Raw genomic sequence first — 56,535 nt, 5'->3', positions numbered from 1 at the left:
AGATGGTGGAAGTCGACTTCTGGACCGCGACGAGTCGATCGACATCGCGGGGAACCAGACCGCCGGCAGTGCGCTTCTTATCACGCCGAGCATTAGCCGCCCCCAAGCCCCACCACCGCGTAGCACGCTGGTGGAAGATTTCGGCATCCCGACCTCCATGGAGTGCTGGGCGGCGAACGCCATCACCGACGTCATCGATGTCGTCATGATGCAGTGTGACGATGGCGGTCCGCTCCAGAGCGTCGTAGCGAACCGACCCCTCGCGCTCGTAGACAGCTGGCGTGAGGTGCTTGGACGAGCCGACCTTGGCGATGTTCGTGACATTCAGAAGGTCCTCTGCACGCTTCTCGTCGACGATGACCCCGACACCGACAGCAGCGGCGGCGCAGATCGCAGCGCTCTCCGCACGCTCCGCCGACGCTCGATCCTTGAAGGGCTCCGTGGTGATGAACACCTTCGTCGCAGACTCCGCGAGCAGCGCTGCGGCCGCGTCGTTGTGATGCTCCCAGACGCGACCGGGGCTGTTGCCGATGCCGACGTAGACCTTCTTCAGCTCATCATTGCGATAGATGTATAGATACGTACCCGTCATGATTTGCCCCTCTCGAGTGGGCTCTGCGGATTCGGCTGCGTTCTTCAAGCCCAGTGGAAGCCTCAATACTGGGTCGCCCTGTTGATTTTGTGCGTTCACAGCAGATCAGCTGTGGCCGCATCCACATCGATAACCCCGACATGCCGGTGACCTTGATCAGACAATAGTCCGATCCGGAGCCGCCATTCAATGCCCCCTTTCGAGTCAACGGCGTTCGGTTTCTCCACCCGGGAAGCCCCGATTTTCGGCTCCGCGACGCGGAGCCATCCGTGACCTCACCCGCCAGCGTTGCCCCCAACGACATTCTGGGCACCGGAGGCGGACCGCGTCGTCACCTGGAACGCCGACGAGAACCGGCCGATGCTCGCGGTCAACGAGGCGCTCGGCTTCCGGCACGTCGCCACGAGCGGGAGCTGGCTGCGGGAGGTCGGGCCGGCGCGCTGAGCCCGGCGTCAGGGTCAGGCGGACTCGGGATCCGGCAGCGGCTGGCAGTGCGGGCACAGGTGCGAGCCGCGGTTCATGAAGGCCTCGCGCACGATCGGCGTGCCGCAGCGCGGGCAGGGCTTCCCCTGCTGGCCGTAGGCGTTGAGGGAGTGCGAGAAGTAGCCGGACGCGCCGTTGACGTTGACGTACTGCGCGTCGAAGCTCGTGCCGCCCTCGGCCAGCGCCCTCGCGAGCACGTGCCGCACCTCGGCGAGGAGACGCAGGGCGCGCCCGCGACCGAGCTGATCCGTGGGGTGCGCGTAGTGGATCCGCGCCGCCCACAGTGCCTCGTCCGCGTAGATGTTGCCGATGCCGCTCACGAGCGTCTGGTCGAGCAGCGCGCGCTTGATCCCCGTGCGCCGCCGGGCGAGGCGGTCCAGCAGCAGCTCGTCGTCGAAGGCCGGGTCGAGGGGATCCCGCGCGATGTGGGCGACCTGCGTCGGCACGAGAGCCGCCTCGGATCCCCGTCCCCCCGCGTGCCCGTCGGGCGTCGCGACGAGGCGGTCGACGGCCATCGAGCCGAAGATCCGCTGGTCGACGAACGCGACCACGAGCTCGCCGTGCACGGGGTGCTCGATGCCCATGCGGATCCGCAGCAGGCCGTCGGGGTCGGAGCCGGGCTCGCGGAGGAGCACCTGCCCGCTCATGCCCAGGTGCGTGACCAGGGCGCGAGGGCCCGTCGCGTCGCGCCGGGCGTCGGGCTCGAGCGGCAGCCACAGGAACTTGCCGCGGCGGACCGCGGAGGTGATCACGCGGCCGACGAGCAGGTCGACGAAGGCGCCCTCGAGCGGGTCGTGCCGCTTGAGCGAGCGCGCGTCGAGGATCTCGACTGCGGTGATGCGGGCGCCGGCGACCGCGGGCTCCAGGCCGGCGCGGACGACCTCGACCTCGGGGAGCTCGGGCACCGCGGGTCAGGCCGTGGTGCGCGCCTCGAGGCGGGTCCACGCCTCGAGCGCGGCCGTCATCTCGGCCTGCTTCTTGCTGGATCCCTCGCCCGTGGTGCGGACGGCCCCGCCCACCGTGACGACGGCGTGGAAGCGCTTGCTGTGGTCGGGTCCGCTGTCGCTCACGTCGTAGACGGGCGCGGGGAGGCCCTGGCGCGCGGCGCTCTCCTGGAGAGCGGTCTTCGGGTCCATGGCGGCGCCGAAGCGCGCCGGATCCTCGAGGAGCGGCGCGATGAGGCGCAGCACGAGACCGGTCGCGGCCTCTCCCCCGGCGTCGAGGTAGCAGGCGCCGATGATGGCCTCGACCGTGTCGGCGAGGATCGACGACTTGGCGCGGCCGCCCGTGAGCTCCTCGCCGCGGCCGAGCAGCAGGTGCTCGCCGAGCCCGATGCGGGTGGCGACCTCCGCGAGGGCGACGCTCGAGACGAGGCTGGCGCGCCGCTTGGCGAGCTCGCCCTCGTCGAGGTCGGGGTTCTCGAGGTAGAGCATGACCGTGACGGCCTGCCCGAGGATGGAGTCGCCGAGGAACTCGAGGCGCTCGTTGTGCGGGATGCCGCCGTGCTCGTACGCGTACGAGCGGTGGGTGAGCGCGAGCTCGAGGAGCTCGGGGCTCACGTCCACGGCGAGGAGGCGCCGGAGCGCGTCGCGGTCGCCGTGGACGCGGGATCCCGTGGTGTCGGTCATGTCCGACGTGCTGCGCGGGTCGCGACTAAACGTCGGCGACCTTGCGGCCCTTGTACTCCATGTACAGGGGCGTGCCGGCGGCGTCCTCGATCACGCGCGCACGGTGCGGCATGGAGTAGACGACCTTGCCGTTCTCGATGGTCTTGACGAGCGTGGGAGCCTCGGCCTTCCACTGCGAGCGACGCGCACGCGTGTTGGATCGGGACATCTTCCTCTTGGGTACAGCCATGGCTAACTCTCATCTCTCTGCGTTTCGGTGTCGGCGTCTTCACGCGCCGCACCGCTGTCTTCGGAAGCTCGGAAGCCGGACAGGGCTGCCCAGCGCTGATCGATCACGGGCTCCGGGTCGGAGTCCGCCAGGACCAGGCTGATGCCGGGACCCAGATCGAGATCGAGGTCCTCGCCCGGCACTTCGGGCTGGAACGGCAGTGAAAGGACCACCGCATCCCGGATGACCGGCTCCAGGTCCACGTGCTCGTCCTGGACCTGGTAGTCGAAAGCTTCATCAAGACTGTACGCGAACATCTCCGCGAAATCGACCTGGACACGCTCCTGCATGTCGGCGAGGGTTCGCGCCGACTGCCCGTCGGCCACCGTGTCGACCTCGCCGGTGGCCAGGATCCCGTCGTGCAGGGACTCCAGTCGCACGGTGACGCGCATCTCCCGGCCGGCGGGGACGGCGATGAGGCCCTCCCCCATGCGCTCGGGGGTGACGATGGTCAGGTCGAGCTCGCGCATCTCCCCGGGTCGGTGCACGATGTCGTGGACGTGGACCGTGAATGGGGTCTTCTGGAACCTGGACACCCGTAGATCCTACGGGGCGTCAGCCGGCGCGCCGGACGGCCAGCGCCTCCTGGACGGCCGCAGGGACGTACGGCGCGACGTCGCCGCCGAGCGCCTCGACCTGGCGCACGAGCGAGCTGGACACGTGCGCGTGCGCGGGGTCCGGCAGCAGCAGCACGGTCTCGACGTCGGCCAGATCGCGGTTGACGAGCGCCATCGGCGTCTCGTACGTCACGTCGAGCTGCGACCGCACGCCCTTCACGAGCACGGTCGCGCCCACCTGCCGGCAGTAGTCGACGAGGAGGCCCGCGCCCCACGAGTCGACGCGGACGGTCGCGGGCAGGCCGGCGTCGCGGATCACGCGCTCGATGAGGGCGACGCGCTCCTCGAGCGGGAGCATCGGCGTCTTGCCGGGGTTGTGCACCACCAGCACGACGAGCTCGTCGTAGAGGCGGGCGGCACGGCGGATCACGTCGAGGTGCCCGAGCGTGACGGGGTCGAACGATCCGGGGACGACGGCGATCCGCTGCATCCCGCCAGCCTAGGGCGGACGCTCCCCTAGTTCTTGTCGAGGAAGGCGCGCTCCTCGTCGTCGAGCCGACGGGCGAGCGCGCGGGCGAGCGCGCGGTGGCCCTGGAGGTCAGGCGACGCCTCGAGCACGTCGTGGGCGTGCTCGCGCGCGGACTCGATGAGGTCGCCGTCCTGCGCGACCCGCAGCAGCCGGAGCGACGAGCGGCCGCCCGACTGGTTCGTGCCGAGGACGTTGCCCTCGCGACGGAGCTCGAGGTCGACGCGCGCGAGCTCGAAGCCGTCGAGGGTGGCGGCGACGGCGTCGACCCGCTCGCGCGCGACGGTCTCGGGTTCGGCGTGCGTGACCATGAGGCAGAGGCCCGGAACGCCGCCGCGGCCGACGCGGCCGCGCAGCTGGTGGAGCTGCGAGACGCCGAAGCGGTCGGCGTCGAGGATCACCATGGTCGAGGCGTTCGGCACGTCGACGCCGACCTCGATGACGGTGGTGGCCACGATGAGGTCGATGTCGCCCGCGGAGAAGGCGCGCATCACGCGGTCCTTCTCCTCCCCCGTCATGCGGCCGTGCAGCACGGCGCGGCGGACGGATCCGAGGCGCGGGTGCGCGCCGAGCAGCGCGTCGACCTCGGTGACCGTCGCGAGCGACGGTCGGGTGGGCGCGTCCTCCGCTCCCTCGCCGGCGTCCTCGTCCTCCGCCTCCGGATCCTGCGGGTCGATGGCGGGGCAGACGACGAACGCCTGGCGCCCCTTGTCGACCTCCTCCGCCGTGCGCTCCCAGACCCGCTCGATCCACCCCGGGTGCTCGTGCAGCGGGACGACGAACGACGCGATGGGCTGGCGCCCGCTCGGCAGCTCGGCGATGGTCGAGACGTCGAGGTCGCCGAACACCGTCATCGCGACCGTGCGCGGGATGGGCGTGGCCGTGAGCACGAGCACGTGCGGCGGGGTGCCGCCCTTCCGCCGGAGGGCCTCGCGCTGGTCGACGCCGAAGCGGTGCTGCTCGTCGACCACGACGAGGCCGAGGTCGAGGAACTCGACGCGGTCGCCGAGGAGCGCGTGCGTGCCGACGACGATGCGCGCCTGGCCGCTGACGATGCGCAGCAGCGCGCGCTTGCGCTCGGCGGTCGACAGCTGGCCGGTGAGGAGGGTGGGCATGAGCTCCGCCGCGAGATCGGGCCCGAGCGACGCCGTGAGCGAGCGCAGGTGCTGGCTCGCGAGCACCTCGGTGGGCGCGAGCAGCGCGGACTGGCCGCCCGTGTCGGCGACCGCGAGCATCGCCCGGAGCGCGACGAGCGTCTTGCCGGAGCCGACCTCGCCCTGCACGAGGCGGTTCATGGGCCAGGTGCGCGCCATGTCGGTCGCGATCTCCTCTCCCACGAGCCGCTGGTCGCCCGTGAGCTCGAAGGGCAGCTGGGCGTCGAGCCGGTCGAGGTGGCCGCCCGGGGTCGGGATCCGCGGGGTCGCCGGCAGCGCGCGGGCCGCCTGCCGCCGCTGCAGCAGCGCGGTCTGCAGGACGAACGCCTCCTGGAAGCGGAGCGCGTCGCGGCCGCGCTTCCAGTCGACGTCCTTCTCGGGCCGGTGCACGCCCTCGAGCGCCTCGCGGTACGGGAGGAGGCCGCGCTCGGCGCGCACGTCGGCGGGGACGGGATCCTCCAGGTCGTCGACCGCGTCGAGCGCCAGCTCCACCGACTTCGCGACCTGCCAGCTCGCCATCGAGGCGGTGGCCGGGTAGATGGGGATGGGCATCTCGGCCCAGCGGCGCGCGGCCGCGTCGGGCTCGCCGCCGGAGAGCTCGGGGCCCTCGTGCGCGTCGAAGAGCTCGTAGTCGGGGTGGGCGAGCTGGAGCGCGCCGCGGTAGTCGCTGACCTTGCCCGCGAAGATGCCGCGGACGCCCGGCACCAGGTCCTTGGCGCGCCACGCCTGGTTGAAGAAGGTGAGGGTGAGGAAGCCCCGGCCGTCGGTGATCCGCACCTCGAGGATGCTGCCGCGCCGGGCTCGCATGGGCCGCTCGCGCACCTCGCGCACCTCGGCGACGATGGTGGCCTGCTGGTCGACGGGCAGCTCGGCGAGGGCCGTGAGCTCGCCGCGGCGGGCGTAGCGGCGCGGGAGGTGCTCGAGGAGGTCGGCGACCGTGCGCAGGCCGAACGCCTTCTGCAGCACGCCCGCGGTGCGGCCGCCCACGACGCCCGCGAGCGCGGCGTCGGATCCGGTCATCCCCCGAGTGTACGAGGGGCGTCCGACGCGGGCGGCGCGGCCGGCGGTCCGCCCGCCGTCCCGTCGTCGGCTCCGTCGTCGGACCGCGGGCGGCGGCGGACGAGCGAGCGAGGGGCGACGAGCGCGAGGATCCGGTCGACACGTCCCGCGCGGGCGCCCAGAGCGTCGCCCAACACGACGAGCGCGGTGGCCTGCGCGGCACCGGCGGCGGCGTCCACCGGGACGTCGGCACGGGCGAAGCGCTCCCGCTCGCGCGCGGTGACCAGGAGGGCGACCGGCTCGGCGAGCGACGGGTCGTCGCCCTGGAGGCGGCGGCCGAGCTCGCGCGGCGACTCGGTGTCCGGCACGCGGATCCCGAGGTCCACCGCGCGGTCCTCCGCCTCGCGCCAGGCCGTGCCCGCCGGGGCGTCGCCCGTCTCGAGCGCGCGCAGCCGGCCGGCGCGGCGGGCGCGGCGCAGGAGGGCGGGAGCGGCGAGGAGCGCCAGCACGAGGAGCACGAGGGCGGCCGTGCCGAGGGCCGCCCACGGGATCCGGACGCCCGTGGCGCCGCTCGCGCCGGGCGCGGCCGACGCGGTGGGCGCGGGCGTCGCGGTCGGCGTCGCCTCGGCGGGTGCGCTCGGGGTCGCGGACGGCGTGGGCGCGGTGGTCGGGGCGGCAGACGGCTGGGCGTACGGCGCGGCCTGTCCGCGACCCGGCGTGGGCTCGAACGCGATCCAGCCGATGCCGGAGAAGTACAGCTCGGGCCAGGAGTGCAGGTCGTGGGATCCGACGCGGTAGGTGATGAGGTCGCCGTCGCGCCCCACCTGGTCGCCCGGCAGGTAGCCGACGGCCACGCGCGACGGGATGCCCGCCTCGCGCGCCATGATCGCCATGGCCGACGCGAAGTGCACGCAGTAGCCCGAGCGCACGCGGAGGAACTCCCCCACCACGTCGACGCCGCTGCCGTCGTAGCCCTGCTGGACGGGCGCGTCCTCCGAGTAGCGGAACTGCCCGCCCGTGAAGAACTCCTGGAGCGCGAGCGCCTGGTCGTACGGCGAGTCGATGCCGGCGAGGACGTCGGCCGTCGTCGAGGCGACGATGTCCGGGGTGCCCGAGGGGATCTGCAGGTACGGCCGGAGGTCGTCGTCGGTCGCGGGCGCGACGGCCTCAAGCTGCGCGCGCTCGGGGCGCGGCAGCTCGCTCGTCACGGTGTAGCTCTGGTCGCGGCTGTCGGAGTCCGAGGAGCGGATCGCGAGGCCCTGATCGGACCAGCGCCACGAGCCCTCGAGCCCGGTGACGCTGCGAGGCGCGTAGGGCGCGGGCAGCCACGCGCTCGAGGAGCCCTCGACCTGCACGCGCGCCTCCACCTCCTCGGCCGGCACGTCGGATCGGGAGCCGAGGTCCGGCCCGATCGCGTCGACGGTGTTCCCGTCCGGCGGGCGCAGCGGCGACGGCGCCCACTCGTCGCCCTCGAAGCGCGAGAGCGTCGTCACCTTGAAGTAGAGGGGCGTCGCGGACGCGGTCGAGTAGCGGAGCGCCTCGACGTCGACGGGTCGGCGGAGGTCGTCGCCGAGGTCGAGGATCGGGTTGACGACGCGCGAGCCGCCCTGGCCGGAGCCGGACGCCGTCGGGAAGGTCGCCGACGTGAGGCCCGGGACGATCGCGGGCGCGACGAGGGAGAGGACGACCGCGCCGCCCGCGAGCGCACCCGCGGAGGCGAGCGTCGTGCGCGCGGATCCCGCCGGGCGCCCCGACGAGTATCGGCGCGGGGCGGGCGGCGGGGCGGGGCGCGATCCCCCGAGCAGCCCGGACGCGTGCCAGCCGCCCTCCCGGTCCGTCTCGCGCGCGTCGGCCGCGAGCACCGCGAACCACGCGAGCGCCGTGACGGCGAAGGAGGCGACGGAGAACTCGCCCACGAGCACCGCGCCGGGGACCGAGACGAGCACGAGGAGCGGGAGCCCGGTGACCGCCGGCAGGCGGAGCGCGTGCGCGAGCACGTCGAGCACGACCGCGAGGGCGCCGATCGAGGCCACGATCACGAAGACGATGGACGCGAGCGGGGGCACGGGCGCCGACCGGCGGTAGATCTCCCCGCCCGCCTGCTCGCCCACGGCGAGGAGCGTGCGCACGGTCTCCGGGGTGGGGATCACGCCGAGCACGGCGGTCCGCCCCGCGAAGACGAGCGTGACGAGGAGCACGAGGAGCACGAGTCCGCCGAGCGAGGCGAGCAGGCGCGGCACGCCGGCGGAGCGCAGCAGGGCGGCGGATCCGAGCACGGCGGCGACCACCACGACGCAGAGGAGGAACCACGCGCCCGGCTCGACGAGCAGGTGGAGGCTGGCGGCTCCCGCGAGGAGGGCGACGCCCAGCGCGGCGGTGAGCGGCCAGCGGGCGGCGGCGCGCCCCGTTCCCGGGCGACCGCCACGACGGCCGGGGCCGGATCCGTCGCCGTGACCGCGTCCCCCGGGTCCGCCCGCGCGCTCCCCCGGCAGCGGGCGCGGCTCGACGGTCCAGTGCTCGCGGCCGCCGAGGCCGACGGCGTCGAGGTCGGTCATCGCGCCATCTCCTCGGTGCGGGCGGCGCGCCAGGCGTCGGCGGGTCGGGTGCCCTCGTCGAGGACCACCGTGCGCCAGCCGGCCTCGCGCAGGATCCGCAGGGCCTCTCGATCGTCGCGGCCGTCGACACGGCCCGCGTGCGCCAGGAACGCGACCGCGGGGCGGCACGCGGCGCCGAAGCCCGCGAGCCGCCGCGCCTCGTGCTCGTCGAGGTGGCCGAGGACGGCGTGGATGGGGACCGCGCGACGGCTGCGGCGCAGGTCGGCCAGGGCCTCCTGCACGCCGTCGCGGTCGGGGTCGACCGCCGCCGGCCGCACCTCGGCGAGATGCAGGAGCAGGTCGCCCTCGGCCGCGGCGTCGCCGGGGCGGGCGGCGACGGGGGCCTGGCGGTCGGATCCCTCGGCCGTCTCGATGAGGTGCACCGCGTACCCACCGCGCTGCAGGTGGACGCCCACCGACGCCGCGAACGCGACCGCGCGCTCGAAGGCGCGGTCGCCGTCCCCGTCGTCGTCCGCGTGCTGCGGGAAGCCGGCCGCGCGGGTGTCGAGGAGCACGAGCGAGCGCGGGCTCGACCGCTGCTCCTCCTGCCGCACCATGAGCTCACCGTGCCGGGCGGTCGCGCGCCAGTGGACGCGGCGGAGCGGATCCCCCGCCCGGTACTCACGCGTGCCGAGGTCGTCCTCGCCGCCGTCGGCGCGGCGCTGCACGCGCTCGGATTCGCCCTCGGACGAGACCTGCCCGCCCGGCTCGGCCTCGAGGTCGGCGAGGCGCGGGGTCACGACGAGGCGCGAGGTGCCGCCCGCGACGTGCCGCAGCCCCATCAGGCGGAACGGGTCGTGCTCCTCGACGGCGAGCGGGCCCACCTCGTGAACGCCGCGGCGCTCGGGCGTGAGGTCGTAGCGGAGGACGGGCCGGGCGGTGGATCGGCGGGATCCGCGCGCGAGCCCGCGCATCGACGGCAGCTCGGCGGGAGGCGTGGCGCCGTCGGATCCGGGCACGAGGTCGAGCGCCCAGGAGCGGGGCGTCGGCATGGTGCCGGCGTTCGCGACGGACACGGTCACGGTCGTCGCCGTGCCCGACTCGACGACCGCGGACGTGAAGGTGCGCTCCACGTGCAGCCGCACCCGCGCGATCACGAGCCAGGCGGCGGCGAGCAGCGGGAGCGCGAGGAGAGCGACGCCGATGAAGACGAACTCGCGTCGCCCCGCGATGAACGCGCCCGCGAAGGCGGCCACCCCGGCGGCGAGCAGGGCGATCCCGCGGAGGGTCGGGTGCGGGACGGCCTCGATGCCGATCCGGCGCATCAGGCGCGCGAGCGGCGGCACGGGGTCAGCGCGTCCGTCCGGCGGCGCTCAGCGGCACGGCGGTCGAGGAGACGATGCGCTCGAGGATCTCGACCACGGCGGCCTGGCCGCTACCGCGCTGGCCCAGCGCCCGGCCGGTCGCGACGAGCCGGTGCGCGAGCACGGGCGCGGCGAGGGCGTCGACGTCGTCGGGCAGCACGAAGTCGCGCCCGTCGAGCGCCGCCCGCGTCTTGGCGGCCCGGATGAGCTGCAGCGTGGCGCGGGGGCTCGCGCCGAGGCGGATGTCCTCGTGGCCGCGCGTGGCCTGCACGATCGCGACGGCGTAGCGCGACACGGGGTCGGACACGTAGACGCCGCGGGCCGCGTGCATCATCGCGTCGAGGTCCTCCGCGTCGACCACGGGCCGCAGCTCGTCGAGCGGGCTCACGGTGTCGCGCGAGCGGAGCATGGCGAGCTCCGCGGAGGCGTCGGGGTAGCCCATCGAGATACGTGCCATGAAGCGGTCGCGCTGCGCCTCGGGGAGCGCGTACGTGCCCTCCATCTCGACCGGGTTCTGCGTCGCGACCACGGTGAAGGGCTGCTGCAGCGGATGCGTGACGCCGTCGACCGTGACCTGCCCCTCCTCCATGCACTCCAGGAGCGCCGACTGCGTCTTGGGGCTCGCGCGGTTGATCTCGTCGCCGATGACGATGTTGGCGAACACGGCGCCCGGCTGGAACTCGAAGCGGTGGTCGGCCTGGCTGTAGACGGAGACGCCCGTGACGTCCGAGGGCAGCAGGTCGGGCGTGAACTGGATCCGGTTCACGGTGCAGTCGACGCTGCGCGCGAGCGCCTTGGCGAGCATGGTCTTGCCGACGCCGGGCACGTCCTCGATGAGGAGGTGGCCGCCGGAGAGGAACACGGTGAGCGCCATGCGGGTGGCGTCGTGCTTGCCGGACATGACGGAGTCGATGTTCGCGAGGATGAGGTCGGCGAGCCGGCGCACCTCCTCCAGCGGCATGGCGGGCGCGCCGTGGGTGCGGTCGGCCTGACGCGCGGCGGCGCGGATGCGGGCGGGGGGCTGTGCCGACCCGGCGTGCAGGGGGACGGACTCGGACTCGGGACTCGTCACGGAGGTCCTCCAGCGTCGTGGGCGTCTTGGCAGCATACGTCAGGGATCCGGGAGCGTCCGGCCCGCCTCCGGGGGCGGACATGCCGGGTAGCGTGGTCGCCCGTGCACCCCGCTCCGAACGCCGCCGTCCCGCGACCCGCCGGGCGTCCGTCGTGACCCGCATCGTCGCCGGGTTCGCCGGCTCCCTGGTCCTCCGCGTGCCCCGGACGGGCACGCGCCCCACGAGCGACCGCGTGCGCGAGGCCCTGTTCTCCGGGCTCGAGGCCCGGGACGCGCTCGACGGCGCGCGCGTCCTCGACCTGTACGCCGGATCCGGGGCGCTCGGCCTCGAGGCCGCCAGCCGCGGCGCGTGCGAGGTCGTCCTCGTGGAGCGCGCGGTGCCCGCGGCCGCCGTCTGCCGGTCGAACGCGGGGATCGTCGAGCGCGCGGCCCCGCCCGCCTCCGTGCCGCGGATCCGCGTGGCAGCCCAGAGCGTGCGCGCGTTCCTCGCGGGCGACCGCGGCGCGTACGACGTCGCGTTCCTGGATCCGCCCTACGAGGTCGGCGACGCGGAGCTCGCGGAGGAGCTGGCCGCGCTCGTGCCGCGGCTCGTCGACGGCGCCGTGGTCATGGTCGAGCGCAGCGCGCGCTCCGCCGAACCGGCGTGGCCCGCGGGGATCGCGCTCGACCGCAGGAAGGTGTACGGCGACACGGTCGTGTGGTGGGCGGTCGCCGAGACGCCCGACGATGACGACGCGGACGAGCCCGCGCCCTAGCGCGCCCCGTCCCAGTCGGCGTACGGGTCCCAGCCGCCGAGCGCCGTGTCCGGGCCGGAGTAGGGCGCGCCGTCGACCGTCACGGCCGGGCCGTCCGGCCCTGCGGCCGCGACCACGCCGATCGCGCGGAACGGATCCGGCAGCGTCGCGCCCGCCGGGAACGCCGCGACCAGCGCGTGGTCCTCGCCCCCGGTGAGGACGAGGTCGAGCGCCACGGGTTGCAGCGACGGGTGCGCGGCGGCGACGCGACGCGCGTCGTCGGCGAGGGCGGCCGATCCGAGGTCGACGGCCACCCCGCTCGCGCGCGCCAGGCGGCCGAGGTCGAGCAGGAGCCCGTCGGAGACGTCGAGCATGGCGGTCGCGCCGGCGAGGGCCGCGTCGACGCCGGCCGTCAGGGGCGCGACGGGCGCGAGCTGCGCCTCGACCGCGGCGGGGTGCGCCGCCCGCAGCGCCCGGGCGAGCGCCGCGTCGGGGACGAGCGCGCCGTCGGGGCCCGGGATCCGCGCGTGGTCGAACAGGAGGCGGACCCCGGCCGCGGCCATGCCGAGCGCGCCGGCCACCGCGATCACGTCGCCGGGTCGCGCGCCCGAGCGCAGCACGGGGTCGCGCCCCTCGAGGTCGCCCGTGGCCGTGATCGTGATCACCAGCGCGTCCGAGACGGAGAGGTCGCCGCCCACGACGCCGCAGCCGGGCGCCTGGAGCAGGCAGCCCTCGCGGAGGCCGTCGGCGAGGGCCTCGAGGTCCGCGACCGGCGTGCTGGCGGGCGCCGCGATGGCGACGAGGAGAGCGGTCGGCCGGGCGCCCATGGCGGCGACGTCCGCGAGGTTCGAGGTGGCCGCGCGGCGTCCGAGGTCGTGCGGGGTCGACCAGGCCAGGCGGAAGTCCGGGCCCTCGATCATCATGTCGGTCGTGATCACGAACCGGCCGTCGGGCGCCCGCACGACCGCGCAGTCGTCGCCCGGGCCGACCTCGGCGTCGTCCGCGGCGGGCAGGTGCGGCAGGATCCGCGCCAGGGTCGCCAGCTCCCCCGCGCTCCCGAGGGTGGCCCCGTCGTCGGCACCGCCGACCCCGGCCGGCGCGCTGGCCCCGTCGGTCGGATCCGCGGCTGAGGGCGTCCCAGGAGTCGTCACGACTGCCACGGTAGCCTGATCGCGATGACTCCCCGCCGCCCCGCCCGCGCCCTGCTGCGCCCCGTCGCCGCCGCGGCCGCCGCATGCGGCATCGCCCTCGCCGTCGCCGGCTGCGCCCCCACGGTCTCCCTCGAGGCGGCCCCCGGCGCGACCGACCCGCTGTGCGCCGACGTGGTCGTCCACCTCCCCGCGACGCTCGGCACCGCGCCCCTGCGTGAGACCGACGCGCAGGGCACCGGCGCGTGGGGTGACCCGCAGAGCACCGTGATCCTCCGCTGCGGCGTCGCGACGCCCGGCCCCACGACCGACGCGTGCATCAGCTACGACGACGTCGACTGGGTCGAGGACGACTCGCGCGCCCCCGACATTCGCTACACGACCTACGGCCGCACGCCCGCCGTGGAGGTCGTCATCGACTCGACGCAGGCCAGCTACACCGCGCTCACCGACCTCAGCGGCGTCGTCACGGTCATCCCCCAGACGGCCAAGTGCGTCAGCGCGCAGGACCTGGGCGACGCGCCGCCTCCGGGGAGCTGACCGGCAGCGATCCCGTCGGCACGGATCCCGTGCCCACGGCCCGCTCCCGCCCGGGGACCGCCGTGCGACGCGCCCCGCGCTCGTGGATCATCCGTCGGCCGGTGCGCCACCAGCGCAGCCACGGCAGCTCGTGCGGCCAGTGCACGGTCAGCGACGCCATGCCGCGGCTCATCCGGAGCGGCAGGGTCGACGGCCGGGTGAGCGGACGCATGCTGATCCCCATGCCGAGATGCGGGTCGAGGACGATGCGGCGCTCGGGGCCGAGGTGCACGGACAGGTCGATGTCGTCGTGCAGGTGCGTGCCCTCGCGGTGCACCTCGTCGCGCACGGCGAGCCAGGCGTCGCGGCGGAGCGCGAAGTTGGATCCGAACAGCGGCGGGTGCCCGAGCGCGAGCGTCACGGAGGCGAAGTAGGCGCCGAGGTAGGCGACCGCCGCGATCCCGCGGAGCGCGCGGGGCCCGTCGACGAACCGCGCGGCGCCCGTGACGGCGGCGACGTCGGGACGTGCGGCGAGCACGTCCCCGAGCCGCTCGATCCAGTCGGCCGGCGGCACGCAGTCGGCGTCGAGCCGGGCGATGACCTCCGAGCGCGCGGCGTCGTAGCCGGCGGACGCGGCCGCGGGGATCCCCTGCACGGGCTCGTGCACGACGCGCGCGCCCGCCCCGCGCGCCACGTCCGCGCTGTCGTCGCGCGACGCGTTGTCGACGACCACGACCTCGTCGGGCGCGACGGTCTGCCCGGCGAGGGCCCGGAGGCACGCGCGCAGGTGCCCCGCGTCGTCGCGCACGGGGATGACGACGGAGACGGTGGGGCGCACGGGCGCCGGCGCGCGGGCGGCCGTCTGCCCGCCGCGGGCGCGGTCCCCGAGCCGCAGGAGCCGGCCGGATCGGGCGTCGGGATGGAGGCGGGGCCGGGCGACGGATCGTCCTACGAGCATGCGCCCGAGCCTAGGCTCATCGGCCCTCGACGACCGGCGTCAGGCGCGGGCGCCATCCGCCTCCCACGCGAGCGCCACGTCCAGCAGGCGCGAGATGAGGTCCGGGTACGCGAGGCCCGACGCCTCCCAGCAGGCGGGGAACATCGAGATGGGCGTGAAGCCCGGCATCGTGTTGACCTCGTTGAGCACGAAGCCGTCGGCCGTGAGGAAGAAGTCCACGCGCGCGAGCCCGCGGCCGTCGACGGCGCGGAAGGCGCGGATCGACAGCTCCCGCAGCTCGGCGAGCTCGGCGTCGGTGACGTCGGCGGGGCACACCAGGTCGATGCCGTCCGCCCCGAGGTACTTCGCGTCGAAGTCGTAGAAGTCGCGGCCGGACACCACGATCTCGCCCGCGACGGAGGCGCTGGGCTCGCGGCCCGGGCCCTCGTCGAGGATCGCGCACTCGACCTCGCGGCCGACGAGGCCCGACTCGACGAGCACGCGGTCGTCCTCCCGGAAGGCGACCTCGAGGGCGGCGTCGAGCCCGTCGGCCGCGGCGACGCGGCTCACGCCCACGCTGGATCCGGCGCGCGCGGGCTTCACGAACGCCGGAAGCCCGAGCGCGGCGGCCCGCTCCCGGACACCGGCGGCGTCGGCGGCCCACTCGTGGCGCGAGACCGTGATCCACGGCGCCACCGCGATGCCCACGGCGCTCAGGACGGTCTTCGCGTAGTGCTTGTCCATGCCGAGCGCGGAGGCGAGCACGCCGGATCCGACGTACGGCAGGCCTGCGAGCTCGAGCATGCCCTGCACGGTCCCGTCCTCTCCCTGCGTGCCGTGCAGGATCGGGAACACGAGGTCGACCCGGCCGAGCGAGCGCTCCGTGCCGTCGGCCTCGCGCACCGTGAGCTCGCGGCTGCCCGCGTCCTCGGGCCAGCGCACGCGCGTGCCGTTGTCGGCCACCCGGGGCAGGGCGTCAGCGTCGAGGGCGAGGGCGGATGCGTCGTCCTCCTGGAGCGTGAAGGCCCCGGCGGGCGTGATGCCCACGGGGATCACCTCGAACCGCTCCCGGTCGATGGCGCCCAGCACGCCGCTCGCGGTCGCGCAGCTGATGGAGTGCTCGCTGGAGGTGCCGCCGAAGAGCAGCACCACCCGGATCCGTGCGGTCATGGTCACTCCCCCTGGGGTGTGTCGTCGTCGGTGGTCAGATGGGGCGCGATGTCGCGCGGTGACAGCGTGCCCGCCAGCACCTGCGACACCTGCTCGACGATCGGCATGAGCACGCCGCGCTGACGGGCGAGCTCGAGCACGGGCGCGACGGAGGAGAGCCCCTCGGCCGTCTGCTGCATGCTCTTCACGACGTCGGTGAAGCTGTAGCCCTGGCCGAGCAGGCGGCCCGCGGTGTTGTTGCGGGACAGCGAGGACTCGCACGTCGCGATGAGGTCGCCCAGGCCCGCGAGCCCCGCGAGCGTCTCGGCGCGCGCGCCGTACGCCACGGAGAACGCCGTCATCTCGGCGAGGCCGCGCGTGATGATCGACGCCTTCGTGTTCTCGCCGTAGCCGACGCCGTCCACGATCCCCACCGCGACCGCGATGAGGTTCTTCAGCACCCCGCCGAACTCGGTCCCGATCACGTCGGTGTTCACGAACGAGCGGAAGTAGGAGCTCCGGGCGATCTTCGCCACGCGCTCCGCGGTCGCCTGGTCCGCGGACGACACGACGACCGCGGTCGGCTGCTCCCGGGCGATCTCGAGCGCGAGGTTCGGGCCCGACGCCACGGCGATCCGCTCCGGGCCGATCCCGAGGACCTCCGCGATCACCTCGCTCATCCGGAGGCCGGTGCCCTTCTCCACGCCCTTCATGAGGCTCACGACCACGGCGTCGGACGGGATGAGGTCACGCGCCGCCTCGAGGTTGGCGCGCAGGGTCTGGCTCGGCACGGACACGAACACGTCCGTGGCGCCCGCGAGCACGCGCGCGAGCGACGGGTCGGCGGTGAGCCGCTGCGGCAGGTTGATCCCCGGCAGGTAGTCGCTGTTGCGCTTGGCCTCGGTGATCTCCCGGGCGAGCTCGGGCCGCCGGGCCCACATGACGACGTCGGCGCCGCCGTCGGCCATCACCTTGGCGAACGTGGTGCCCCAGCTGCCGGCGCCGAGGACGACGATGCGGCGCCGCTCCCCGGCGTCCGGGTCGGGCGGCGATGCGGCGGGTGCGAGGGTCGGGCGCGCGGTCGCGTCACTCAAATCGGCCGGTCTCCTTCTGGTTCTTCGAGCGGGGATCCCACCGCTCGGTCGGGGCGGTCTCGCCGCGCAGCTCCTCCACGAGCCGGGTGATGGCGGCCATGACGACGGCGGTCGCCTCGGTGAGGGTCGCGGAGTCGAGGCTCCGGTCGCGGAAGCGGTCGAGGTCGACAGGCTCGCCGATGACGACGTGGATCGTCTTCCGCGGGAAGAGCCGCACGCGCTTCGAGTAGCGGCCCATGAGCTCCTGCGTGCCCCAGTGGGCGGCGGGGATGACGGGGATCCCGGCCTGCAGGGCGAGGCGCACGGCACCGGTCTTGCCGCGCATGGGCCAGAGGTCGGGGTCGCGCGTGAGGGTCCCCTCGGGGTACACGACGACGATGCGGCCGTCGCGCGCGAGGTCGGACGCGGCCTCGATCGCCTGGCCGCCGCGGACGCCGCCGTCGCGCTGCACGGGGATCTGGCCGGAGCGGCGGAGGAACCAGCCGACCACCGGCACGTCGAAGAGCGACGCCTTCGCGAGGAAGCGGGGCAGGCGCCCGAGCTTCCACGCCACGGCGCCCATCACGACCGGGTCGATCTCGCTGTAGTGGTTCGGCGCGAGCACGTACGAGCCGGTCTTCGGCAGCCGCTCGGGGTTCCGGATCTCGAACCGCACGGCCGCGTTGAGCACCGGCAGCACCAGGGCGGCCAGCACCCAGAAGATCGACGGTCGGGCCTTCTCGTTCGCCATGGATCCTCCGGTCGGGTCGCGGTCGTCGTCGGTCGCCCGCCGGGATCCACCCGGCGGAGGGCCGGGCGCGTCCGTCATGGACGCGCCCGGCCGGCGTGGGCGGCGCGGGCACCGCCGGCGAGGCTATCCCTCGTAGGAGAAGTCCGCGCCCAGCTGGCGCAGCTTCCCGATGAAGTCCTCGTAGCCGCGGGAGATGATCCCGACGTTGCTGACGGTGGACCGGCCCTCGGCCGTGAGCGCGGCGATGAGGTGGCTGAACCCGCCGCGGAGGTCGGGCACCGTGATGTCCGCGCCGTGCAGGTGCGTCGGCCCGGTGATGACCGCGGCCTGCTCGAAGTCGCGACGCGCCACGCGTCGCTCGTGGCCCTCGAGGCCCTCCTTGTGCACCACGATGTCGGCGCCCATCTCGTTGAGCGCGTCCGTGAACCCGAAGCGGTTCTCGTACACGGTCTCGTGGATGATCGAGACGCCGGGCGCCTGCGTGAGCGCCACGACGAGCGGCTGCTGCCAGTCCGTCATGAAGCCGGGGTGCACGTCGGTCTCGATGACCACGGGCTTGAGGTCGCCGCCCGGGTGGTAGAACCGGATGCCGTCCTCCTCGATGTCGAACGCGCCGCCGACCTTCCGGAACACGTTGAGGAAGGTCATCATCTCGGCCTGGCGCACGCCGCCGACGAAGATGTCGCCGCCGGTCGCGAGCGCGGCAGACGCCCAGCTCGCGGCCTCGTTGCGGTCGAAGAGCGCGCGGTGCGTGTAGCCCTCGAGGCGGTCGACGCCCTCGATGAGGATCACGCGATTCGGCTCCACGGAGATGATCGCGCCCATCTTCTGCAGGATCGCGATGAGGTCCATGATCTCGGGCTCGATGGCCGCGTTCTTCAGCTCCGTGATCCCCTTCGCGCGGACGCCCGTGAGCAGCACCTGCTCGGTGGCGCCGACGCTCGGGTAGGGCAGCTCGACGTTCGCGCCCTTCAGGCCGTCCGGCGCCGTGAGGCGGATGCCGCTCGGCAGCTTCTCGACGACGGCGCCGAACGCGCGCAGCGCGTCGAGGTGGAAGTCGATGGGGCGGTCGCCGATGCGGCAGCCGCCGAGGTCGGGGATGAACGCCTCGCCGAGGCGGTGCAGCAGCGGCCCGCAGAAGAGGATCGGGATCCGGGAGCTGCCGGCGTGCGCGTCGATGTCCGCCATGTGGGCGCTCTCGACGTCCTTCGGGTCGAGGATGAGGTCGCCCTCCTGCTCGCCCTTGCGGAGCGTGACGCCGTGCACCTCGAGGAGCCCGGAGACGACGCGGACGTCGCTGATGTCGGGCACCGAGCGCAGGAGGCTGGGGCTCTCGCCGAGGAGCGAGGCGACCATGGCCTTCGTGGCCAGGTTCTTGGCCCCGCGCACCTCGATGCGGCCGCGCAGCGGGATGCCGCCGTTGATCACGATGGAGTCGGACAGGAGGCCCACCCGCTCCCCCGCCTTCTTGGCGTCGCTGACTAGTGAGTTCATTCAGTTCTCCAGAGCTGCCGGCCGGGCCGGCAAGGTGCGCGGGCGCCATGCGGCCCGTCGTGATTCGAAGGTGGTGATGGCGTCCTCGTCCCGGAGGGTGAGGGCGATGTCGTCGAGCCCCTCGAGGAGCCGCCACCGAGTGTATTCGTCGATCTCGAACGGGACCGTCAGGCCGGGTGCCGTGGCGATCCGCTCGACGAGGTCGACGGTGAGGTCGAGTCCGGGCTCCGCGTCCATCGCGGCCCACAGCCTCTCGACGTCGTCCTCCGTCACGATCCCCGTGAGGAGGCCCTGCTTCCCGGAGTTGCCCCGGAAGATGTCGCCGAACCTCGGGCTGAGCACGGCCCGGAAGCCGTAGTCGCGCAGCGCCCACACGGCGTGCTCGCGGGACGAGCCCGTGCCGAAGTCCGGACCGGCGACGAGGACGGTGGCGCCCTCGTATGCCGGCTGGTTGACGAAGAACGCGGGGTCCTTGCGCCACTGGAAGAAGAGGGCGTCCTCGAAGCCGGTCTTGGTGACGCGCTTCAGGAACTGCGAGGGGACGATCTGGTCGGTGTCGACGTTCGACCGCTTGAGCGGCACCCCGGTGCCGGTGACGCGGGTGATGGGCTCCATGCTCAGGCCTCCTGTCCGACGGCGGCGGCCTGGCGGATGGACGCGGCGTCGACGACGCCGTCCTCCTGCAGGTCCCACGGGCTCGAGAGCGTGCCGCGGATAGCGGTGGCGGCGGCCACGAGCGGCGACACGAGGTGCGTCCGCCCGCCCTTGCCCTGGCGGCCCTCGAAGTTCCGGTTGCTCGTGGACGCGCAGCGCTCGCCCGGCGCGAGCTGGTCGGGGTTCATGCCGAGGCACATGGAGCAGCCGGCGAAGCGCCACTCGGCGCCGAAGTCGGTGAAGACCTTGTCGATGCCCTCGGCCTCTGCCTCGAGCCGCACGCGCGCGCTGCCCGGGACGACCATCACGCGGACGCCCTCGGCCTTGGTGCGGCCGCGCACGATCTCGGCGGCGGCGCGCAGGTCCTCCACGCGGCTGTTGGTGCAGGAGCCGATGAACACGGTGTCGACGGCGATCTTCTTCATGGGGGTGCCGGGGGCGAGGTCCATGTAGGCGAGGGCGCGCTCGGCGGCGGCGCGCTCGTTCGGGTCGGCGACGGCCGCGGGATCCGGGACGGGCTCGCTGAGCGAGACGCCCTGGCCGGGGTTGGTGCCCCACGTGACGAACGGCTCGAGCGTGTCGGCGTCGAGGAAGACCTCGGCGTCGAAGACGGCGTCGTCGTCGGTCGCGAGGGTGTCCCAGTAGGCCACGGCCTCGTCCCAGTCCGCGCCGGTCGGCGCGTGCGGGCGGCCCTCGAGGTAGTCGTAGGTGGTCTGGTCGGGGGCGACCATGCCGGCGCGAGCACCGGCCTCGATCGACATGTTGCAGATCGTCATCCGGCCCTCCATGGAGAGCGAGCGGATGGCGCTGCCGCGGTACTCGAGCACGTAGCCCTGCCCGCCGCCCGTGCCGATCTGCGCGATGACCGCGAGGATGATGTCCTTCGCCGTGACGCCGGGGCGCAGCGTGCCCTCGACCGTGACGGCCATGGTCTTGAACGGCTGGAGCGGCAGCGTCTGGGTCGCCATGACGTGCTCGACCTCGCTCGTGCCGATGCCGAACGCCATCGCGCCGAACGCGCCGTGCGTGGACGTGTGCGAGTCGCCGCAGACGACCGTGATGCCCGGCATCGTGAGGCCGAGCTGCGGGCCCACGACGTGCACGATGCCCTGCTCGATGTCGCCCAGCGAGTGCAGCCGGATCCCGAACTCCTCGGCGTTCTTGCGGAGGGTGTGGATCTGCGTGCGGCTCGTGAGGTCGGCGATCGGCTGGTCGATGCCGACGGTCGGCGTGTTGTGGTCCTCGGTCGCGATGGTGAGGTCCGGGCGGCGCACGGGGCGGCCGGCGAGACGGAGGCCGTCGAAGGCCTGCGGGCTGGTGACCTCGTGCACGAGGTGGAGGTCGATGTAGAGGAGGTCGGGCGTCCCGTCCTCCCCCTCGGCGACCAGGTGGTCGGCCCACACCTTCTCGGCCAGGGTCTTCGCAGGCTGCACGGCTCTCCTCATGGCAGTGGCGCGAGGGTCCCCACGCGCATCATGGGAGTCTAACGCCGGGTGCCCACGGCTATTCCTCAGGCGGTGGGCGCGCCCGCCGACCCGTCGTCGAGCGGCTCCTCGTCGGCGCGGGCCTCGATCACCACGACGGTGACGTTGTCCCGGCCGCCGGAGGCCAGCGCCTGCGCGACCAGCGCGTCCGCCGCACGGTCGACGCCGCCGCCGTCCGCGCGCGCGAGCTGGAGCACGCCGGAGATCGCCTGGTCGTCGAGCTCCTTGGTCAGCCCGTCGGAGCAGATGAGGAACACCTGGTGATCGACGACCGGCAGCAGCCACTCGTCCGCGGCGACCTCGTCGTGGGACCCGACGGCCCGCGTGATGAGGTTCCGCACCGGGCTCCGCTCGGCCTCCGCGCGCGTCATGCGGCCCTGGTCGACGAGCTCCTGCACGGCCGAGTGGTCGATCGTCACCTGCTCGAGGCGGCCGTCCGTCCAGGCGTAGACGCGCGAGTCGCCGACGTTGAAGACCATCCAGAGCGGGTCGCCGGCGTCCGAGCGCACGAGCGCGACGCCCGCGAGCGTGGTGCCGGCCACGGTGCCGGGCGGGTCATCGCCCGTGATGAGGTCGCCGATCGCGTCGTTGGAGGCGTCGACCGCCTCGACGATGAGGTCGCGCGTGACGGGGGCGTCGCCGGACAGGCCGCCGAAGGTCTCCACGAGGGTCGCGCTCGCGCGGTCGCCGAACGCGTGCCCGCCCATCCCGTCGGCGACGAGCCAGACGGGCGGGTCGGCGAGGAGGCCGTCCTCGTTCACGGCGCGCACGCTGCCGACGTCCGTCCGCGCGGCCCAGCTGACGTGGATGCGCCGCCCGCCGAGCGCGATGGTGCGCGCCTCGGTCATCGCGCGTCCCGGTCGTCGCCGCCGCGCTCCACGGAGGCGGCGTCGGCGTCGGGGCTCGTCACGGGGATCCCGTCGGCGCGCATCTTGATGAGGCTGGCGACGGTGGCGACCACCATCGAGGCGAGGATGACGACGAGGCTCACGATGGTCGGGATCTCGGGCGCCCACTCGATGCCCTCGCCGCCGTTGACGAACGGCAGCGTGTTCTCGTGCATCGCGTGCAGCACGAGCTTCACGCCGATGAAGAAGAGGATGAACGCGATCCCGTACTTGAGGTACACGAGCCGGTCGAGCAGGCCGCCCAGCAGGAAGTAGAGCTGGCGGAGGCCCATGAGGGCGAAGATGTTCGCGGTGAAGACGATGAACGGCGACTCGGTGATGCCGAATATCGCGGGGATCGAGTCGAGCGCGAAGATCAGGTCGGTGGTGCCGATCGACACGAACACGATGACCATGGGCGTGAGCACCTTGCGGCCGTCGATCACGGTGCGCACCTTCGCGCCGTCGAAGTCGGGGGCGATCTTGAGTCGCCGGCGGAGGAACTTGATGAAGAGCGAGTCCTCGCTCTCCTCGTCCTCGTCGCCTATGGCCTGCTTGATCGCCGTGTAGAGCAGGAACGCGCCGAAGATGTAGAAGATCCAGCTGTAGCTCTCGATGAGCTCGGCGCCCAGCAAGATGAAGATCCCGCGCAGCACCAGCGCGATGATGATGCCCACCATGAGCACCTCCTGCTGGTACTTCCGGGGCACGCTGAACCGGCTCATGATGATGACGAAGACGAACAGGTTGTCGATGCTGAGGCTGTACTCCGTCAGCCACCCCGCCAGGAACTGGCCCGCGTGCTCGCCGCCCGCGACGAACAGCATGATGACCGCGAACACCAGCGCGAGGCCCACGTAGAAGGCGACCCAGAGGGCCGACTCCTTCGTCGACGGGACGTGCGGGCGCCGGTAGACGATCAGCAGGTCGGCGACGAGGACGAGGACGAGCACCGTCAGCGAGATGATCTCGAACGGGAGGGGGAGGACCAGGGGCACGCGGAGGCTTTCTGCAGCACGGGAACGGCACGGACATGCCTCGACGAAACTACATGGCGGCCGACGGGTTGTTCACAATTCCCCCATCCGGGGCATCCGGCCGTCGGCCCGCGGTTACGGTGGTCGCTCATGACACGAGAGGGACGCCCCATGTCCGTACTGGCGAACGAGCTCGATGCACCCGACCACGGCGGGGAGGACACCGGACCCCGGCGTCGCGGCCCCCGCACCTCGGGTGATGCCCGGGCCAGCATCATCGAAGCGGCCCGCATGCTCTTCATCGAGTCCGGCGCCGACCGCGTGAGCGCCCGCCGCATCGCCGCGGCCGCCGGGGTCGACCCGAGCCTCGTCCGCTACTACTTCGGCTCGCTCGAGGCCCTGCTCGAGGAGGCGCTGCGCCCCTCGGAGGACCTCATCGCCCCGTACCTCCGGCTGCGGGAGCTGCCCATCGAGGAGCGGGGCGCCGCCCTCGTCGAGGCGGCCCTCCACACGTGGGAGCACCCGGTCGGATCCACCATCATGCGCTGGGTCACCGTCTCGTCGGACCACGACAGCGCCGCCTACCGCCGGTTCGCCGAGGCCGCGCCGCAGCACTGGATGAGCGCCCTCCCCGAGGGCATCCCGCAGGATGAGGCCGACATCCGCAACTCCCTGGTGGGCGCGGCGCTCGGCGGCATCGCCATCACCCGCTACATCTGGCGGAGCGAGCCCATCGCGAGCATGTCCCGCGAGACGGTCGTCGCGCTCCACGGGCCCGTGGTGCAGGGGTTCCTCACCGGCCCCCTGCCCGAGGTGCCGGTCGCGGCGCCCCTGCCCGCGGCCTGACGACGGCGGGACCCGACCCCGGAGCGGATGTCGGTCAGCCCCGGTCGGTGAGCTCCTCGCGGACCGCGAGCGGCTTCCGCATGAGCTTGTGCGGGGCCGCCTGGGCCACGGGCTTCAGGGTGAGCAGGTCCACGTTCACGTGCGGCGGCAGCTCCACGGCGTGCACGATGGCCTCGGCCACGTCCTCCGCCGTCAGCGGTCCGGGCACGCCGTCGTACACCGCGTCGGCCTTCGCGCGGTCGCCGCCGAAGCGCACGAGCGAGAACTCCTCCGTGCGCACCTGGCCCGGCGCGATCTCGATCACGCGGATGGGCTCCCCCGCGAGCTCCAGGCGGAGCACGCCGAGCATCGCGTGCACCGCGGCCTTGGCGGCGTTGTAGCCGCCGCCGCCCTCGTAGGGCACGTGCGCGGCGATCGAGCTCACGGTCACGACGTCGGCGCTGCCGCCCGCGGGCACGCCGGCGCGGAGGAGCGGCAGGAGAGCGCTCGTCACGCGCTGCACGGCGAGCACGTTGATCTCGTACATCCAGGCCCAGTCCTCCGCCGAACCGCCCTCGACGGAGTCGGTGCCGACGGCTCCCCCGGCGTTGTTCACGAGCGCGTGCACGTCGCCCGTCTCGCGGAGGTGGTCGCGGAGCGCGTCGACGTCGGCCTGCACGGTGAGGTCGGCGACCGCATACGTGGCCCCGGTCTCCTCGGCGAGCGCGCGCAGGCGGTCCTCGCGGCGGGCGACGCCGACGACGTCCCACCCCCGGCTCCGGAACAGGCGGACGGTGGCGGCGCCGATCCCCGAGCTCGCACCCGTGACGACGACCCTCTTGGCTGTGGACATGACCCCAGCGTAGGGAACGCGGATGGCCGCGGGTTACGCCGCGAGACGGGCCCGCGTTGACCGGTCGCCTCGCCGATTCCTACAGTCGGGGAGCGCCCGCACGGGCGGCACCGACGCACGAGGGAAGGCACGACGATGAGCGACCACGACGAGGACAGGGCAGCGGGCTGGCGCTTCGAGACGCAGCAGATCCACGCGGGAGCGGCCCCCGATCCCGTCACCCACGCGCGTGCCACGCCCATCTACCAGACGACGTCCTACGTGTTCGACGACTCCCAGCACGCGCAGGACCTCTTCGCGCTGGCGCAGCCGGGCAACATCTACACGCGGATCATGAACCCGACGCAGGCCGTCGTCGAGGAGCGCGTCGCCGCCCTGGAGGGCGGATCGGCCGCGCTGCTCGTCGCATCCGGGCAGTCGGCCTCGACGTTCGCGGTCCTCAACATCGCGCAGGCGGGCGACCACATCGTCTCGAGCTCGTCGATCTACGGCGGCACCTACAACCTCTTCAAGTACACGCTCGCGAAGCTCGGGATCGAGACGACCTTCGTGGAGGACCAGGACGACCCGGCTGCATGGGCCCGGGCCGTGCGCCCGAACACCAAGCTGTTCTTCGCGGAGACGATCGGGAACCCGCGCATCAACATCCTCGACATCCGCGCCGTCGCCGACCAGGCGCACCAGGCGGGCGTCCCGCTCATCGTCGACAACACGATCGCGACGCCGTACCTCATCCGCCCGTTCGAGCACGGCGCGGACGTCGTGGTGCACTCGGCGACGAAGTTCCTCGGCGGCCACGGCACGGTCATCGGCGGCCTCGTCGTGGACGGGGGCCGCTTCCCGTGGTCCGAGCACGGCGAGCGTTTCCCCGGCCTCACGACGCCCGACCCCTCGTACCACGGCGTCACGTACACCGAGGCGGTCGGCGACGGCGTCGCGTACATCACCAAGGCGCGCGTGCAGCTGCTGCGCGACCTCGGCGCGTCCATCGCCCCGGCGAGCGCCTGGCAGCTCATCCAGGGCATCGAGACGCTGAGCCTCCGGATCGAGCGGCACGTGCAGAACGCGCAGGCGGTCGCGGAGTGGCTCGACGCGCACGAGGACATCGCGGACGTCTACTACGCGGGCCTGCCGACGAGCCCCTCCTACGCCGCCGCGAACCGGTACGCGCCGCGCGGCGTGGGCGCCGTCCTCTCCTTCGAGCTGAAGGGCGGGGTGGACGCCGGGCGCGCGCTCGTCGACTCGCTGCAGCTGTTCAGCCACCTGGCGAACATCGGGGACGTGCGGAGCCTCGTCATCCACCCGGCGTCGACCACCCACGCGCAGCTGACGCCGGAGCAGCAGCTGACGGCGGGCGTCACGCCGGGACTCGTCCGCCTCTCGGTCGGGCTCGAGAGCATCGACGACATCATCGAGGACCTCGCAGCCGGGCTCCGCTCCGCGCGGGCCGTCAAGGACGGCGCCGCGGTCGCCTCGCTCTCGGGCGCCCGCCCGAGCCGGGCGTAACACTCGGGCGCGCGTCCGGCTCGGGTGCTTCACTGATCGCGATGGACTGGCAGACACCCGAGGACACCGTCCCGTCGAGCCTCGTGACGGACGCGCAGATCCGCTCCCTGATCGGCCGCCCGCCCGCGTCGGGCGCGTGGCGCGAGGGCGACCCCGTCGCCGACCGCCTGTTCGCGCAGGTGGGCGGCATCGATCTGGAGGCGGGCGGCCGGATCCCCTCCGTGCGGGTCGCGTACGAGACCTTCGGCGAGCGCGCCCCGGACGGACGCAACGCCGTGCTGGTGCTGCACGCGCTCACGGGCGACAGCCACCTCCGCGGGCCAGCGGGTCCCGGGCAGCCGACGGGCGGGTGGTGGTCGGGCATCGTGGGGCCGGGCCTCGCGATCGACACCGACCGCTGGTTCGTCGTGGCCCCCAACATGCTGGGCGGCTGCCAGGGCACGACCGGTCCCGCCTCCCTCGCGCGCGACGGCGCCGAGTGGGGCGCCCGGTTCCCCTACATCACCATCCGCGACCAGGTCCGGGTGCAGGCCGCCCTCGCGGACGCGCTCGACATCGACGTGTGGGCGGCGGTCGTCGGCGGGTCCATGGGCGGGATGCAGGCGCTCGAGTGGGGCGCGGGGTTCCCCGACCGGATGCGCCGGCTCGCCGTCCTCGCGGCTCCCGCCATCGCGAGCGCCGACCAGATCGCTCTCAACTCGGTGCAGGCCGAGGCGATCCGGATGGATCCCGCCTACCGCGACGGCGACTACCTCGACGCGGCCGACGGCGACGGCCCGCACCGCGGCCTCGCGCTCGCGCGCCGCATGGCGCTGCTCAACTACCGGAGCCCGGACGAGCTGAACCAGCGCTTCTCCCGCTCCTGGCAGAGCGGCATCAGCCCGATGGGCGACGAGGGCCGCTACGCCGTGGAGTCGTACCTCGACTTCCACGGCAACAAGTTCACCCGGCGCTTCGACGCGACCAGCTACATCCGCCTCATCGACGCGATGAGCTCGCACGACGTGGGCCGCGACCGCGGCGGCGTGGAGGCGGCGCTCGCGCGGGTGCGGGCCGCGACCCTCGTGGTCGGGATCGACAGCGACCGGCTGTTCCCCGTGCCGGACCAGCAGCGCATCGCGCAGGCCGTGCCCGGGTCGATCGACGGCGGCGAGGTCGTCGTGATCTCCTCCGACTACGGTCACGACGGGTTCCTCATCGAGAACGAGGCCGTGGGCCGCGAGCTCGCCCGCCTGCTCGACACCCCCGTCTAGGAGCGCCCCAGTCCGGGGGTGAGTTCCGCGTGCGGCATCGCCCGGGACATCATGCGTTCCTATGCTTCCCCTGGGAGCACGCTGCCGCCTCCGGGCACCGGCGTACGAGGGGAGCACCGATGAGCCGACGTCCGCTGCACGCGACGGGCCAGGGCCAACGGGTCCGCGTGGCGCTGGTCGACGACCACGTCCTCCTGCTCGACGGCCTGAGCGCCCGGCTCTCCCGTCCCCGCACGGGCGTCGAGGTGGTCGCGACCTCCCCCACCTGGAACGGGCTCGTGCGCGACGACCGCTTCCCGGAGGCGTTCGACGTCGTCGTCCTCGACCTCGCGCTCCGCGACGAGGTCCCGGTCGCTCAGAAGATCCGCACGCTCACGGGCGCCGGCCTCACGTCCGTGCTGCTGAGCACGCACGCCGACCCGTCGACGATCCACGGCGCCATGCGCGCGGGCGCGTCCGCCGTGGTGCCCAAGGCCGAGTCGTCGGAGGAGCTGATCGCCAGCATCCACGCGGCCGCCGACGGGACGCCCCGGCAGAGCGCGCTCGTGCAGCAGGCGATGCAGGACTTCCACGCCGAGGAGGACCCGCGGCTCGGACAGCAGGAGCAGCGCGCGCTCGTGCTCTACGCGGGCGGGCGGTCGATCCGCGACGTGGCGGAGGCGATGAGCACGACGGAGGAGACCGTCAAGTCGTACATCAAGCGGGGACGCCGCAAGTACCTGCACGCGGGCACGGACCTCGGGACCAAGCTCCTGCTGCGGCGTCACGCGATCCGCCACGGCTGGATCGCGCCGGAGTAGGACACCGTCCGGTCGGATCCGGCCCGCGGCGAGCGGGCGATCCTACGACATGTGGACAATCGCCCCGCCCGGTGACGCCCGCGTGCCAGGCGCGTCACGGACGCGCCTAGGATCGGAGGCACACCGAGCGCACGCCACCGGCGTCGGCGCACTCCGAGCGGGGACCCGATGGATCGCATGAAGCGCGAGCGCGAGCGCCTGCTGCAGCGGACCGCACGCGTCTACGGCCTCAGCTTCACCGCGGTCGCGGCCGCGTGCATCCTGCTGCCGGGCGAGATCCCGGTGCCCGCGGCGGCCGGCAGCGTCGCGCTCCTCGCCGTCCTCGCCGTCGCCCAGTGGCGGATCGGGACCGACGCGCGCGTGAGGTGGATGGTCGTGGTGATCGTCGCCGGCATCGCGGCCATGGTCGTCGCCCAGCTCGGCGGGCGCTCGGCGTCGTCGCTCACCGCGCTCACCCACGTCTCCGTGGGCGCCGTCGGGTCGCTCGCCCTCCTCGAGACCATCCGCCCGGGCCGGCTCCGCGTCGTGGCGGCCGCCTTCGTGCTCACCAGCGTCGTCGCGGTCGGGGCCTCCTGGGACACCGCGGGCTTCCCCTACGTCGTGCTCGTGCACGTGTTCGGCTGGATGCTCGCCGGCATCCTCGGCTACTGGCTGAGCGTGGCCGTGCACCGGGTCGGTCGCCGCATCACCGACATCGGGCGCGCCCACCGCGCCGAGCGCATGGCGAGCGAGCTGGAGGCCCAGCGACGCCAGGGCGCGCGGCTCCTGCACGACACCGTGCTCGCCACCCTCACCCTCCTCGCGCACTCCGGGGTCGGCGTGACCCCGCAGGCCATGCGCCAGCAGGCGGCCGACGACGCGCGCCTCCTGCGCCAGCTCCGCCTGGGCGCGAACCCCACCCCGCAGGCGTCGGGCGGCTACACCCTCGAGCCCGTGGAGCAGTCCGTGCTCGGCAACACGCTGGAGTCGGTCAAGCAGCGCTTCGGGCGGATGGGCCTCGAGGTCAGCTGGCACGGCACCGGCCAGGTCCTGCTGCCGAGCGACATCCTCGACGCCTTCCTCCTCTCGCTCGCGGAGTGCCTGGAGAACGTGCGGCGGCACGCGGGCGTCACCGAGGCGCACGTCACCATCACCGACGACGACACCACCGTCCGCGCCATGGTCACCGACGCCGGCGTCGGCTTCGACCTCGCGCACGTGGACCAGGCGAAGCTCGGCTTCAAGGAGTCGGTCGTCGCGCGCCTCACGGACGTGGGCGGCAACGCCCGGCTGTTCTCCTCCCCCGGATCCGGGACGACGGTCGTCCTCGAGGTGCCGAAGTGACCGGCCGCGTGGAGGCCGCCGCGCCGCCCCGCACGAGCCGCCGGATCCGCCTCCCCGCGGGCACGCCGGCGCAGCCCATGTCCATCGGCCTCGGGTACATGGGCGCCGGATCCGCCGTCGTCTGCGCCATCGCCATGGGATACGGCCTCGTCCGCTTCGCGCTCGACTACCGGATCATGCCGTCGCCCGGGCTCACGGCGACCGCGTGGATCCTGCTGGTCGCCCTCCTCGCCGCCGTCGTCGTCGCGATCCGCGCCCTCCGCGACCGGATGCCCGGCCCGCTCATGGCGGTCTTCGTCGGCGGACTGGGCATCGTCGTCGCGCTCGACCTCGTGGCGGTGTGGCCCCTCGGCGACGTGATGCAGCACGCCACGGCGGGCATCGCCGCCGGCGCCGCGCTCCTCACGTCGGTCACGTACCGGCCGGCCCGCGAGGTGCTGGCGGTGGACGTCGCCCTGGGCGTGGTGCTCCTCGCCGTGTTCCTGTTCTCGGATCCCGTGCGGCCCGCCGACCTCGCCCCCGAGATCTCCGCCATCGCCCGCGCGGTCGTGCCCGCGGCGTTCGGCGTGGCGGTCGTCCGCGGCTTCCGCCGCCTGACCGAGATGGAGCTGGACCGCGTGCTCGTGCAGAGCACCGTCTCCGCGCCGCGCTACGCCGTCGGCATGATGGCGTCCGAGGAGCTGGCGCGCCTGGACCTCGCGGCCGAGCAGCTCCTCGACGACGTCGCGAACGCGCGGGAGCCGCTCCCGCTGTCGCCCCTCGCCGCCTCGACGGCCGCGTCGCTCGCGACCGAGCTGCGGCTGCACCTCATCGAGGGACGGCGCGAGACGTGGCTGCACCATGCCATCACGGAGTCGGAGTTCCTCGGCCCCGACGTCACGCTCAGCGACCCGAGCGCCCTCGCGGGCCTCCTCGACCGCCGCCAGCGCGACGGGCTGCTGTCGGCGGTCTGGCTCCTGCTCACCTCCACCGAGCGGCGCAACGGCGTGCCCGAGGTCTCGGTGCAGCTCGCGCTCGGACCGCTCCGGGGACGGGCGCCCGGCGCGCAGCCGGTGCCGCTCCGCCGCGCCGTCGTGCCCATCGTCGTCACGACGACCGGGCTCCCGCGGACGCGACTGGATCCCTCGACGTGGGATGCTATCGACAAGGTCGGCACGCACACCGAGAGCACGCGCGGGCCGAGCCTCCTCATCACCATCGACTGCGTAGTGGACAACCCCGCCGACCGGTGAGGGCCCCGCACAAGGACCGGAGAGCACGTGTCAGCTGAGAACCGACCGATCACCCTCGCCATCGTGGACGACCACAGGATGCTGCTCGGGGCCCTGACCGAGTGGATCCGCAACGCCGCGTCCGACATCGAGATGGTCGCCGCCGTGTCCACGTGGCCGGATCTGCTGACGCATCCGCGGTTCCCCGTCGACGTCGTGCTCCTCGACCTCGACCTCAAGGACAACCTGCCTATCTCGCTGAAGATCGCCACGCTGAAGACCACCGGCGTCAAGACCGTGCTGATGAGCACCTACTCGGAGCCCAACGTCGTGCGCGAGGCGCTGGCCTCGGGCGCGCTCGGCTACCTCGTGAAGAGCGAGGACGCGAGCATGATCGTCGACGCGATCCGCCTCGCCGCCGACGGCCAGTCGTACATCTCCGCCGAGCTCGACCTGGCGATCAACAGCACCGACGTCGGCGGCGTGCCGAAGCTCAGCGCGCAGGAGCGCCGGGTCATGGCGCTCTACGGCGGCGGCGAGCCCGTCAAGTCGGTCGCCTACAGCCTCGGCATCTCCGAGGAGACGGCCAAGTCGTACCTCAAGCGGATCCGCGAGAAGTACCGCGTCGCGGGGTTCGACGTGGGCACCAAGGTGGCGCTGCGGAAGCGGGCGATCCAGGACGGCATCCTGCTCCAGGGCGAGTAGCCGGACGGGCCGCGGGCCGTGCCCGCGGCTCAGCCGCCGAGCGCGATCGGCTGCGTGGTGGGCCGTCCGCCGTCCGCCGCCCGGCGGGATGCGCGTCGGTGCCGGTCGAGGCCGAAGCTCGCCAGCGCGATGAGGAGGCCGGCCACGCTGAGCCCCACGCCCACGAGCGCCGGCGACGTGTAGCCGAGCCCCGCCGCGACCGTCACGCCGCCGAGCGCCGCGCCGACCGCGTTGCCGGTGTTGAGCGCCGAGTGGTTGAGCGCCGCGGCGATGGACTGCGAGTCGTGCGCGACATCCATCAGCCGGATCTGGATCCCGGGCGACAGCGCCGCCGCCGACCCGCCGATGAGGAACAGGAACGCGAAGAGCCCCACGGGGTTCGACGCGGTGAGCACCAACCCCACGAGCGACGCGATCAGGAGCCCGAAGAGCGAGAGCAGGGCCGCCTTCACGTCCCGGTCCGCCCACCATCCACCCGCGAGGTTGCCGACCGTCATGCCGAGTCCGACGACCACGAGCGCGAGCGGCACCGACCACTCGGGCAGCCCCGTCACCTCCGTGACCATGGGCGAGACGAACGTGTAGACGGCGAAGAAGCCCCCGAAGCCGATCGCGCCGATGAGGAGCGCGAGCCAGACCTGCAGGCGCGTGAACGCGCGTAGCTCGCGCCGCAGCGTGGCCTCGGGGTTCCCGTCCTGCGCCGGCACGGCCAGGAAGACGGCCACGAAGGTGGCGGCGAAGATCGCGGCGACCACGAGGTAGGCGACGCGCCAGCCCGCGTTCTGCCCGATCCACGTGACGATGGGCACGCCGATGACGTTGGCGATGGTGAGCCCGGCGAGCACGAAGGCGACGCCCCGGGCCCTCTTGCCCTCCCCCATGAGCTGCGCCGCGACGAGCGACGCGATCCCGAAGTAGGCGCCGTGCGGCAGGCCCGCGACGAAGCGGGCCACGACGACGAGGCCGAAGCTCGGGAGGATCGCGCTGAGGACCGTGCCGAGCGTGAAGGCGAGCAGCAGCCACAGCAGGAGCTTCCGCCGCGGCGCTCGGGCCGACGCGGCGGCGATGGTGGGCGCGCCCACCACGACGCCGAGGGCGTAGGCGCTGATCAGCGTGCCGGCCTGCGCATTGGCGGCCTCCGCGGAGCGCGCGGCCACCTCGGGCAGCAGGTCGGAGGCCAGCTGCGGCAGCAGCCCCATGGCGACGAACTCGGTGGTGCCGATGGCGAACCCGCCCATCGCGAGGGCGAGCAGGGCGATGCGGATGCGGGCCGGCGACAGGGTCGCCCGCCCGGAGGAGGGGGGATTCACCCGACGAGCCTACCGGCGGTCGGGATCCGGCTCCGGCATCGTGCCGGGCGTCAGGAGTCGGTGCCGCGTGCCTCGATCGCCTGCTCGAGGCGGTCGAGCTTGCCCGTCAGCTCGCCCTCGTAGCCGGGTCGGATGTCCGCCTTCAGCACGAGCGACACGCGCGTGCCGAAGGGCGCGACGGCCTCGGTCGCCCGGCGCACGACGTCGAAGACCTCGTCCCAGTCGCCCTCGATCGTGGTGAACATGGCGTCGGTGCGGTTCGGCAGGCCGGAGGCGCGGACCACGGCCACCGCGGCGGCCACGGCGTCGTGCACGGAGGCGTCGGGCGCGTCGCCCCCGCTGGGTGCGACGGAGAAGGCGACGAGCATGGGGACCCCCGGGGTTCGACGGCGGCGGTGCTCCGGGCGGCGCCCGGCCGGCGTCCGGCTGTGCGCCCAGGGTACCGACGCCGCGGCTGCCTGTGGACGGAGGCCGACGCGTCCGTCCCCGCCCCGCGAGACTCGCCAAGTACTTGAAAGTTCAAAGGCCGGGTGGGCCGGAGCGTCCACCCGCATCGCACCGGAGGAGCAGCGCCATGGACAAGAAGACGAAGATCACCATCGGGGTCGCGGGCGGCGTGGTCATCCTCGTCGGCGCCTTCGCGGCGTTCGGCGGACCCATCTACAAGCAGCTGGCGGGCACGCCCGACGCCGCCCCCACCCTCGCGTCGACCCCCGCGGCGGGCGGCGCGGTCGGCGATCTGTCCGGCGACTGGACCGTCGGCGGGTCCTCCTACGCCGGCTACCGCGTCGACGAGGTGCTCAACGGCACGCCCGTCACCGTCAACGGCCGGACGGACGCCGTCACGGGCGACATCACGGTCGCGGGATCGCAGGTCACGAAGGGCACGATGACGGTCGACGTGACCAAGATCCACACGGACCAGCCGCCGCGCGACGCCTACTTCCAGAACGAGGCCATGAAGACGGGCGACTTCCCGACCGCCACCTTCACGCTCACGCAGCCGATCGCGGCCGACGGCGTCGAGTCCGGCGTCCCGGCGACGTACGACGTGACCGGCGACCTCACGCTCCACGGCGTGACGAAGAGCGTGACCGCGCAGATGCAGGCGAGCTTCACGTCCGACGGCGGGCAGATCGTGGGCTCGATCCCCATCACGTTCCAGGACTTCGGCGTGCAGGCGCCGAGCCTCGGCTTCGTGACGGTCGAGGACCACGGCTCCGTCGAGTTCTCGCTCGACGTCGCCAAGGCCTAGGCGCCGGATCCCGCCAGCGTCTCCCGCACGGCCCTCGGCATCGCCTCGGCGACGTCGAGGGCCGTGATCGGTCCGCCGCCGGACGCGATGCCGCCCGCGCGGCCGTGCAGCCAGGCGGCGGCCGCGGCGACGTCGGCGAGGCCCGCGAGCGGATCCGCCGCGTCGGCGATCCGCGCGGACGCCCCCGCGACCAGCGCCCCGAGCACGCCGCCCAGGACGTCGCCCGAGCCCGCCGTCGAGAGCCACGGCGTCCCGGCGCGCACCGCGACGCGCGTCCCGCCGCCGACCACGTACGTGGTCGCGCCCTTGAGCAGGACGCACACGCCGAGCTCCCGCGCCGCCCGCTCGGCCCAGCCCGGGGCGTCCGCCACGATGTCCTCCGCCGAGGCCTCGATGCCGGCGCCGTCGAGCAGCCGCGACAGCTCGCGGAAGTGGGGCGTGACGACCACCGGACCCGTCGCGTGGCCGACCAGGTCGAGCGCGCCGGCGTCGACGACCGCGGGCAGGCCCTGCTCGAGAGCGGCGACGATCGCGTCGGTCGCGGCGTCGTCGCGGTGCGCCCGGTCCATGCCGGATCCGACGAGCCATGCCTGCACGCGGCCGTCCGCCGTGACGACCTCGGGGCGGCGGGCGAGCACGGAGGCGGACGCGCCCGCGGTCCCGAGGTAGCGGATCATGCCGACGCCCGTGCGCGCGGCCGCCTCGACGCCGAGGACCGCGGCACCCGGGTAGCGGTCGGAGCCCGTGCGGACGCCGAGCACGCCGCGCGTGTACTTGTCGTCGTCGTCCTGCGGGAGGCGGATCGCCCGGCGGGTCCGTTCGGCGTCCTGCCGGATCCAGCCGTCGGGTGCGTGGTCGTCGTGCGCGTCGCTCATGCCCTCACGATAGGCGCGCGGGAATGCCGCGGCCGCGCCGGGCCTTGGGACCATGAGGCCGCCGTCGCCCTCCGCCCGTCCCCGCGCGCCGCGCCTCCCTCGAGGGATCCGCGCCGCCGCCCGCCTGGAAGGATCCCCATGACCACGTCCCCGCTCTTCGAGCCGATCACCGTCCGCGGCGTCACCGCACGCAACCGCATCTGGGTCGCACCGATGTGCCAGTACAGCATCGACGCGCGCGACGGCATCCCGGGCGCGTGGCACCTCGCGCACCTGGGCTCGTTCGCGCGCGGCGGCGCCGGGCTCGTGATGGCCGAGGCCACGGGCGTCAGCCCCGAGGCGCGCATCACGCCCGAGGACACCGGCATCTGGGACGACGCGCAGCGCGACGCGTGGAAGCCGATCGTCGACTTCATCCACGAGATGGGCTCGGTCGCCGCGATCCAGCTCGCGCACGCCGGCCGCAAGGCGTCCACCTACTCGTTCTCGGGCCGCGGCACCATGCCCGCCGAGGAGGGCGGCTGGGAGACGGTCGCCCCGTCGGCCGAGCCCTTCCCTGGCTACGGCACGCCCGTGGCGCTCGACGCCGACGGGATCCGCAAGGTCGTCGACGACTTCGCCGCGGCCGCCCGCCGGGCGGTCGACGCGGGCTTCGACGTACTCGAGCTCCACGCCGCGCACGGCTACCTCCTGCACCAGTTCCTCTCGCCCCTCAGCAACCACCGCGACGACGAGTTCGGCGGCAGCCTGGAGAACCGGGCGCGCCTGCTCCTCCAGGTGATCGACGCCGTGCGCGCCGAGGTGCCCGACGTGCCGCTGCTGGTGCGCTTCTCCGCCACCGACTGGGCGGGCGACGCCGGATGGGACGAGCAGCAGACCGCGACCGTCGCCGGCTGGGCCGCCGAGCACGGCGCCGACTTCTTCGACATCTCCACGGGCGGGAACACCACGGGCGTCACGATCCCCGTCGCGCCCGGCTACCAGGTGCCCTTCGCCGAGTACGTGAAGGAGCACGCGAAGGTCGCGCTCAACGCCGTGGGCCTCATCACCGAGCCCGCGCAGGCGGAGGCGGTCGTCGCCGAGGGCCGCGCGGACGCCGTGATGCTCGGCCGCGAGATGCTCCGCGACCCGCACTTCGCGCTGCGGGCCGCGCACGAGCTGGGCGTCGAGATCGACTACTGGCCCAAGCAGTACGACCGCGCGCGCTGGGCCGCCTGACCCTCCCCGCCCGACGACGACGGCCCGGCATCCCCCTGGTGTGCCGGGCCGTCGTCGTGCGCGGGCGGGTCAGACCCGACGGGTCGCGTCCTGCACCTCGCCGACGAGCTCCTCGATGATGTCCTCGAGGAACAGCACGCCCGTCGTCTCGCCCGCCTCGGTGAAGGCGCGCGCGAGGTGGGCGCCGGAGCGGCGCATCATCGCGAGGGCGTCCTCGAGCTCGGTGCCCTCGAAGACCGACACCAGCTGGCGGATCCGCTTGGCCGGCACGGGCCGCACGAACTCGTCGGCCTCGTCGAGGTCGATGACGTCCTTCAGGTGCAGGTAGCCGGTCGGCTCCCCCGCCTCGTCCACGATCACGTATCGCGAGAAGCCGTGCCGGGCGACGGCGCGCTCGACCTCGGAAGGGCTCGCGGTCTCGGGCAGGCTGACCAGCGCGTCCAACGGGATCGCGATGTCCTGCACCTTCTTGCCCGTGAACTCGAACGCCGCGGTGAGCGCGCCCGTCCGGTCCTCCAGGAGACCCTCGCGCGTCGACTGGTCGACGATCCCCTGCACCTCGTCGAGCGTGAACGCGCTGGCGGCCTCGTCCTTCGGCTCGACCTTGGCCAGGCGGAGCACGGCGTTGGAGATCGCGTTGAGGGCCACGATGAGCGGCTTCACCACGCGGGCGATCCCCACGAGCGGCGGCGCGAGCAGCAGGGCCGCCCGGTCCGGCACCGAGAACGAGATGTTCTTCGGCACCATCTCCCCGAGCACCACGTGCAGGAACGAGACGATGAGCAGCGCGATGACGAACGCGATCGTCGAGATCGCCTCCTCCGGCAGCCCGGTGGCGCCCAGCGGGATCTCCAGCAGGTGGTGGATCGCGGGCTCGGACACGTTGAGGATCAGCAGCGAGCACACGGTGATGCCGAGCTGCGTCGTGGCGAGCATGAGCGTCGCGTGCTCCATCGCGAAGAGCGTGATGCGGGCGGCGCGGCTGCCCTCCTCCGCGCGCGGCTCGATCTGCGAGCGCTTCGCGGAGATGACCGCGAACTCGGCGCCGACGAAGAAGGCGTTGACGGCGAGCAGCACGATGAGCGCGATGATCCCCCCGGCGTACTCACCCACGGGACGGCTCCTTCCTCATGGCGGCGCGTTCCGCGTCCGCCTGTCGTCCGGCCTCGCGGTCGGCCTGCCGTCCGGCCTGGCGGTCCGCCTGGCGCTCGGCGCGCGTGGTGCCCACCGCGGTGGCGACGGGCTCGGGGACGGGCGTGAAGCGGATCCGGTCGATGCGCCGACCGTCGAGCCGCTCGACCCGCAGCGTGCCGGTCTCGAGCTCCAGCTCGTCGCCGACCACGGGCAGGCGGCCGAGCTCGCTCATGACGAAGCCCGCCGCGGTCTCGTACGGGCCCTCGTCCGGGATCCGGAGCCCCGTGCGCTCGAGGAGCTCGTCGGGCCGGAGCATGCCGGGGAAGGTGAGCGAGTCGCGCGAGCGGACGACGCCGGCGCGCGTGCGGTCGTGCTCGTCGGCGAGCTCGCCGACCAGCTCCTCGACCAGGTCCTCGAGCGTCGCGACCCCGGCGGTGCCGCCGTACTCGTCCACGACGACCGCCATCTGGAACCCGCGGCCGCGCAGCTCGCCGAGGAGGTCGTCGAGCTTCATGGTCTCGGGCACGCGGATCGCCTCGGACTGCAGGGCGGTCACGGGCACGAGCGCGCGCTTCTCGCGCGGCACGGCCACGGCCTGCTTCACGTGCACGAGGCCGATGACGTCGTCGACGCCGTCGTCCGTCACGGGGAAGCGCGAGTAGCCGGTGGTCATCGCCAGCTCGATGACGGTCTGCGCGCTGTCGGTGCGCTCGACCGACTTGACGCGGAGGCGCGGCGTCATGACGTCGGACGCCGTGAGGTCGGCGAAGCGCAGCGTGCGGCTGAGGAGCATCGCCGTGTCGTCCTCGAGGAGGCCCGCGAGCGCGGAGCGCCGGACGAGCGAGGACAGCTCCTCGGCGGAGCGCGCGCCCGACAGCTCCTCCTTGGGCTCGATGCCGACGAGCCGGAGGATCCCGTTCGCGCTGTTGTTGAGCAGCAGCACGGCGGGCTTGAACACCGTGGTGAACAGGGTCTGGAACGGGATGACGAGCTTGGCCGTCTCGCGCGGCAGGGCCAGCGCGAAGTTCTTCGGCACGAGCTCGCCGATGATCATCGACAGCAGGGTCGCGACGACGAGCGCCACGACGGTCGAGACCGGGGAGACGAGGCCCTCGGCGAGGCCGGCCGACGTGAGCGGACCGGCGAGGAGCAGGCTGAGCGCCGGCTCCATCGTGTACCCGGTGAGGAGCGTCGTCAGCGTGATGCCGAGCTGGGCGCTGGAGAGGTGGGTCGAGGTGATGCGGAGCGCCCGGATGGGCGGGCCGAGCCGCTTCTCGCCGCGCTCCTGGCGCTTCTCGAGATCGGAGCGGTCGAGGTTGACGAGCGCGAACTCGCTGGCCACGAAGAGGCCGGTGCCGAGGGTCAGGACGAGACCCGCGGCGAGGAGGAGCCATTCATGCACGGGGGCGGCTCCCGGGCGCCGGGCGCGCGGCCGGCTTCAGTCGGAGGGGCGCGCGCGGCGGGGGTCTATGAGCAGGAGGGGGGTCGTCCATCGTCCGTCGAGCATACCGGGGCTCACCAGCCGACCGGCAGGGGCTTGCCCTCCTCGTAGCCCGCCGCGGACTGGATCCCGACGGCGGCCCGCTCGGCGAACTCGGCCCGCGTGCGCGCCCCGGCGTACGTGAACGCGCTGCGCACCCCGGACGTGATCGTGTCGAGCAGGTCCTCGAGGCCCGGCCGGAGCGGGTCGATGCGGATCCGGCTGGTCGAGATCCCCTCCGCGAAGAGCGTCCGCCGCGCGAGCTCGAACGCCTCGCGCCGCCCGAACCGCTCCTGCACCGCGCGCGTGGACGCCATGCCCCAGCTCTCCTTGGCGAGCCCGCCGTCGTCGTCGACCAGCAGGCGGCCGGGCGACTCGACGGTGCCCGCGAACCACGATCCGATCATCACGCTCGCGGCGCCCGCGGCGAGGGCGAGCGCGACGTCCCGCGGGTACCGCACTCCCCCGTCGGCCCACACGAGCGCCCCGGCCGCGCGGGCGGCCTGAGCCGTGTCGAGCACGGCGGAGAACTGGGGCCGACCGACCGCGGTCATCATGCGCGTGGTGCACATGGCGCCGGGCCCGACGCCGACCTTGACGATGTCGGCCCCCGCCTCGACGAGGTCGCGCGCGCCCTCGGCGGTGACGACGTTGCCGGCGACGAGCGGCACGCGCGGGTCCAGTGCGCGCACGTCGCGGATCGCGCGGAGCATCGCCTCCTGGTGCCCGTGCGCCGTGTCGAGCACGAGCACGTCGACACCCGCGGCCAGCAGCGCGCGGGCGCGGCCGACGGGGTCGCCGTTGACGCCGACCGCGGCTCCCACCGCGAGGCGCCCGTGCCCGTCGAGCGCGGCCGCGTAGACGGTGGACCGCAGCGCGCTGCGCCGGCTGAGCGTGCCGACGAGGCGTCCGTGGGCGAGCACGGGCGCGAAGTCGATCCCGGCGGCGTGCATCAGCTCGAAGGCCGCGCGGCCCGTGGGCACGTCGTCGGCGTCGAGGGAGGCGAGCGCGCCGTGCGGAAGGTCGCCGAGCCGGGTGCCGTCCGGGACGCCGGCGAGCTGCGTGCCCTCGAGGCAGCCGACCATCTCGCCGTCCGCGTCGCGCAGCACGATGCCGTGGCCCGCGATGGGCGGCAGGAGCTCGCGCGCCTGGCCGGCGGTCGCGTCCGGCGGCAGCTCGAGCGGCGAGTCGTAGGCGACCGGCTGGTCCTTGACGCGGTGGATGGCGGCGTCCAGCTCCTGCGGGCGGAGGTCCTGCGGCAGGATCCCGATGCCCCCGCGCCGGGCGAGGACGGCGGCGAGCCGCGGGCCGGTGACCGAGCCCATGTTGCTCGCGACCACGGGGATGGTGCACGGCGTGCCGTCGCCGGGCGCGAGGTCGACGTCCATCCGGCTCGCGACGTCGGATCGGCCCGGGCTCAGGAACACGTCCGAGTAGGTCAGGTCATGGGCGGGAGCCTCTCCGGTGAACCTCATGCCCCGACGGTAGCCCCGCGGTCCGGCCGCGCACCAGGGCGTCGACGGGCGCCGATCCCGACGCGCCGCTCCCGGCGGCCCGACCGGGGGAAGGTTTAGGCTGGGTGATCGTGGACGCGCGGCACGCGAACGGGCCGCGCGAGGCAGACGACCAACAGCAAGAGAGCGGGCGATCAACTGTGTCGAGCCAGGTGACTGGTACGGGGACCGATGACGGTTCCACGGGCGACTTCGGAGCCAACGAGTGGCTCGTCGACGAGATGTACGAGAGGTTCGTGGTCGACAAGGACTCCGTCGACCGCAGCTGGTGGCCGATCCTGGAGAACTACCACACGACCGTGATCGAGGGCCGCGAGGCGGCGCCGGCCACCGGCGACCAGACCGCCGAGGCGCAGATCCCGGACGCGGGGAGCACCAGCGCCCCCGCGACGACCAACACGGGAGCCCCGGCATCGACGCCGGCCCCCGCCTCCGCCGGCCAGCCCGACGCGCAGGCGCAGCAGCCCACGACCGGATCCCAGCCCGAGGCGCGCACGACGAGCATCGCCCCGAAGCAGCAGCCGATCCCCGCCCAGGCGCCCGCGAAGGCGCCGGCCAAGAAAGGCGCCGAGCCCACGCCGCCCGGCGAGGACGAGGTCTCCCCCCTCCGCGGCATGGCGAAGTCGCTCGCGACCAACATGGACGCGTCGCTCACCATCCCGACCGCGACGAGCGTCCGCACCATCCCCGCGAAGCTGATGATCGACAACCGCATCGTCATCAACAACCACCTCAAGCGCGCGCGCGGCGGCAAGGTCTCCTTCACGCACCTCATCGGCTGGGCCCTCATCCAGGCGCTCAAGGAGTTCCCGAGCCAGAACGTGCACTACGACGAGGTCGACGGCAAACCCAGCGTCGTCTCCCCCGCGCACATCAACCTCGGCATCGCCATCGACATGCCGAAGCCCGACGGCACGCGCGCGCTCCTCGTCCCGAGCATCAAGGGCGCCGAGGCCATGACCTTCGGCGAGTTCCTCTCCGCGTACGAGGACCTGGTGAAGAAGGCGCGGAGCAACAAGCTCGCCGCGGGCGACTTCGCCGGCACCACCATCTCGCTCACCAACCCGGGCGGCATCGGCACGGTCCACTCCGTCCCGCGCCTGATGAAGGGCCAGGGCGCCATCATCGGCGCCGGCGCCCTCGAGTACCCGGCCGAGTTCCAGGGCTCCTCCCCCAAGACGCTCGTCGAGCTCGGCATCGGCAAGACCATCACGCTCACGAGCACGTACGACCACCGCGTGATCCAGGGCGCGGGCTCGGGCGAGTTCCTCAAGATCGTGCACGAGCGCCTCATCGGCCAGCACGGCTTCTACGAGGACATCTTCGCGGCGCTCCGCATCCCGTACGACCCGATCCAGTGGGCCACCGACATCAACGTCGACCTCTCCGAGCGGGTCTCCAAGACCAGCCGCGTGCAGGAGCTCATCAACGCGTACCGCGTGCGCGGGCACCTCATGGCGGACATCGACCCGCTCGAGTACCAGCAGCGCACGCACCCGGACCTCGAGATCACCAACCACGGGCTCACCTTCTGGGACCTCGACCGCGAGTTCGTCACCGACGGCTTCGGCGGCCGCCGCCAGGCGCTCCTCCGCGACGTCCTCGGGATCCTGCGCGACTCCTACTGCCGCACGATCGGCATCGAGTACATGCACATCCAGCAGCCCGACGAGCGCCGCTGGATCCAGGGCAAGGTCGAGCAGCCCTACGCGAAGCCCACGCATGACGAGCAGATGCGCATCCTCTCCAAGCTCAACGAGTCCGAGGCGTTCGAGACGTTCCTGCAGACCAAGTACGTCGGGCAGAAGCGCTTCAGCCTCGAGGGCGGCGAGTCGACGATCTCCCTGCTCGACACGCTGCTCCAGGGCGCGGCGGACCACGGCCTCGACGAGGTCGCGATCGGCATGGCCCACCGCGGCCGCCTCAACGTCCTCACCAACATCGCGGGCAAGAGCTACGGCCAGATCTTCCGCGAGTTCGAGGGCACCCAGGACCCGCGCACCGTGCAGGGATCCGGCGACGTGAAGTACCACCTCGGCACCGAGGGCACCTTCCGGGGCGTCCACGGCGAGGAGATGCCGGTGTACCTCGCGGCGAACCCGTCGCACCTCGAGGCCGTCAACGGCGTGCTCGAGGGCATCGTCCGCGCCAAGCAGGACCGCAAGCCCATCGGCTCGTTCTCCGTCCTGCCGATCCTCGTCCACGGCGACGCCTCGATGGCCGGCCAGGGCGTGGTCTTCGAGACCCTCCAGCTCTCGCAGCTGCGCGCGTACCGCACGGGCGGCACGGTCCACATCGTCATCAACAACCAGGTCGGCTTCACCACGCCGCCGTCGGAGTCCCGCTCGTCGGTGTACTCGACCGACGTGGCCAAGAGCATCCAGGCGCCGATCTTCCACGTGAACGGGGACGACCCCGAGGCCGTGGCCCGCGTCGCGCACCTCGCCTTCGAGTTCCGCCAGGAGTTCAAGAAGGACGTCGTCATCGACCTCGTCTGCTACCGCCGTCGCGGTCACAACGAGGGCGACGACCCGTCGATGACGCAGCCGCTCATGTACAACCTGATCGAGGCCAAGCGCTCGGTGCGCAAGCTCTACACGGAGGCGCTCGTCGGGCGCGGCGACATCACGCAGGACGAGTACGACGCGGCGCAGAAGGACTTCCAGGACCGCCTGGAGCGCGCCTTCGCGGAGACGCACGCGGCGCAGACCTCGTCCATCCCCATCCAGACGGACGACGCGGGCGCCGTGGCGGACCTCGAGCGCCCCGACTCCCAGCAGGACGACGGCCACGGCGAGCCCGAGACCACGGGCGTCTCCGAGTCCGTGATCCACGCGGTCGGCGACGCGCACGACAACCCGCCGCAGGGCTTCTCGGTGCACCCGAAGCTGCAGGCGCTGATGCGCAAGCGGCTCGAGATGAGCCGGAGCGGATCCATCGACTGGGCGTTCGGCGAGCTCCTCGCAATCGGCTCCCTGCTGCTGGAGAACACGCCCGTCCGCCTCGCCGGCCAGGACTCGCGCCGCGGCACGTTCGTCCAGCGCCACGCGGTGCTGCACGACCGCGACAACGGCCAGGAGTGGCTGCCCCTCGCGAACCTGAGCGACCGGCAGGCCCGGTTCTGGATCTACGACACGCTGCTCAGCGAGTACGCGGCCATGGGCTTCGAGTACGGCTACTCGGTCGAGCGGCCCGACGCGCTGGTCCTCTGGGAGGCCCAGTTCGGCGACTTCGCCAACGGCGCGCAGACCATCATCGACGAGTTCATCTCCTCGGCCGAGCAGAAGTGGGGCCAGCGCTCGAGCGTCGTGCTGCTGCTGCCGCACGGCTACGAGGGCCAGGGTCCCGACCACTCGTCCGCGCGCATCGAGCGGTTCCTCCAGCTGTGCGCCGAGCAGAACATGACGGTCGCGCGTCCGTCGACGCCCGCGTCGTACTTCCACCTGCTGCGCCGCCAGGCCTACTCCCGGCCCCGTCGCCCGCTCGTGGTGTTCACGCCAAAGGCCATGCTGCGGCTCCGCGGCGCGACGAGCGACGTCGAGGCCTTCACCTCGGGCCGCTTCGAGCCGGTGATCGACGACGTCCGCATCGAGGACCGCGGCGCCGTCCGGCGCGTGCTGCTCCACTCCGGCAAGGTGCACTACGACCTGCTCGGCGAGCTCGAGAAGCGCCAGGACACCTCGATCGCCCTCGTGCGGCTCGAGCAGTTCTACCCGTTCCCCGAGGAGCAGGTGCGCCGCGTCGTCGAGTCCTACCCGGACGCGGAGGTCGTCTGGGTGCAGGACGAGCCCGAGAACCAGGGCGCGTGGCCGTTCGTGCACGTGGAGCTCGGCCGGGTCATCCCCGACCGCGCGGTACGCGTCGTCTCGCGCCCGGCCGCCGCGTCGCCGGCCGCCGGGTCGAGCAAGCGCCACGCGACGGAGCAGACGGACCTGATCGCGCGGGCCACCGCGGAGTGATCCGTTCGGGCTCCCGCCCGGCATGACGAGAGGCCCGATCCCCCAGGGGATCGGGCCTCTCGTCATGCGTGCCGCGGGGCGCGAGCGCCGGCGGCGGTCAGCCGAGCTTGGAGTAGCGGATGCCGGACGCGTGGTAGCCGCGGCGGGCGTAGAAGCGCGTGACGTTGTCGCGCGCCGCCGCGGAGGTCGCGAGGAACCGCGTCGCGCCGTGCTCGCGGGCCCACGCCTCGTAGTGGCGGATGAGGTCGGATCCGATGCCGCCCGCCTGGCGCCCCTCGCGCACGACCAGGATGATCAGCTGCGCGATGGGCTCGTCGTCGGCGAGGCCCCACATGAGGTGCCCGCCCGCGAGCCCGGCGATCTCTCCGGCGTCGTCGCGCACGACCCACGTCTCGTGGCCGGCGGCCGCGGTCATGCGCGAGAGCCGCGTGGCGACGCGCTCCTCGTCCACCTCGTAGTCGAGCAGCCGGAGCAGCTCGACGATGACGGTGAGGTCGGAGGGAGAGGGCGTCCCGAGGGACTGGATCGCGTTGGTCACGTCCCGAGATTACCGGGCGAGAGGGACGGCCCCGGTCAGTGCGTGGCCTGGATGGCCCGCAGCTTCTCCATCACCTGCGTGCGCAGGTCCTCCGGTGCCGCCTCCGTGCAGGCACGGCGCACGGTGTCCCGCAGGACGACGCCGACGCGGTGCTCGCGCGCGCAGTCCGGGCAGTTCGCCATGTGCTCGCGGATGTCGGCGGCGTCCGCCTTGTCGAGCTCGTGGTGCAGGTACTCCTCGAGATCCTTCTTGGCCTTGTCGCAGCCGCAGTCGCTCATTTGGTCGCTCCAGTGAGGTGCGCGGTGGAGATGCCCCGCTCGCGCGCGTAGTCGGAAAGCAGGCTCCGCAGCATCCGGCGGCCGCGGTGCAGGCGGCTCATGACGGTGCCCACGGGGGTCTTCATGATGTCGGCGATCTCCTGGTAGGAGAAGCCCTCGACGTCCGCGAAGTAGACGGCCATCCGGAAGTCCTCCGGGATGGACTGCAGCGCGTCCTTGACGGTGCTGTCCGGGAGGTGGTCGATGGCCTCGGCCTCGGCGGAGCGCGTGGTGGTGGCCGTGGCGCTCGTCGCACCGCCCAGCTGCCAGTCCTCGAGCTCGTCGATGGTGCCGTTGTAGGGGTCCCGCTGCTTCTTGCGGTAGTTGTTGATGAAGGTGTTCGTGAGGATCCGGTACAGCCAGGCCTTGAGGTTCGTGCCCTGCTTGAACTGGTGGAACGCCGTGTACGCCTTCACGAACGTCTCCTGCACCAGGTCCTGCGCGTCGGCGGGATTGCGCGTCATGCGCAGGCCCGCGGCGTACAGCTGGTCGATGAACGGGAGCGCCTGCTCCTCGAAGAGCTCGCGGTTGTCACCGGGCTGGGCCTTGCGCGGCTCCTCGACCTCAGCCCGCTCCGCCTCCTCGTGGTCGGCGGCCTCCTCGGTGGAGTGCACGACGGCCTCCACGAGCTCCGCGGGCGCGGCGGATGCGGTGGGCGCGTCGCCCCCGGAGGTGTCGGCCGGCGCGTCGTGACTGGTGTTCCCTGAAGTGGCCATCAGGGCAGATTCTACGGCGCGCACGAGCTCGGCGGACGGGGCCGCCGGTGCTGTCCTCGTGATCACGGGTGATCCTTCCCGGCCCGGGATCCGGGCCTGCCGGACGTCTGCCCGGTACTCTGGTGAACCCATGGAGATCTTCAGGTATTCCGGTCCGACCTTCAGCCCGTACGACGACGACCGGACCCATGCGCCCGTGCCGACGGACGACGGGCCGTGGGCGGCGCCCGTGGCGGACGGGCCGCTCGACGCGACCGTGCCGCTGCCGGGATCCAAGAGCCTGACGAACCGCGAGCTGGTCCTGTCCGCCCTCGCCGACTCTCCTTCCACCCTGCGCGCGCCGCTCCGGTCGCGCGACACCCGCCTCATGGTCGAGGCGCTGCGGGCCCTCGGCACCGTGATCGAGGAGGTCGACGGCGACGGGGCGTTCGGGCCCGACCTGCGGATCACGCCGGCGGAGCTCGCGGGCGGGATCACCATCGAGTGCGGCCTCGCCGGCACCGTGATGCGCTTCCTGCCGCCCGTCGCCGCACTGGCCCTCGGGCCCGTCTCCTTCGACGGCGACCCGAGCGCCCGCCGCCGCCCCATGTCGGGAACCATCGAGGCGCTCCGCGCGCTCGGGGTCGACGTCAACGACGACGGGCGCCGCGCGCTGCCCTTCAGCCTCTACGGCACCGGCGAGGTGCCGGGCGGCGAGATCGCCATCGACGCGTCCGCCTCCAGCCAGTTCGTCTCCGGCCTCCTGCTCGCCGCGCCCCGGTTCGCGCAGGGGCTGCGGCTCCGGCACACGGGCGCCACGCTGCCGAGCATGCCGCACATCGAGATGACGATCCGCACGCTCGCGGAGCGCGGGGTCGTCGTCGAGAGCCCGGAGCCCGGCCTCTGGATCGTGCCCTCCTCCCCCATCGCCGGCCGCGAGGTGCGCATCGAGCCCGACCTCTCCAACGCCGCGCCGTTCCTCTGCGCGGCGATCGTCGCGGGCGGTCGCGTCCAGATCCCGGGCTGGCCCGCGGAGACCACGCAGGTCGGCGCGGACCTCGCGCACCTGCTGCCGCGGTTCGGCGCGACCGTCACGCGCGAGGGCGACGCGCTCGTCGTCGACGGCGGCCCGGGGCTCGCGGCCGGCGGCCGCATCCCCGGCGTCGACCTCGACCTCAGCACCGGCGGCGAGCTGGCGCCCGCGCTGGTCGCGCTCGCGGCCCTCGCCGACGGACCCAGCCGCATCACGGGCATCGGGCACCTGCGCGGGCACGAGACCGACCGGCTGGCCGCGCTGGCGGCGGAGATCACCGGGCTCGGTGGATCCGTCACGGAGTTGGCTGACGGTCTCGCGATCGAGCCCGCCCCGCTGCACGGCGGCCCGTGGCGCGCCTACGAGGACCACCGCATGGCGACCGCGGGCGCGATCGTCGGCCTGGCCGTGCCGGGCCTCGAGATCGACGACATCGGCACGACCGCGAAGACGCTGCCCGAGTTCCCCGAGCTGTGGCTCGGCCCGCTCCTCGGCCGCGCGCCGCGCGCCGCCGTCGACCCCCTCGCGCTGGGCGGGATCACCGGACCTGGCGCCGCGGGCGGGCTCGGCGGCCTCCTGTGAGCTGGCTCGCGGATCCCGAGCAGGACGACGGCGTCTGGGACGCCTACGACGAGTCCTCGGTGCGCGTCCGACCGAACCCCAAGGGCAACAAACCGCGCAGCAAGCAGCGGCCCGGGCACGCCGACTCCGTCGAGGGCCGGGTGCTCACGGTCGACCGCGGCCGCTTCGGCGTGCTCGTCGGCGAGGACACGCCCGACGAGCACACGCTCATCGCGACGCGCGCCCGGGAGCTCGGCAAGAAGGCGGTGGTCACGAACGACCGGGTCGACATCGTCGGCGACACCTCCGGCGACGAGGGCAGCCTCTCCCGCATCGTCCGCATCGCCCCGCGACGGACGCTCCTGCGCCGCAGCGCCGACGACTCCGACGCCGTCGAGCGCGTGATCGTGGCGAACGCCGACCAGATGCTCATCGTCGTCGCGGCCGCCGAGCCCGAGCCGCGCGCGCGCCTCGTCGACCGCTACCTGGTGGCCGCGTTCGACGCCGGGATCCAGCCGATCCTCTGCATCACCAAGTCGGACGTCGCCGACCCCGCGCCCTTCGCCGCCCACTTCCGCGTGCTCGACGTGCCGGTCGTGCTCAGCCGCTCGGACGACGTGCCGCTCGATGAGCTGCGTGCGCTGCTGGCCGACCGCACGACCGTCGCGGTCGGGCACTCGGGCGTCGGCAAGTCCACGCTCGTCAACGCGCTCGTCCCCGACGCCAAGCGGGCCACGGGCGTCGTCAACCAGGTCACCGGGCGCGGCCGCCACACGTCCAGCTCCACCGTCTCGATGCGCGTCGAGACGGGCGACGGCGGCCACGGCTGGATCATCGACACCCCGGGGGTCCGCTCGTTCGGGCTCGGGCACGTGGATCCGGCCAACATCCTCCGCTCGTTCGCCAGCTACGCGCACCTGCCCGAGGGCGAGCCGCCGGGGGGCATCCCGCTCACCGAGGCGCACGACTGGGAGATCGTCGACCGGGTCGAGGCGGGCGAGCTGGGCGACGCAGGACGCGAGCGCCTGCACTCGCTGCAGCACCTCGTCGCCAACCGCTCCGACGCGTCGAAGGGCGACCAGGCCGATCGCTAGGCTCGACCCCGTGGCCTCCGAACCCCTGCACTCCCTGTCGTCCGACCTGCGGCTCGCGAGGGAGCTGGCCGACATGGCCGACGCGATCTCGCTCGACCGCTTCCGCTCGGCCGACCTCGCCATCGAGACGAAGGCCGACTCCAGCTGGGTCACCGACGCCGACACGTCGGTCGAGCGCGCGATCCGCGCCGGCATCGCCGACAGCCGCCCGCACGACAGCGTGCTGGGCGAGGAGTACGGCACGTCCGGCTCGTCGTCCCGGCAGTGGATCGTGGACCCCATCGACGGCACATCCAACTTCGCGCGCGGCGTGCCCGTCTGGGGCACGCTCATCGCGCTCGCGGTCGACGGCGTCCCCGTGGTCGGCGTCGTGAGCGCTCCCGCGCTCGGTCGCCGCTGGTGGGGCGCGACCGGCCTCGGCGCGTACGTCGACGACACGCTCGGGCAGGCCACGACATCGCAGGAGCGGCGGATCCGGGTCTCCGACGTCGACCGGCTCGAGGACGCCTCGATGAGCGTCGCCGGCGTGCAGCGGTGGCGCGACGCCGACCGGCTCGATGAGCTCCTCGACCTCTCCGGCCGCGTGAAGCGCTCCCGCGACTTCGGCGACATGTGGGCCTACATGCTGCTCGCGGAGGGGCTCCTCGACATCGCGGGCGAGCACGACCTGAAGCCCTACGACATGGCCGCGCTGATCCCCGTGATCGAGGAGGCGGGCGGCCGCTTCACGTCGATCGACGGCGATGCGGGACCGTGGCACGGCTCCGCGCTCGCCACGAACGGACGCCTGCACGACGCCGTCCTGGCGGTCGTCGCGCGCTGAGCCCGGCGTCGCGCCATCCGATCAGGCGGTCGCGGCCTCCTGCCGGCGACGACGGCGCTGGCCGAGGTCGACCAGCCCGAGCGCGAGGGCGACCGCGACCAGCGCGATCGTCACGAGGAAGCCGTTGCGGAACCCGTCGTGGTACACGGCGAGGCTCGCGTCCGCCCCGCCCGCGGCCTCCGCGTAGAGCGTGCTGAAGAAGGTGGCGGATGCTGCCGCGACGCCCACGGCCGTGCCGACGCGCTGGCCGACCTGCGCCATGGATCCGGCGACGCCGCCCTCCGTCACGGGGATCTCGGCGAGCGTGAGCGTCTGGTTCGGCGAGATCACGAAGCCCGCGCCGACTCCGGCGACGAGCATCGCGGCGGCCATCGCCCACGGCGTCGCCTCCTGCGGCGTGAGCACGGCCGCGAGGAGCAGCAGCGTGATGCCGACCGCGACGATCGCGAGGCCGATCACGACCAGCTGCCGGCCGAGACGCGAGACGAGGCGTCCGCCGATCCACGCGGTGACGGCCGACGACAGCGCGAACGGGATGCTGACCATGCCCGCGAACACGGGCTCGAGGCCCAGACCCTGCTGGAGGTAGAGCGTCGTGAGCAGGAACACCGCGGGGATGGCCGCGAAGTACGCGGTGGCGATGAGGATCCCGTTGCGGTACGAGGAGAGCCGGAAGAGCGCGAAGTGCACCACGGGCGACTTCCCCGACCGCTCGTAGCGGCGCTCCCACGCGACGAAGAGCGCCGCGGCGACCACGGCCGCGGCGAGCCAGATCCACCGGAGCGGGTCGTCGTCGGGCCCGCCCGTCGTGAGGACGAACGGCAGCATGAGCGAGAACGTGGCGATCGCGAGGAGCACGACGCCGACGGGATCGAGGCCCGTCTTCGTCTGCGGCCGCGCCTGCTTCCGCGGCAGCAGCTTGAGCGCGAACGCGATGGCGACGATGCCGAGCGGGATGTTCATCCAGAACAGCAGGCGCCAGCCGTCCTCGGGGCCGCCGAGCTGGATCAGCAGGCCACCGAGGGTCGGCCCGAACGCGGTGGAGATGCCGACGACGGCACCGAACAGGCCGAAGGCACGCGCCCGCTCCTCGCCCTGGAAGAGCTGCTGGATGAGGCCGAGCACCTGCGGCATCTGGATGCCGGCGGCCACGCCCTGCAGGATCCGCGCGATCACGAGCGTCTTCACGTCGGGCGCGATGGCGCACAGGAGGCTCGCGATCGTGAAGGAGCTGAGGCCGACCACGAACATGAGCCGGCGGCTGCGGATGTCACCGAGACGGCCGGCGGGCACGAGGGCCAGGCCGAACGCGAGGGCGTATCCGGCGACGATGAGCTGCAGGTCGGTGGATCCGGCGCCGAGCGACTCCTCGATCGACGGCAGGCCGACGTTGACCTTCGAGAGGTCGAGGATCGTGAGCGCCGCGACGCCGACGCAGACCCAGAAGGCCTGCCAGCGGGTGCGCTCCTGGTCGTCGGTCGTGGTCGGGGTCGTGCCCGTGGTGGTGCGTCCGGTCATGAGGTATCGAATCCCATACACGGGCTATGTATTCCCGCTCCCGCGAGCGCGGGCATCGTGCCCTCGACCAGCTTCCTCCTCACCTGGGGAATCGGCCGGCGTGTCCCTCCGCTGAACAGCGAGCCAACAGCGTCCGCCGGAGGGGGCCGCCGAGGATCCCGCTCCTAGCCTGGGGACTTCGTGCCGGTCCGGCGCGACCGCCCGCGAGCACACCGTCGTGCTCCCTCCGAGAGGACACCATGAAGAACCGCGCCCGCCGTCTCACCATCTCCCTCTCCGCCGTGGTCGCGGCCGGGCTCGCGCTCTCCGGGTGCGGATCGTCCGCCGACACCGGCACCGCGGACCCCGCCGTCTCCCCCGCCTCGGGCGACACGCTCATCGTCTACACGAACTCCAACGGCGACGGCCGCGGCGACTGGGTCACGGCGGAGGCCGCGAAGGCCGGATTCGACATCCAGATCGTGGGCCTCGGCGGCGCCGACCTCGCGAACCGCATCGTCGCGGAGAAGAACAACCCCGTCGGGGACGTGGTGTTCGGCCTCAACAACATGTACTTCGAGAACCTCAAGGCGGAGGACGCCATCACCGCCTACATGCCCGCGTGGTCGGGCGAGGTCGACCAGGCCGCCGGCGATCCCGCCGACGGCGCGTACTGGCCGCTCGTGGAGCAGGCGATCGTCACCGTGCACGACGCGAAGCAGACCTCGGGCGGCGACGTGCCGCGCGACGTGACGGACCTGTACTCCTCAGAGTACGAGGGGAAGTACGAGGTCAACACGCGCCTGGGCGAGGCGACCCCGCAGCTCATCCTCGCGGGCCTCCTCGCGCCCTACGAGGACCCGGACGGCGACCTCGGCATCAGCGACGCCGGCTGGCAGGTCGTGAAGGACTACTTCGCGAACGGATCCCCCGCGGTCGAGGGCACCGACCTCTACGCCCGCCTCTCCCGCGGCGAGGTCGCGTTCGGCACCCTCGCCTCGAGCGGCATCGCGGCGCGCGACGCGCAGTACGGCACCACCACCGAGATCGTCCCCGCGAAGGCCGGCGTCCCGTTCGTGACCGAGCAGATCGCCGAGATCGCCGGCACGAAGAAGGAGGAGCGCGCCCGCGCGTTCATCGACTGGTTCGGCAGCGCCGACGTGCAGGGCGCGTTCGCGGAGGAGTTCTCGAGCTACCCCGTCAATACGACCGCGCGCGAGAAGGCGCTCCCGGCGGTGAAGGAGCTCATCGAGTCGCTCGACAAGCAGGACGTCGACTACGGCTTCGTGCGCGAGCACATCGCCGACTGGGTCGAGAAGACCGAGCTGGAGTACCTGCCCTGATGATCCGCTTCGACGACGTCGAGGTGCGCTTCGGCGACCAGGTGGCGATCCCCGGGCTCGACCTCGAGATCCACGAGGGCGAGTTCTTCACCCTCCTCGGGCCGTCGGGCTGCGGCAAGACGACCGCGCTGCGGACCCTCGCCGGCTTCGTGGATCCCAGCCGCGGCGACATCGTGATCGACGGGCAGGTCGCCACGCGGCTCCCCAGCGAGAAGCGCCGGGTCGGCATGGTCTTCCAGAACTACGCGCTCTTCCCGAGCATGTCGGTGCGGCAGAACATCGCCTTCGGCCTCACGGTGCGGAAGGCCGGCAAGGCGGAGACCGACCGCCTCGTCCGCGCCATGGCCGACCAGGTCGAGCTGAGCGCCGCGCAGCTCGACAAGAACGTGGCGGAGCTCTCCGGCGGGCAGCAGCAGCGCGTCGCGATCGCGCGGGCGCTCGTGCTCGAGCCGCGGATCCTGCTGCTCGACGAGCCCCTCTCCAACCTCGACGCCAAGCTCCGCGTGCAGCTGCGCGAGCAGCTGAAGGGCCTGCAGTCCCGGCTCGGGATCACGACCGTGTACGTGACGCACGACCAGGAGGAGGCGCTCACCATGAGCGATCGCATCGCGGTCTTCGACGCGGGGCGCATCGAGCAGGTCGGCACCCCGGAGGACGTCTACGACCGGTCGGCCACGGAGTTCGTCGCCACGTTCGTCGGCGCGATCAACCCGCTCGGCCCCGCGACGGTCGAGCGTCTCCGCGACGCCGGCGCGACGGACCTCGACGCCTCGGGCCGCGCGTACGTGCGGCTCGAGCGTGTGTCGGTGGCCGCCCGCGACGCGGCAGCCGCGGATCCGCGTCGCGTGCGCATCGACGGGGTCGTCGCCGAGCGCAGCTACCACGGCTCGTACAGCACCTATCGCGTCGACCTCGGAGACGATGCCGTCGAGGCCCTCGTCACCGAGACGGGTGCCCCGCCACTGGCACCCGGGACCGAGGTCGTCGTGGGCATCGACCCGTCCGCGATCCTGCAGTACCGGTCTTAGCCGTGCGCACCCCCGTCCGCGCGCTGCTGCGCTCCCCGCTCGGCGTCGTGGTCCTCCTCGCCGCGCTGTGGTTCGTCGTCACGTTCCTGGTGTTCCCGAACGCGAACCTGCTCGTCACGACCTTCTTCCCCGACGGCGCGTTCAGCGGCCGGGCGCTGGAGAAGCTCGTGAGCTCCGACCGGGCGATGCGCAGCGTCGGCAACAGCCTTCTGCTCGCGGTGACCCTCGCGATCACGGTCAACGTGGTGGGCATCTTCATCGTGCTGGTGACCGAGTACTTCGTGGTCCGCGGATCCCGCGTGCTCTGGCTCGGCTACGCCACGACGCTCATCTACGGCGGCATCGTGCTGGCAGCCGGATACGACTTCATCTACGGCCGCTACGGGTTCGTCACCGCGCTCGCGCAGCGCGCCTTCCCCGACCTCGACCCCGACTGGTTCTCCGGCTACTTCGCGGTCGTCATCGTGATGACCTTCGCCACCACCACGAACCACATGCTCTTCCTCCGCTCGTCCCTCGCGGCGATCGACCACCAGACCATCGAGGCGGCGCGCAGCATGGGCGCGGGCACCGGGCGCATCCTCTTCCGCATCGTGCTGCCGGCGCTGCGGCCCATGATCTTCGCGGTCACCGTCCTCACGTTCCTCACCGGCCTCGGGGCGCTCACCGCCCCCCTGGTGCTCGGCGGCACCGGCTTCCAGACGGTGGCGCCGATGATCGTCACGTTCTCCAAGAGCACGAGCTCCCGCGACCTCGCCGCCCTGCTGGCGATCGTCCTGGGCGTCGCCACCATCCTGCTGCTGGCGATCATGAACCGCGTCGAGAAGTCGGGCGTGTACTTCTCGGTGGCCAAGGTCGCGACGCCGCTGCAGAAGCAGCGCATCCGGAACCCGGTCGTGAACGGCGTGGTGCACGTGGTCGCGTACGCGCTGTTCGTGGTCTACGCGCTGCCGGTGATCCTCATCGTGCTGTTCTCGTTCCTCGACTCGAAGAGCGTGCAGACGGGCTCCATCACGTGGGACTCGTTCACGCTGCGGAACTACGCGACCGTGCTCGGCTCCCCCGACGTGCTGCGCCCCTTCATCGTGAGCCTCGTCTACAGCGCGCTGGCCGCGGTGATCGTCGTGGCAGGGCTCCTGTTCGTCGCGCGCATGATCCAGCGGAACCGCAACTGGGTGACCGCGACGCTGGAGTACCTGCTGCACATACCGTGGATCCTGCCCACCATCCTCATCGCGCTCGCGCTGCTGCAGACGTTCGACCGGCCGCAGCCGCTCATCGGCGGGCAGGTGCTCACAGGCACGACGTGGCTGCTGCTCGTGGCCTACGTCATCGTCAAGGTGCCGTTCACGCTGCGCCTGCTGAAGGCGGCGTTCGCGAGCGTGCCGCAGTCGTTGGAGGACGCGGCGCGGATCCTCGGCGCGAGGTCGCTCGCGACGTTCCGCCGGGTGCTGGTGCCGCTCGTGATCCCCACGGTCGCGGCCATCACGGCGCTCAACTTCAACAGCCTGCTCGACGACTACGACGCGGCGGTGTTCCTCTACCAACCGCTGTACGAGCCGCTCGGAATCGCGATCAAGGCCAGCACCGAGGGCGAGGCGAACCTCGACTCGATGAGCATCACGTTCGTCTACACGGTGCTGCTCATGATCATCATGGGGCTCACGATGTACCTCGTGTACGGGCGCTCGGGGGGACGGAAGCGCCGACGGGGGCGGACGGGCTCGCCCGCGGTGGAGACCACCGCGCCGGCGCTCGCCACGAGCGACCCGGGAGCGCCCGCGCCGGCTGCGCCCCGCGCACCCGTGGGCTGATCCGCCTCCACGCACACGAAAGGCCCCGTCCGGGCGGACGGGGCCTCGCGTGTCACCGGACGGATCCGATCCCTCGACGGGCGTGGAGCATGCGACGCGATGGTGGAGATGCGGGGAATCGAACCCCGGTCCACTGCTGTAATCCTGCGCCTTCTACGGGTGTATCCAGGAAAGGCGTCCTGCTCGGCCCCGGAACTTGCTCCTGGCATCTGATCCGACGGGCCCAGCCTCAGTTCGAGTCCCACGCGGCCCTGAGGCACGACCGCGCAGCGAGCTCCCTAATCTGACGCCGACTTACCGGGTAGAGAGCATCACCGGGTCGACGGTCCTGTTAGTGCGCTCGCTTAGGCAGCGAGAGCGAAGGACGACTGCTTGTTATTGGCAGTTGTATTTTGCAGAGAGCGTTTACGAGATAGCCCTGCATCCTCGACCCGCTTCTCGCAGTCATTCAGGCAATGTCGAAACCGATCATCCCCATGAACGGCCCAGCGCCCCGAGAGGCGCCCGAGCCGGGTCGCATGTTCCACGCTGTCGAGTTGTCAAACGCCGGCCGCGTCATGCGCGACCAGCCCTCCATGTTACCCGACCGGAGACGGGCGCACCACCGGGAGGAGCGGGGTCACTCGCCCAGGCGGCGGTGCGACGACATCGCCCGGTCTGCCTCGCGCTTGTCCTGGCGCTCGCGCAGCGTCTGGCGCTTGTCGTACTCCTTCTTGCCCTTCGCGATGGCGAGCTCGACCTTCGCCCGGCCGTCCACGAAGTAGAGCTGCAGCGGGACGACCGTGTAGCCGCCCTCCTTGACCTTGGAGTGGATCTTGAGGATCTGCTCCTTGTGCAGGAGGAGCTTGCGCTTGCGGCGCACCGGGTGGTTGTTCCAGGTGCCCTGGTTGTACTCGGGGATGTGCACCGCGTCGAGCCACGCCTCGCCGGCGTCGACGAACGCGTAGCCGTCGACGAGCGACGCCCGCCCCTGGCGGAGGGACTTGACCTCGGTGCCCGTGAGCACGAGGCCGGCCTCGTAGGTCGACTCGATGGTGTAGTCGTGGCGCGCCTTGCGGTTGGTCGCCACCACCTTCTCGCCACGTTCCCTGGGCACGGTGGACTCCTCGATGGTTCAGGTGGATCCGCCCGGATCCGGGCAGCCCATCAGCCTACCGGAGGATCAGATGCGCAGATAGCGGCTGATCGCGAAGTTGGCGGAGACCGCCGCGAGCACGACGCCCACCCCCAGCAGGATCGGCACGACGAGCAGAGCGTCGTCCATGTTCACCAGGGATATCGACGTGAGCCTCGTGCTCAGGAACCCCTGGACGAAGAACTTGACGAGCGCCACCGTCGCCGCGCTGGCGAGCACCGACCCGATGAGCGCCGCGAACACGCCCTCGAGGATGAACGGGGTCTGGATGAAGCGGTTCGACGCCCCGACCAGCCTCATGATGCCCAGCTCCCTTCTCCGCGAGAACGCGGACAGGCGGATCGTGGTGGCGATCAGCAGGGCGGCGGCCACGAGCATGAGCCCGGCGATGCCGACGGCCGTGAGGCTGGCGGCGTTCAAGATGGAGAAGATCTGGTCGAGGTACTGCCGTT

General features: G+C 72.9%; 52 protein-coding genes and 1 other RNA gene (2 of these 53 only partly in view). 19 read left to right on the top strand and 34 right to left on the bottom strand.

The genetic code is table 11. The features are described from left to right. Positions 1–640, bottom strand: the 5' portion of a protein-coding gene (locus JOE38_RS01805; RefSeq protein WP_204574603.1) for a hypothetical protein. The gene continues 185 nt to the left of window position 1, outside the view; the window shows 640 of its 825 coding nt (coding positions 1–640); its start codon is at positions 638–640; the stop codon falls past the left edge of the window. Between the two features lie 240 nt (positions 641–880). On the opposite strand from JOE38_RS01805, the gene JOE38_RS01800 reads away from it, so the two are divergent. Then, positions 881–1,036 (top strand): hypothetical protein, encoded by a 156-nt coding sequence (locus JOE38_RS01800; protein WP_239544726.1) that lies wholly within the window; start codon positions 881–883, stop codon positions 1,034–1,036. A 14-nt stretch (positions 1,037–1,050) separates the two neighbouring features. Here JOE38_RS01800 and mutM read toward each other — a convergent pair whose 3' ends face one another. From mutM to JOE38_RS01755, 9 genes are read right to left on the bottom strand one after another with little or no spacing between them, the layout of a single operon-like run. Beyond that, positions 1,051–1,980 carry a bifunctional DNA-formamidopyrimidine glycosylase/DNA-(apurinic or apyrimidinic site) lyase gene (gene mutM, locus JOE38_RS01795; RefSeq protein WP_204574602.1) on the bottom strand — a complete coding sequence of 310 codons (930 nt, stop codon included), beginning with the start codon at positions 1,978–1,980 and terminating at the stop codon, positions 1,051–1,053. A gap of 6 nt (positions 1,981–1,986) precedes the next feature. Continuing rightward, on the bottom strand, positions 1,987–2,703 hold the full coding sequence (gene rnc, locus JOE38_RS01790) for a ribonuclease III (protein ID WP_119434739.1): 717 nt from the start codon (positions 2,701–2,703) through the stop codon (positions 1,987–1,989). Between the two features lie 25 nt (positions 2,704–2,728). Beyond that, positions 2,729–2,932 carry a 50S ribosomal protein L32 gene (gene rpmF, locus JOE38_RS01785; protein WP_012298174.1) on the bottom strand — a complete coding sequence of 68 codons (204 nt, stop codon included), beginning with the start codon at positions 2,930–2,932 and terminating at the stop codon, positions 2,729–2,731. A 2-nt stretch (positions 2,933–2,934) separates the two neighbouring features. Continuing rightward, entirely contained in the window at positions 2,935–3,507 is a 573-nt protein-coding gene (locus JOE38_RS01780) for a YceD family protein (protein ID WP_086520475.1), read from the bottom strand. A 19-nt stretch (positions 3,508–3,526) separates the two neighbouring features. Beyond that, positions 3,527–4,018, bottom strand: coding sequence for a pantetheine-phosphate adenylyltransferase (gene coaD, locus JOE38_RS01775; protein ID WP_204574601.1), 492 nt, complete (start codon positions 4,016–4,018; stop codon positions 3,527–3,529). Positions 4,019–4,044: 26 nt separating this feature from the next. Beyond that, positions 4,045–6,228, bottom strand: coding sequence for an ATP-dependent DNA helicase RecG (locus JOE38_RS01770; RefSeq protein ID WP_204574600.1), 2,184 nt, complete (start codon positions 6,226–6,228; stop codon positions 4,045–4,047). After that, positions 6,225–8,762, bottom strand: coding sequence for a transglutaminase TgpA family protein (locus JOE38_RS01765; protein ID WP_204574599.1), 2,538 nt, complete (start codon positions 8,760–8,762; stop codon positions 6,225–6,227). The genes JOE38_RS01770 and JOE38_RS01765 overlap by 4 nt, the downstream gene beginning before the upstream one ends. Then, entirely contained in the window at positions 8,759–10,087 is a 1,329-nt protein-coding gene (locus tag JOE38_RS01760; protein WP_307838817.1) for a DUF58 domain-containing protein, read from the bottom strand. Before JOE38_RS01760 ends, JOE38_RS01765 begins: the two co-directional genes overlap by 4 nt. Positions 10,088–10,091: 4 nt before the next feature. Continuing rightward, a complete protein-coding gene (locus JOE38_RS01755; protein WP_204577105.1) occupies positions 10,092–11,066 on the bottom strand; it encodes an AAA family ATPase in 975 nt (324 codons plus the stop codon). A gap of 263 nt (positions 11,067–11,329) precedes the next feature. Here JOE38_RS01755 and rsmD point away from each other — a divergent pair, with 263 nt between their 5' ends. Further along, a complete protein-coding gene (gene rsmD / locus JOE38_RS01750; protein WP_204574598.1) occupies positions 11,330–11,932 on the top strand; it encodes a 16S rRNA (guanine(966)-N(2))-methyltransferase RsmD in 603 nt (200 codons plus the stop codon). Here rsmD and JOE38_RS01745 read toward each other — a convergent pair. Next, positions 11,929–13,062: a thiamine-phosphate kinase gene (locus JOE38_RS01745; RefSeq protein WP_204574597.1), complete on the bottom strand. Its 1,134-nt coding sequence runs from the start codon at positions 13,060–13,062 to the stop codon at positions 11,929–11,931. The two genes, rsmD and JOE38_RS01745, sit on opposite strands and share 4 nt — an antisense overlap. A gap of 24 nt (positions 13,063–13,086) precedes the next feature. Here JOE38_RS01745 and JOE38_RS01740 point away from each other — a divergent pair, with 24 nt between their 5' ends. Beyond that, positions 13,087–13,599, top strand: a complete 513-nt coding sequence (locus JOE38_RS01740; protein WP_204574596.1) for a DUF3515 family protein — start codon at positions 13,087–13,089, stop codon at positions 13,597–13,599. Here the strand turns inward: JOE38_RS01740 and JOE38_RS01735 are convergent. From JOE38_RS01735 to JOE38_RS01695, 9 genes are all read right to left on the bottom strand, one after another. Next, the gene (locus JOE38_RS01735; RefSeq protein ID WP_204574595.1) at positions 13,556–14,536 is read right to left on the bottom strand and encodes a glycosyltransferase family 2 protein; all 981 of its coding nucleotides are present in this window, start codon (positions 14,534–14,536) and stop codon (positions 13,556–13,558) included. The two genes, JOE38_RS01740 and JOE38_RS01735, sit on opposite strands and share 44 nt — an antisense overlap. Positions 14,537–14,575: 39 nt before the next feature. Continuing rightward, the gene (locus JOE38_RS01730; protein WP_204574594.1) at positions 14,576–15,685 is read right to left on the bottom strand and encodes a D-alanine--D-alanine ligase family protein; all 1,110 of its coding nucleotides are present in this window, start codon (positions 15,683–15,685) and stop codon (positions 14,576–14,578) included. A 2-nt stretch (positions 15,686–15,687) separates the two neighbouring features. Further along, positions 15,688–16,758: an NAD(P)H-dependent glycerol-3-phosphate dehydrogenase gene (locus JOE38_RS01725; protein ID WP_204574593.1), complete on the bottom strand. Its 1,071-nt coding sequence runs from the start codon at positions 16,756–16,758 to the stop codon at positions 15,688–15,690. Beyond that, the gene (locus tag JOE38_RS01720) at positions 16,751–17,488 is read right to left on the bottom strand and encodes a lysophospholipid acyltransferase family protein (RefSeq protein WP_204574592.1); all 738 of its coding nucleotides are present in this window, start codon (positions 17,486–17,488) and stop codon (positions 16,751–16,753) included. The genes JOE38_RS01725 and JOE38_RS01720 overlap by 8 nt, the downstream gene beginning before the upstream one ends. Positions 17,489–17,611: 123 nt before the next feature. Next, positions 17,612–18,982, bottom strand: coding sequence for a UDP-N-acetylglucosamine 1-carboxyvinyltransferase (gene murA, locus JOE38_RS01715; RefSeq protein WP_045527471.1), 1,371 nt, complete (start codon positions 18,980–18,982; stop codon positions 17,612–17,614). Then, complete coding sequence (gene leuD / locus JOE38_RS01710; protein ID WP_204574591.1) at positions 18,983–19,597, bottom strand: 3-isopropylmalate dehydratase small subunit; 615 nt, start codon at positions 19,595–19,597, stop codon at positions 18,983–18,985. It abuts the gene before it with no gap. 2 nt (positions 19,598–19,599) lie between these two features. Next, positions 19,600–21,081, bottom strand: a complete 1,482-nt coding sequence (gene leuC / locus JOE38_RS01705; RefSeq protein WP_204574590.1) for a 3-isopropylmalate dehydratase large subunit — start codon at positions 21,079–21,081, stop codon at positions 19,600–19,602. A gap of 65 nt (positions 21,082–21,146) precedes the next feature. Then, positions 21,147–21,968 carry a PP2C family protein-serine/threonine phosphatase gene (locus JOE38_RS01700; protein WP_204574589.1) on the bottom strand — a complete coding sequence of 274 codons (822 nt, stop codon included), beginning with the start codon at positions 21,966–21,968 and terminating at the stop codon, positions 21,147–21,149. Further along, a complete protein-coding gene (locus tag JOE38_RS01695) occupies positions 21,965–23,005 on the bottom strand; it encodes a TerC family protein (protein ID WP_204574588.1) in 1,041 nt (346 codons plus the stop codon). The genes JOE38_RS01700 and JOE38_RS01695 overlap by 4 nt, the downstream gene beginning before the upstream one ends. A 150-nt stretch (positions 23,006–23,155) precedes the next feature. Here JOE38_RS01695 and JOE38_RS01690 point away from each other — a divergent pair, with 150 nt between their 5' ends. Then, a complete protein-coding gene (locus tag JOE38_RS01690; protein ID WP_204574587.1) occupies positions 23,156–23,830 on the top strand; it encodes a TetR/AcrR family transcriptional regulator in 675 nt (224 codons plus the stop codon). Between the two features lie 34 nt (positions 23,831–23,864). On the opposite strand, the gene JOE38_RS01685 is transcribed toward JOE38_RS01690, so the two are convergent. Further along, a complete protein-coding gene (locus JOE38_RS01685; RefSeq protein ID WP_204574586.1) occupies positions 23,865–24,662 on the bottom strand; it encodes an SDR family NAD(P)-dependent oxidoreductase in 798 nt (265 codons plus the stop codon). A gap of 135 nt (positions 24,663–24,797) precedes the next feature. On the opposite strand from JOE38_RS01685, the gene JOE38_RS01680 reads away from it, so the two are divergent. The 6 genes from JOE38_RS01680 (at position 24,798) to JOE38_RS01655 (ending at position 31,460) form a co-directional block, all read left to right on the top strand. Then, entirely contained in the window at positions 24,798–26,168 is a 1,371-nt protein-coding gene (locus tag JOE38_RS01680) for a bifunctional o-acetylhomoserine/o-acetylserine sulfhydrylase (RefSeq protein ID WP_204574585.1), read from the top strand. 41 nt (positions 26,169–26,209) lie between these two features. After that, positions 26,210–27,421 (top strand): homoserine O-acetyltransferase MetX, encoded by a 1,212-nt coding sequence (gene metX, locus JOE38_RS01675; protein ID WP_204574584.1) that lies wholly within the window; start codon positions 26,210–26,212, stop codon positions 27,419–27,421. Between the two features lie 119 nt (positions 27,422–27,540). Then, positions 27,541–28,221: a response regulator transcription factor gene (locus tag JOE38_RS01670; RefSeq protein WP_204574583.1), complete on the top strand. Its 681-nt coding sequence runs from the start codon at positions 27,541–27,543 to the stop codon at positions 28,219–28,221. 168 nt (positions 28,222–28,389) lie between these two features. Continuing rightward, positions 28,390–29,544, top strand: a complete 1,155-nt coding sequence (locus JOE38_RS01665) for a sensor histidine kinase (protein ID WP_204574582.1) — start codon at positions 28,390–28,392, stop codon at positions 29,542–29,544. Further along, the gene (locus JOE38_RS01660; protein WP_204574581.1) at positions 29,541–30,776 is read left to right on the top strand and encodes a hypothetical protein; all 1,236 of its coding nucleotides are present in this window, start codon (positions 29,541–29,543) and stop codon (positions 30,774–30,776) included. The genes JOE38_RS01665 and JOE38_RS01660 overlap by 4 nt, the downstream gene beginning before the upstream one ends. Positions 30,777–30,803: 27 nt before the next feature. Beyond that, entirely contained in the window at positions 30,804–31,460 is a 657-nt protein-coding gene (locus JOE38_RS01655) for a response regulator transcription factor (protein WP_012038017.1), read from the top strand. A gap of 29 nt (positions 31,461–31,489) precedes the next feature. Here the strand turns inward: JOE38_RS01655 and JOE38_RS01650 are convergent, their stop codons facing one another. Then, positions 31,490–32,770, bottom strand: a complete 1,281-nt coding sequence (locus JOE38_RS01650; protein WP_204574580.1) for an MFS transporter — start codon at positions 32,768–32,770, stop codon at positions 31,490–31,492. 50 nt (positions 32,771–32,820) lie between these two features. Next, complete coding sequence (locus JOE38_RS01645; protein WP_204574579.1) at positions 32,821–33,138, bottom strand: thiamine-binding protein; 318 nt, start codon at positions 33,136–33,138, stop codon at positions 32,821–32,823. Between the two features lie 206 nt (positions 33,139–33,344). Between JOE38_RS01645 and JOE38_RS01640 the strand changes: the two genes are divergently transcribed. Beyond that, positions 33,345–34,025, top strand: a complete 681-nt coding sequence (locus tag JOE38_RS01640; protein WP_204574578.1) for a YceI family protein — start codon at positions 33,345–33,347, stop codon at positions 34,023–34,025. On the opposite strand, the gene JOE38_RS01635 is transcribed toward JOE38_RS01640, so the two are convergent. Further along, positions 34,022–34,900: an ADP-dependent NAD(P)H-hydrate dehydratase gene (locus JOE38_RS01635; protein WP_374191150.1), complete on the bottom strand. Its 879-nt coding sequence runs from the start codon at positions 34,898–34,900 to the stop codon at positions 34,022–34,024. The genes JOE38_RS01640 and JOE38_RS01635 overlap by 4 nt on opposite strands. Before the next feature lie 138 nt (positions 34,901–35,038). On the opposite strand from JOE38_RS01635, the gene JOE38_RS01630 reads away from it, so the two are divergent. Beyond that, entirely contained in the window at positions 35,039–36,118 is a 1,080-nt protein-coding gene (locus JOE38_RS01630; protein WP_204574576.1) for an NADH:flavin oxidoreductase/NADH oxidase, read from the top strand. Between the two features lie 69 nt (positions 36,119–36,187). Here the strand turns inward: JOE38_RS01630 and JOE38_RS01625 are convergent, their stop codons facing one another. The 3 genes from JOE38_RS01625 to JOE38_RS01615 form a co-directional block, all read right to left on the bottom strand. Continuing rightward, the gene (locus JOE38_RS01625) at positions 36,188–37,231 is read right to left on the bottom strand and encodes a hemolysin family protein (protein WP_204574575.1); all 1,044 of its coding nucleotides are present in this window, start codon (positions 37,229–37,231) and stop codon (positions 36,188–36,190) included. After that, positions 37,224–38,654, bottom strand: a complete 1,431-nt coding sequence (locus tag JOE38_RS01620; protein ID WP_204574574.1) for a hemolysin family protein — start codon at positions 38,652–38,654, stop codon at positions 37,224–37,226. Before JOE38_RS01620 ends, JOE38_RS01625 begins: the two co-directional genes overlap by 8 nt. Positions 38,655–38,767: 113 nt before the next feature. Then, a complete protein-coding gene (locus JOE38_RS01615) occupies positions 38,768–40,207 on the bottom strand; it encodes a GuaB1 family IMP dehydrogenase-related protein (protein ID WP_204574573.1) in 1,440 nt (479 codons plus the stop codon). A gap of 179 nt (positions 40,208–40,386) precedes the next feature. On the opposite strand from JOE38_RS01615, the gene JOE38_RS01610 reads away from it, so the two are divergent. After that, on the top strand, positions 40,387–44,205 hold the full coding sequence (locus JOE38_RS01610; protein ID WP_204574572.1) for a multifunctional oxoglutarate decarboxylase/oxoglutarate dehydrogenase thiamine pyrophosphate-binding subunit/dihydrolipoyllysine-residue succinyltransferase subunit: 3,819 nt from the start codon (positions 40,387–40,389) through the stop codon (positions 44,203–44,205). 97 nt (positions 44,206–44,302) lie between these two features. Here the strand turns inward: JOE38_RS01610 and JOE38_RS01605 are convergent, their stop codons facing one another. Genes JOE38_RS01605 through JOE38_RS01595 form a run of 3 tightly spaced genes read right to left on the bottom strand, consistent with a single transcriptional unit; the run spans position 44,303 to position 45,776 of the window. Next, the gene (locus JOE38_RS01605) at positions 44,303–44,743 is read right to left on the bottom strand and encodes a GNAT family N-acetyltransferase (protein WP_204574571.1); all 441 of its coding nucleotides are present in this window, start codon (positions 44,741–44,743) and stop codon (positions 44,303–44,305) included. A 35-nt stretch (positions 44,744–44,778) separates the two neighbouring features. Continuing rightward, positions 44,779–45,021 (bottom strand): mycothiol system anti-sigma-R factor, encoded by a 243-nt coding sequence (gene rsrA, locus JOE38_RS01600; protein WP_015490009.1) that lies wholly within the window; start codon positions 45,019–45,021, stop codon positions 44,779–44,781. Continuing rightward, positions 45,018–45,776: a sigma-70 family RNA polymerase sigma factor gene (locus JOE38_RS01595; protein ID WP_239544725.1), complete on the bottom strand. Its 759-nt coding sequence runs from the start codon at positions 45,774–45,776 to the stop codon at positions 45,018–45,020. Before JOE38_RS01595 ends, rsrA begins: the two co-directional genes overlap by 4 nt. A gap of 130 nt (positions 45,777–45,906) precedes the next feature. Between JOE38_RS01595 and aroA the strand changes: the two genes are divergently transcribed. From aroA to JOE38_RS01580, 3 genes are read left to right on the top strand one after another with little or no spacing between them, the layout of a single operon-like run. Then, positions 45,907–47,370, top strand: coding sequence for a 3-phosphoshikimate 1-carboxyvinyltransferase (gene aroA, locus JOE38_RS01590; protein WP_204574570.1), 1,464 nt, complete (start codon positions 45,907–45,909; stop codon positions 47,368–47,370). Next, positions 47,367–48,443, top strand: a complete 1,077-nt coding sequence (gene rsgA, locus JOE38_RS01585) for a ribosome small subunit-dependent GTPase A (RefSeq protein WP_204574569.1) — start codon at positions 47,367–47,369, stop codon at positions 48,441–48,443. Before aroA ends, rsgA begins: the two co-directional genes overlap by 4 nt. 10 nt (positions 48,444–48,453) lie before the next feature. Next, positions 48,454–49,266: an inositol monophosphatase family protein gene (locus JOE38_RS01580; protein ID WP_194666276.1), complete on the top strand. Its 813-nt coding sequence runs from the start codon at positions 48,454–48,456 to the stop codon at positions 49,264–49,266. Between the two features lie 21 nt (positions 49,267–49,287). Here the strand turns inward: JOE38_RS01580 and JOE38_RS01575 are convergent, their stop codons facing one another. Further along, the gene (locus JOE38_RS01575; RefSeq protein WP_204574568.1) at positions 49,288–50,784 is read right to left on the bottom strand and encodes an MFS transporter; all 1,497 of its coding nucleotides are present in this window, start codon (positions 50,782–50,784) and stop codon (positions 49,288–49,290) included. Between the two features lie 239 nt (positions 50,785–51,023). Here JOE38_RS01575 and JOE38_RS01570 point away from each other — a divergent pair, with 239 nt between their 5' ends. The 3 genes from JOE38_RS01570 to JOE38_RS01560 are packed head-to-tail and all read left to right on the top strand — an operon-like array spanning position 51,024 to position 54,948. Continuing rightward, on the top strand, positions 51,024–52,106 hold the full coding sequence (locus JOE38_RS01570) for an extracellular solute-binding protein (protein WP_204574567.1): 1,083 nt from the start codon (positions 51,024–51,026) through the stop codon (positions 52,104–52,106). Further along, on the top strand, positions 52,106–53,134 hold the full coding sequence (locus tag JOE38_RS01565; protein WP_204574566.1) for an ABC transporter ATP-binding protein: 1,029 nt from the start codon (positions 52,106–52,108) through the stop codon (positions 53,132–53,134). Before JOE38_RS01570 ends, JOE38_RS01565 begins: the two co-directional genes overlap by 1 nt. Positions 53,135–53,136: 2 nt before the next feature. Next, complete coding sequence (locus JOE38_RS01560; protein ID WP_204574565.1) at positions 53,137–54,948, top strand: ABC transporter permease; 1,812 nt, start codon at positions 53,137–53,139, stop codon at positions 54,946–54,948. Between the two features lie 100 nt (positions 54,949–55,048). Here the strand turns inward: JOE38_RS01560 and ssrA are convergent. The 3 genes from ssrA to ftsX form a co-directional block, all read right to left on the bottom strand. Beyond that, positions 55,049–55,424, bottom strand: a transfer-messenger RNA (tmRNA) gene (ssrA, locus tag JOE38_RS01555). A 143-nt stretch (positions 55,425–55,567) separates the two neighbouring features. Further along, complete coding sequence (gene smpB / locus JOE38_RS01550) at positions 55,568–56,044, bottom strand: SsrA-binding protein SmpB (RefSeq protein ID WP_012037997.1); 477 nt, start codon at positions 56,042–56,044, stop codon at positions 55,568–55,570. A 66-nt stretch (positions 56,045–56,110) separates the two neighbouring features. Beyond that, a protein-coding gene (gene ftsX, locus JOE38_RS01545) for a permease-like cell division protein FtsX (protein WP_012037996.1) crosses the window boundary here: on the bottom strand, positions 56,111–56,535 show its end. The gene runs 493 nt beyond the window's last position; 425 of the gene's 918 nt are visible here — the last part of the coding sequence; the start codon falls outside the window, past its right edge; its stop codon occupies positions 56,111–56,113.

The organism is Clavibacter michiganensis, assembly GCF_016907085.1.
GTDB classification, from domain to species: Bacteria; Actinomycetota; Actinomycetes; order Actinomycetales; family Microbacteriaceae; genus Clavibacter; species Clavibacter michiganensis_O.
Note: the sequence above shows the minus strand (reverse complement) of the source record. Positions and strands in the feature narration are given on the sequence as shown.

Excerpts from the sequence above, each read along its gene's own strand:
- rnc (WP_119434739.1), bottom strand. The coding sequence starts at position 2,703 with ATGACCGACACCACGGGATCCCGCGTCCACGGCGACCGCGACGCGCTC.
- rpmF (WP_012298174.1), bottom strand. The coding sequence starts at position 2,932 with ATGGCTGTACCCAAGAGGAAGATGTCCCGATCCAACACGCGTGCGCGT.
- coaD (WP_204574601.1), bottom strand. The coding sequence starts at position 4,018 with ATGCAGCGGATCGCCGTCGTCCCCGGATCGTTCGACCCCGTCACGCTC.
- JOE38_RS01770 (WP_204574600.1), bottom strand. The coding sequence starts at position 6,228 with ATGACCGGATCCGACGCCGCGCTCGCGGGCGTCGTGGGCGGCCGCACC.
- JOE38_RS01765 (WP_204574599.1), bottom strand. The coding sequence starts at position 8,762 with ATGACCGACCTCGACGCCGTCGGCCTCGGCGGCCGCGAGCACTGGACC.
- JOE38_RS01755 (WP_204577105.1), bottom strand. The coding sequence starts at position 11,066 with ATGCCGCTGGAGGAGGTGCGCCGGCTCGCCGACCTCATCCTCGCGAAC.
- JOE38_RS01740 (WP_204574596.1), top strand. The coding sequence starts at position 13,087 with ATGACTCCCCGCCGCCCCGCCCGCGCCCTGCTGCGCCCCGTCGCCGCC.
- JOE38_RS01735 (WP_204574595.1), bottom strand. The coding sequence starts at position 14,536 with ATGCTCGTAGGACGATCCGTCGCCCGGCCCCGCCTCCATCCCGACGCC.
- JOE38_RS01730 (WP_204574594.1), bottom strand. The coding sequence starts at position 15,685 with ATGACCGCACGGATCCGGGTGGTGCTGCTCTTCGGCGGCACCTCCAGC.
- JOE38_RS01720 (WP_204574592.1), bottom strand. The coding sequence starts at position 17,488 with ATGGCGAACGAGAAGGCCCGACCGTCGATCTTCTGGGTGCTGGCCGCC.
- murA (WP_045527471.1), bottom strand. The coding sequence starts at position 18,982 with ATGAACTCACTAGTCAGCGACGCCAAGAAGGCGGGGGAGCGGGTGGGC.
- leuD (WP_204574591.1), bottom strand. The coding sequence starts at position 19,597 with ATGGAGCCCATCACCCGCGTCACCGGCACCGGGGTGCCGCTCAAGCGG.
- leuC (WP_204574590.1), bottom strand. The coding sequence starts at position 21,081 with ATGAGGAGAGCCGTGCAGCCTGCGAAGACCCTGGCCGAGAAGGTGTGG.
- JOE38_RS01700 (WP_204574589.1), bottom strand. The coding sequence starts at position 21,968 with ATGACCGAGGCGCGCACCATCGCGCTCGGCGGGCGGCGCATCCACGTC.
- JOE38_RS01690 (WP_204574587.1), top strand. The coding sequence starts at position 23,156 with ATGTCCGTACTGGCGAACGAGCTCGATGCACCCGACCACGGCGGGGAG.
- JOE38_RS01685 (WP_204574586.1), bottom strand. The coding sequence starts at position 24,662 with ATGTCCACAGCCAAGAGGGTCGTCGTCACGGGTGCGAGCTCGGGGATC.
- JOE38_RS01680 (WP_204574585.1), top strand. The coding sequence starts at position 24,798 with ATGAGCGACCACGACGAGGACAGGGCAGCGGGCTGGCGCTTCGAGACG.
- metX (WP_204574584.1), top strand. The coding sequence starts at position 26,210 with ATGGACTGGCAGACACCCGAGGACACCGTCCCGTCGAGCCTCGTGACG.
- JOE38_RS01670 (WP_204574583.1), top strand. The coding sequence starts at position 27,541 with ATGAGCCGACGTCCGCTGCACGCGACGGGCCAGGGCCAACGGGTCCGC.
- JOE38_RS01665 (WP_204574582.1), top strand. The coding sequence starts at position 28,390 with ATGGATCGCATGAAGCGCGAGCGCGAGCGCCTGCTGCAGCGGACCGCA.
- JOE38_RS01645 (WP_204574579.1), bottom strand. The coding sequence starts at position 33,138 with ATGCTCGTCGCCTTCTCCGTCGCACCCAGCGGGGGCGACGCGCCCGAC.
- JOE38_RS01640 (WP_204574578.1), top strand. The coding sequence starts at position 33,345 with ATGGACAAGAAGACGAAGATCACCATCGGGGTCGCGGGCGGCGTGGTC.
- JOE38_RS01635 (WP_374191150.1), bottom strand. The coding sequence starts at position 34,900 with ATGAGCGACGCGCACGACGACCACGCACCCGACGGCTGGATCCGGCAG.
- JOE38_RS01630 (WP_204574576.1), top strand. The coding sequence starts at position 35,039 with ATGACCACGTCCCCGCTCTTCGAGCCGATCACCGTCCGCGGCGTCACC.
- JOE38_RS01615 (WP_204574573.1), bottom strand. The coding sequence starts at position 40,207 with ATGAGGTTCACCGGAGAGGCTCCCGCCCATGACCTGACCTACTCGGAC.
- rsrA (WP_015490009.1), bottom strand. The coding sequence starts at position 45,021 with ATGAGCGACTGCGGCTGCGACAAGGCCAAGAAGGATCTCGAGGAGTAC.
- JOE38_RS01595 (WP_239544725.1), bottom strand. The coding sequence starts at position 45,776 with ATGGCCACTTCAGGGAACACCAGTCACGACGCGCCGGCCGACACCTCC.
- aroA (WP_204574570.1), top strand. The coding sequence starts at position 45,907 with ATGGAGATCTTCAGGTATTCCGGTCCGACCTTCAGCCCGTACGACGAC.
- JOE38_RS01575 (WP_204574568.1), bottom strand. The coding sequence starts at position 50,784 with ATGACCGGACGCACCACCACGGGCACGACCCCGACCACGACCGACGAC.
- JOE38_RS01570 (WP_204574567.1), top strand. The coding sequence starts at position 51,024 with ATGAAGAACCGCGCCCGCCGTCTCACCATCTCCCTCTCCGCCGTGGTC.
- JOE38_RS01565 (WP_204574566.1), top strand. The coding sequence starts at position 52,106 with ATGATCCGCTTCGACGACGTCGAGGTGCGCTTCGGCGACCAGGTGGCG.